Below are 56,107 nucleotides of genomic sequence, written 5' to 3' on the forward strand. Positions count from 1 at the left end.
ATGTCGAGGAACTCCTCGATGTAGTCCGCTGCGACGTCGCCCTCTTCTTCGAGCTGCGTGATGGTGGGTGCTTCGTCCTGGGCCGGGGCCAGTTCCTGGTCAGTCACCGATACTCCTACTTGTCTCGTCCGTCGGTCTGCTGCTTCTTCGCGCGCGCCTTGCCCATGGGCTGCTGGCGCTGCGTCGGGGTCTTCTTCTCGGGTACCGGCGCCTCGGAGATCGAGATGACGTCGCCGTTCGGCGTCATGAGCTTGCCCTTCCGCGCGAGACGCTCTTCACGAGCCTTCGCTGCGTCGGAACCGGGCGTCGGCATGTTCCGGATGACGAGGAACTGCTGCACCATCGTCCACGCGTTGGACGTCAGCCAGTAGAACATGACGCCGAGCGGGAAGGCGAAGCCGGAGAAGAGGAACACGAACGGCAGGATGTAGAGGAGGATCCGCTGCTGCTTGAACTGCGGGCTGGCCTTCGTCTCGGCCGACATGTTCTTCGACACGATCTGCAGCTGCGTGATGAACTGCGACGCGCACATGAGGATGACCATGACGGCGGCGATGATGACGACCGCCCAATTCACCGGGTTGCCGGCGAGTGCCGCCTGCATGCTCGTGTGCAACGGTGCGATCCCGAACAGGTTCGCGTCGCCGAACTGCACCGCGAGGGTCTCGTTCAGGGGGCCGACGCCGGCCTTGCTCTTCTGGGCGTCGTTGAGCACGGAGAACAGGGCGAAGAAGATCGGCATCTGGACGAGCAGCGGCAGACATCCGCTGACGGGGGAGGTGCCGTGCTTCTTGTACAGCTCCATCGTCTCGCGGGACATCGCCTCGCGACTGGCCTGGTCGCGCTTGCCCTTGTACTTCTCCTGCACCTTCTTCATCTGCGGCGCGATCTCGAGCATCTTGCGCTGGCTCTTGATCTGCTTGATGAACAGGGGGATGAGCGCCGCACGGACGACGAGGACGAGCCCGACGATCGAGAGGACCCAGGTGAGACCGGCCGCAGGGTCGAGTCCGATGGCCGTCCACAGCAGGTGCCAGCCCACGAGGAGCAGCTCGACCGCCCACTTGAGCGGCCAGAGAATTGTGCCGATGATGTCCATAGGTGCGGGTCAGCCCTTTCCGTGGCTCGGTTGCACGACAAATCCGTGAGAAGTGACGCTGTACCGGAAGTTCTTCTTGGGTGGTACCTCGTCGAAACGAGGTGCTGCCCAGGGGTGGCATCTCGCGATGCGGGCCGCTGCCATCGCCGAACCGACAACGACACCGTGTTGCTGCACCGCTCCCAGAGCGTACGCGGAACAGCTGGGGTAATACCGGCAGACGTCCCCGTAGAGCGGCGAGATCGCGGCGCGGTACCCGCGAAGCGCCAACACCGCAGCATTGCGGGGCGCGAGGCAGGTGGCAGCGAGGACGCCGTTCATCGGTGCGCGTCCGAAGCCGGGGCGATGACGCCGCGTTTGGCGAAGGCGCGATCGACCTCGGCATGGAGCGAGGCGAACGGAGCCGTCGCTGCAGACGGCATCGCACGGATGACCACGTCAGCCCCGCGGGCAGCGTGAACGACGCTGTCGTGGCAGATGGCCTTCAGGCGGCGTCTGACGAGATTGCGGGTCACTGCGTTTCCGACCGTTTTCGCAACGATGAACCCGAAGCGCGGCTGTCCGCCCTTCGGGTTCATGCGTACGTACGTGACCGTGTGCTCGCCGACGAACCGGGACCCGCGACGAACCACCCCTCGGTAGTCGTCGCCGGACGTGATCCGGCTCGCACGCTCGAGCACGACGGCTCTACGCGGAGAGTTCGGTGCGGCCCTTGGCGCGACGAGCCGACAGGATGCCGCGGCCGGCACGCGTGCGCATGCGCAGACGGAAGCCGTGCTTCTTGGCGCGACGACGGTTGTTCGGCTGGAAGGTTCTCTTGCTCATAATTACGATCTCCGGATCATGACCCACCACTGCACAGGTGGCAGCAGGGTACGGAAGGGTGCCCGTGGGCAGAAGTCAACTGATTAAACCTACGGTCTACTCGCGCGAAGGTCAAACCAGCGGCGCCCAAACGAATGATTATCCACAGGATTCTCAGAAATTGTAGCAGTGACACGCAGGGCGGCCGTACAGTGATTTGGGACTGGGGCGACGTGTTGTTAGCGTAAGCCCTCGGGTTATGCACAGCGTGTGGATAGCACCGCGCTCAGCCCCGAATACTCAGGGGAGAGCCTGTGGATGAACCTGTGAGTATGTGTGGGGAGAACTATGTCGGACGCCGACGATGCGATCGCTGAGACCTGGCAATCGGTGCTCGAGATCCTCTCCGTCGACGACCGCATCACCCCGCCACTCCGCGGGTTCCTCAACCTCATCGTCCCCAAGGGCATCATGGGCGGCACCTTCTACCTGGAGGTGCCCAACGAGTTCACGATGGGCATGCTCAACCAGCGCATGCGGGCACCGATCCTCGCCGCACTCGCGTCCATCGTCGATGGTGGTCCCGTCGGCAACTACGCGATCGTCGTCAACCCCGACATCGTCGAGGAACGATACGAGCAGACCGGCTTCCAGCACATCGACCCGGCACCGCTCGAGTCGCCGCAGCCGCAGCTGACCCCGACGCCCACGCTGCCGGCTCGCGAGAACGACACCCGACTCAACCCGAAGTACAGCTTCGACAACTTCGTCATCGGCCAGTCCAACCGGTTCGCGCACGCGGCCGCGGTGGCCGTGGCTGAAGCGCCGGCCAAGGCCTACAACCCGTTGTTCGTGTACGGCGACTCCGGGCTCGGCAAGACCCACCTCCTCCACGCCATCGGCCACTACGCGATGAACCTCTACGCGGGGATCCGCGTCCGGTACGTGTCCAGCGAGGAGTTCACGAACGACTTCATCAACTCGATCGCCAACAACCGTGGATCGTTCTTCCAGTCGCGGTACCGCGACATCGACATCCTGCTGATCGACGACATCCAGTTCCTCCAGGGCAAGGCGGAGACGCAGGAGGCGTTCTTCCACACCTTCAACACCCTGCACGATCACAACAAGCAGGTGGTCATCACCAGCGACCTGCCGCCGAAAGCACTCACCGGCTTCGAGGAGCGGATGCGTTCACGCTTCGAGTGGGGGCTCATCACCGACGTCCAGGCCCCCGACCTCGAGACGCGCATCGCGATCCTGCGCAAGAAGGCGCAGAACGAGAAGCTGCACATCCCGGACGAGGTCCTCGAGTTCATCGCCACCAAGGTGTCGAGCAACATCCGTGAGCTGGAGGGCACGCTCATCCGGGTCGTCGCGTTCGCGAGCCTGAACCGGACGGCCGTCGACATGACGCTGGCCCAGACGGTGCTGAAGGACGTCATCAGCCTCGACGACGACAACGTCATCTCGCCGATCGACATCATCAACACGACAGCCGACTACTTCAAGCTCTCGGTCGACGACCTGTACGGCTCGAGTCGGTCGCAGGCGGTGGCGACGGCGCGTCAGATCGCGATGTACCTCTGTCGCGAGCTCACGAACCTCTCGCTCCCGAAGATCGGTCAGCTGTTCGGCAACCGGGACCACACGACGGTCATGTACGCCAACCGGAAGATCACCGACCTCATGCAGGAGAAGCGTTCGATCTACAACCAGGTGACCGAGCTCACGAGCCGCATCAAGCAGAACCTGCGCTACGGCGCCTGACCCCTGTCCGGTCACTGAGCCTGTCGAAGTGCCGCCCCTCGACAGGCTCGGGGACCGGGGAACCGCTACGGCGCCTGAGGCGTCCTGGTGAACGTTTCCGGCCCCTCGACGCACTCGGTGCGCTCGAGGGGCCGATTTCGTTCATCAGGCGACGACGAGCGCACATTCCACGACATGATCCGCGACCGATCTCTCCACATTCCGACCTCGCAGCCCTGTGGATAACCTGTGGAGGGATGTGGAAGCTCCGGGCAGGCTTGTGAGTGAACATCGTTCACCGGCCTCCGCGTCCCACACCCTCGTGTCGTTCTCTCCACAGGCCACCACCAAGTTACACACATGTAGTTCCCTGTGTTCGAGCGGGTTCGGCGGACTTATCCACAGTTTCCACACCGGTTAAGACTGTTAACCGTTAATTCAATGATCTCTCCGCCAAACAACCTTTCCCCAGGCTCGCTTCTCCACAGCACCCCGTCCCACTCGACCCCGGAAGCGGACCCACTAGCATTGGTGACGTCATCGAGAGCCAGAGACAGGGGACTTGTCGTGCGATTCAGCGTCAACCGGGATGTATTCAGCGAAGCCGTCTCGTTCGCAGTGAAGCTGCTCCCGCAGCGCCCGACGCTGCCGATCCTGAACGGCATCCTCATCGAAGCCGGTGACGACGGTCTCATCCTGTCCTCCTTCGACTACGAGGTCTCCAGCCAGACCGGCATCGCGGCCGAGGTCGAGGAGGCCGGTACGGCACTCGTCAACGGTCGGCTCCTCTCGGAGATCGCCAGCCGACTCCCGAACGCGCCCGTCCGGTTCAGCAAGGTCGAGAACCGCATCGAGGTCACCTGTGGTTCGGCCCGCTTCACCCTCGGATCGATGCCCGTCGAGGAGTACCCGACGATCCCGCAGGTCGACGCCGACTTCGGCCTCGTCCCCGCCGACGAGTTCGCCACCGCAGTGAGCCAGGTCGCCGTCGCCGCCAGCCGCGACGACGTGACCCCGGTCATCACCGGCGTGCAGCTCGAGGTCTCCAAGACGAGCCTCAGCCTCGTCGCGACCGACCGCTACCGGGTCGCGGTCCGCGAGATCGACTGGGATTCGGGCCAGGGCGACGGTTCCAGCGAGACGATCACGGCTCTCGTGCCGGCTCGCACCCTGCAGGAGGTCGGCAAGACCTTCGGCCACAGCGGCAACATCAACGTCGCGATCACGAATCGCGACGATCGCGAGCTCATCGCGTTCCGGGCTGACCGCAAGACGGTCACCTCGTTGCTGATCAAGGGCAACTTCCCGCCGGTCAAGCGGCTCTTCCCCGAGACGACCGACAACTACGCGATCATCAACACCGCGGAACTCATCGAGGCGACCAGGCGTATGTCGCTCGTCCTCGAGCGCGAAGCGGCCCTCCGCTTCACCTTCACCATCGACGGCCTCACGCTCGAGGCCGTCGGATCCGAGCAGGCGCAGGCATCCGAGGGCATCGACGCCCTCCTCACCGGCGACGACATCGTGCTCTCCCTCAAGCCGCAGTTCCTGATCGACGGTCTGACCGCGGTCCGGAGCGAGTACGTGCGGTTCTCGTTCACGAAGACGGAGAACACGAACAAGCCGGGACCCATGCTCATCACGAGCCAATCCTCCAAGGATCAGCCGGGTGCCGACAGCTACAAGTACCTGCTGCAGCCGAACCTGCTGCTGCGCTGACACGCAAAGGATCCACCATGCACATCGGTCTCGTCGGTCTCGGCAAGATGGGCAACAACATGCGCACGCGTCTGCGTGCGAACGGCATCGAGGTCACCGGTTTCGACCGGAACCCCGATGTCACCGACGTCGCGACGATCAGCGACCTCGTCGCTGCGCTCCCGGCACCTCGCACGGTCTGGGTCATGGTCCCCGCCGGGGCCATCACCGACTCCGTCGTCGAGGAGCTGAACGGCCTGCTCGAGGCCGGCGACCTGATCATCGACGGCGGCAACAGCCGCTTCACGGACGACTTCAAACACGCTGAACTGCTGTCGGCGAAGGGCATCGACTACATCGATGCCGGCGTCTCCGGCGGTGTCTGGGGTGTCGACAACGGCTACGGCCTCATGGTCGGCGGTTCCAAGGAGCAGGTGGAGCGGGTCATGCCCGTCTTCGACGCCCTGCGCCCGGAAGGCCCGCGCGATGAGGGCTTCGTCCACGTCGGAGAGGTCGGCGCCGGCCACTACGCGAAGATGGTGCACAACGGCATCGAGTACGCGCTCATGCAGGCGTACGCCGAGGGCTTCGAGCTCCTCGACAAGCGCGAGGACATCATCAAGGACGTGCCCGGCACCTTCAAGGCCTGGCAGCGCGGCACCGTCGTGCGGTCCTGGCTGCTCGAGCTCCTCGTCCGCGCCCTCGAGGAGGACCCGGACTTCGAGCAGATCGAGGGCTACGTCGAGGACTCGGGTGAGGGCCGCTGGACGATCGAGGAGGCCATCGCGAACGCGGTGCCCGTCCCGACCATCTCGGCATCGATCTTCGCCCGCTTCGTGTCGCGCCAGGAGGACTCACCGGCCATGAAGGCGGTCGCCGCACTCCGCAACCAGTTCGGCGGTCACGCGGTCAAGAAGGCCGACGACTGACGACACGACGTCTTCTGACGAACGAAATCGACCCTCCCGGAGCCTTCCGCTCCGCTGGAGGGTCGATTTCGTTCACCCTGCGTCGGCGTGACGGGCACGCTCGGACGTCCGACGGCGCCCAGACCCGTTCGGCGTCAGGGCGAGGCGGTAGGGTGACGTGGTGATCGTGCGGCACTTGAATCTCACCGACTACCGCAACTACGCGGTGGTCGACGTGGCGCTCGAACCTGGACCCAATCTGTTCGTAGGTCGCAATGGCCAAGGCAAGACCAACCTCGTCGAGGCGATCGGATACCTCAGCAGCCTCGGGTCCCATCGGGTCTCCTCCGAACAGGCGCTCATCCGACACGGTGCCGACGCGGCGATCATCAGGGCGCGCATCGTGCACGACGGTCGTGAGCTGCTCGCCGAAGTGCAGCTCAACCGGGGTTCGGCCAACCGCGCGCAGGTGAACCGGTCCCAGATCAAGCCGCGCGAACTACCGCGGTACGTGTCCACCGTGCTGTTCGCCCCGGAAGACCTCTTGATCGTGCGCGGCGACCCGTCGGCGCGCCGGCGGTTCATCGACCAGCTCCTCGTGCAGCGGATCCCCCGGCTGGCCGGCGTGATGGCCGACTACGACCGCTCCCTGAAGCAGCGCAACTCGCTCCTCAAGTCGGCGAGGGCCCGAGGGCTGAAGTCCGGTCCGCTGGCGACGCTCGACCTCTGGGACGACCGACTCGTGCAGTACGGGACGGAGATCATCGCCGAACGTCTGCAGCTCCTGGCCATGCTCGGTGGGCCAATGCGTGCCGCGTACGAAGCCGTGGCCGGAGACGATCACCGACCGGTCCTCCTGCCCGTGCTCAGCATCGCCGGCACCGATGCCGAGGACGAGTCGGCAGCCGCCGATCCGACGGAGGGCGTCGAGCCGGGTGCGCCCGTCGATCTGGCGCGCATCGCGGACCGGTTCCGTGCGGCGCTCGCGCAGCGCCGGTCGGCCGAGCTCGAGCGGGGCCTGACGCTCGTCGGACCGCACCGCGACGACGTGTTCTTCGGTCTCAACGGGCTCCCGGTCAAGGGGTACGCGAGCCACGGCGAATCGTGGTCGTTCGCGCTGGCCGCCAAACTCGCGTCAGCCGAGCTCCTCCGCGCCGACTCGTCCCTCGGCGATCCGGTGCTCATCCTCGACGACGTCTTCGCCGAGCTGGATTCGCGTCGCCGGGAACGACTCGCGGCCGCGGTCGCGGAGTACGACCAGGTGATCATCACCGCAGCGGTGTTCGACGACGTCCCCGAACGCTTCACCGCGCACGTCGTGCGCATCGAGGCCGGTCGGATCGTGGACGGTCCGGACGAGGTGGCCGCCGCCGTGGGCGAGCCGCTCCCCGCGGAGTCGACGCATGACTGAGCCGCGTCGACTCGGACGGGATGCCGACCCCGCGGGGGAACTCTCCGCCACGGTGTACCTCCGGTTCAAGGAGATCTTCGGTGGCGAACGGGTCTCGCGTGATCGCAAACGCCGCGAGCGTTCGGCCGAGGGGCCACAGGATTCGGTGCCGTACGGTGTCGGTCGCGACCCCAAGGGCCTCGGGACGGTCATCGATTCACTGACCGCCGGCCTCGGTTGGAACTCGCCACTCGCCCAGCACGAGGTCCTCGGGAACTGGGCGGAGTTGTGCGGCGAGGACACCGCCAGATACTCCGAACCGGTGTCGATCGCGGACGGTGTGCTGCTCGTCCAATGCCAGTCGACGGCCTGGGCGACACAGCTGCGACACATGCGCCACGAGATCCTCGTCCGGATCGCCGAACGCTATCCCGACGCCGGTGTCGACACGATCCGTTTCCAGGGCCCCGGAGCACCCTCCTGGAAAAGAGGCCCCAGGTCGATCCCAGGGCGTGGTCCACGCGATACTTACGGCTAGGGAGGCAAATACGGCCTCCAGGCGTGAAAAAGTGCCTCAAACGGGCGTTTTCTCGCGGCTTCACGGGGTCTGTTTGGTAGGATGGAACGGTCGAATCTCGACGGTTTGGAGCCCTCTTTTCCTATGACATCAGAACCCAACACGCACGCCCAAGACTCTGATTACGGCGCAAGTGCCATCCAGGTTCTCGAAGGTCTCGAAGCCGTCCGGAAGCGGCCCGGTATGTACATCGGGTCCACCGGTCCGCGTGGTCTGCACCACCTGGTCTACGAGATCGTCGACAACTCCGTGGACGAGGCCCTCGCCGGCTACTGCGACACGATCCTCGTGACCATCCTGGAGGACGGCGGCGTCCGCGTCATCGACAACGGTCGAGGCATCCCGGTCGACATCCACCCGGTGGAGAAGAAGTCGACCGTCGAGGTCGTCCTCACCATCCTGCACGCCGGCGGCAAGTTCGGTGGCGGCGGGTACGCGGTCTCCGGTGGTCTGCACGGCGTCGGTTCGTCCGTCGTCAACGCACTGTCGACGCGCCTCTCCGTCGAGGTCCGTCGTCAGGGTTCGGTCTGGCGCCAGAGCTTCCAGCACGGTGTCCCCGACGCCCCCCTCCACGAGGACGAGCCGTCCTCCGAGACGGGCACCACGATCACCTTCTGGCCGAGCGCCGAGACGTTCGAGACGACGGAGTTCGACTACGAGACGCTGCGGACCCGCTTCCAGCAGATGGCGTTCCTCAACAAGGGCCTCCGCATCGAGCTCGCCGACGAGCGTCCGTTGCGCGACGCCATCGAGGCCGACGACGTCGACGACAACTCGGCGGCCCACTCGCAGCGCAAGGACGTCTTCTTCTACGAGCGCGGTCTCGAGGACTACGTCGAGTACCTGAACAAGGCCAAGCGTGCCGAGCTCGTCCACGACGAGATCATCTCCTTCGAGTCGGAGAACTCCGAGCGCAAGATCGCGCTCGAGGTCGCGATGCAGTGGACGACGGCATACAACGAGAGCGTCCACACCTACGCGAACACGATCAACACGCACGAGGGCGGCACCCACGAAGAAGGGTTCCGTGCGGCGCTCACCACGCTCGTGAACCGCTACGCACGTGAGAAGGGCATCCTCAAGGAGAAGGACGACAACCTCTCCGGCGACGACGTCCGCGAGGGCCTCACCGCCGTCATCTCCGTCAAGCTCTCCGAGCCGCAGTTCGAGGGCCAGACGAAGACCAAGCTCGGCAACACCGAGGCGAAGGCGTTCGTGCAGAAGGTCGTCAGCGAGCAGCTCAACGACTGGTTCGACCGCAACCCCAACCAGGCCAAGGAGATCATCCGGAAGGCGCTGCAGGCCGCGACCGCTCGACTCGCCGCCCGCAAGGCCCGCGAGACGGCCCGCCGCAAGGGCCTCCTCGAGGGTGGCGGCATGCCCGGCAAGCTCAAGGACTGCCAGTCGAAAGACCCGTCGCTGTCCGAGATCTTCATCGTCGAGGGTGACTCCGCAGGCGGCTCCGCCGTGCAGGGTCGCAACCCGGAGACCCAGGCGATCCTCCCGCTCCGTGGCAAGATCCTCAACGTCGAGAAGGCACGCCTCGACCGCGCGCTCGCGAACAACGAGGTCCAGGCCATGATCACGGCCTTCGGCGCCGGCATCGGTGAGGACTTCAACCCCGACAAGGTGCGGTACCACAAGATCGTGCTCATGGCCGATGCCGACGTCGACGGTCAGCACATCACGACGCTGCTGCTGACCCTCCTGTTCCGGTACATGCGTCCGCTCGTCGACCTCGGCTACGTGTACCTCGCACAGCCGCCGCTCTACCGCCTGAAGTGGTCGAACGCCGACCACCAGTACGTGTACAGCGACCGCGAACGCGACGCCCTCCTCACCGACGGTGTCGCCTCGGGCAAGCGCATCCCGAAGGAGAACGGGATCCAGCGCTACAAGGGTCTCGGCGAGATGAACTACAAGGAGCTGTGGGAGACCACCATGGACCCGCAGACGCGGACGCTCCTCCAGGTCACCCTCGACGACGCCGCGGCTGCCGATGAGATCTTCTCCACGCTCATGGGTGAAGACGTGGAGTCCCGCCGGACCTTCATCCAGAAGAACGCGAAGGACGTCCGCTTCCTCGACATCTGAGTGGCACGAACCACCCTCATCCACCGGTCACCGAGCTTGTCGACGTGATCCACCTCGCACCAGACAGGCCCTTCGACAAGCTCAGGGACCAGGAGAAGTAAGAGAACATGGCAGACGAAACCAACGACGAGATCACGGTCCCGGACGAGGACCACGGCGTGCACGGACGGATCGACCAGGTCGACCTGCAGCTCGAGATGCAGCGCAGCTACCTCGACTACGCGATGAGTGTCATCGTCGGTCGTGCCCTGCCCGACGTCCGCGACGGCCTGAAGCCCGTCCACCGCCGCGTGATCTACGCGATGTACGACGGCGGCTACCGCCCCGACCGCTCGTTCTCCAAGTGCGCGCGCGTCGTCGGCGACGTCATGGGTCAGTTCCACCCGCACGGCGACTCGGCCATCTACGACGCGCTCGTGCGCCTCGTCCAGCCGTGGAGTCTGCGGTACCCGTTGGCGCTCGGCCAGGGCAACTTCGGCTCACCCGGCAACGACGGCGCGGCCGCCCCTCGATACACCGAGACCAAGATGGCCCCGCTCGCCATGGAGATGGTGCGCGACATCGACGAGGAGACCGTCGACTTCCAGCCCAACTACGACGGCGAGTCCCAGGAGCCGGTCGTCCTGCCGGCGCGCTTCCCGAACCTGCTCGTCAACGGGTCCGTCGGCATCGCGGTCGGCATGGCCACGAACATCCCGCCGCACAACCTCCGCGAGGTCGCCGACGGTGCCCTCTGGCACCTGGCGAACCCCGAGGCGAGCCGGGAAGAGCTCCTCGAGGCGCTCATGCAGCGCATCAAGGGGCCGGACTTCCCGACCGGTGCGCAGATCCTCGGTGTCAAGGGCATCCAGGACGCGTACCGCACGGGTCGCGGTTCCATCACGATGCGTGCCGTCGTGAACGTCGAGGAGATCCAGGGCCGGACCTGCCTCGTCGTCACCGAGCTCCCATACCAGGTGAACCCCGACAACCTCGCGCTGAAGATCGCCGACCTCGTCAAGGAGGGTCGCCTCGGCGGCGTCGCCGACATCCGCGACGAGACCTCCGGTCGCACCGGCCAGCGGCTCGTCATCGTGCTGAAGCGCGATGCGGTCGCGAAGGTCGTCCTCAACAACCTCTACAAGCACACGCAGCTGCAGGACAACTTCGGCGCGAACATGCTCGCGATCGTCGACGGCATCCCGCGCACGCTGCCGCTCGACGGCTTCATCACCAACTGGGTGACGCACCAGGTCGAGGTCATCGTCCGCCGCACCGTGTTCCGCCTCCGCAAGAAGGAGGAGCGTGCACACATCCTCCGCGGTTACCTGAAGGCGCTCGACGCCCTGGACGAGGTCATCGCGCTCATCCGTCGCTCCCCGTCCGCCGATGAGGCACGCTCGGGCCTCATGGACCTCCTCGAGATCGACGAACTCCAGGCCAGCGCGATCCTCGACATGCAGCTGCGTCGCCTCGCGGCCCTCGAGCGTCAGAAGATCATCGACGAGGCCGCCGAGATCGAAGCGCAGATCGCCGACCTCAAGGACATCCTCGCGAAGCCGGTCCGCCAGCGCGAGATCGTCAGCGAGGAACTGACCGCGATCGTCGACAAGTACGGCGACGACCGCCGCACCGAGATCATGTTCGGTTTCGACGGCGACATGAACATGGAAGACCTGATCCCCGAAGAGGAGATGGTCATCACCGTCACCCGCGGTGGGTACATCAAGCGCACGCGCAGCGACAACTACCGTCAGCAGCACCGCGGCGGCAAGGGCGTCAAGGGTGCCCAGCTGCGCGCGGACGACGTGGTCGACCACTTCTTCGTGACGACGACGCACCACTGGCTCCTCTTCTTCACGACGAAGGGCCGCGTGTACCGCGCGAAGGCCTATGAGCTGCAGGAGGCCGGCCGCGACGCCAAGGGCCAGCACGTCGCCAACCTGCTCGCCATGCAGCCCGACGAGGAGATCGCCGAGATCCTCGACATCCGCGACTACGAGGCCGCGACGTACCTGGTCCTCGCGACGCACGACGGCCTCGTCAAGAAGACGGCGCTCTCGGAGTACGACACGAACCGCTCGGGTGGCATCATCGCGATCAACCTGCGCGAGGGTGACGAGCTCACCTCCGCACTGCTGGTGGAGAACGACAGCGACGTCCTGCTCGTGTCCCGCAAGGGCATGTCGATCCGCTTCACGGCGAGCGACGAGACGCTGCGGCCGATGGGACGCGCGACGAGCGGCGTCATCGGCATGCACTTCCGCGACGACGACAAGCTGCTCTCGGCGTCGGTGCTGCCGTCCGTCGAGGGCGAGGAACGCGAGGCGTACGTCTTCGTCGTCACCGAGGGCGGCTACGCGAAGCGCACCAACATCGACCAGTACCGCGGCCAGAACCGCGGCGGCCTGGGCATCAAGGTGGCCAAGCTGAACGACGATCGAGGCACCCTCGCGGGCGCCCTGATCGTCGACGAGAGCGACGAGGTCCTTGTGGTTCTTGCCAGTGGCAAGGTGGTAAGGTCTGCCGTGGCCGAAGTTCCAGCGAAGGGGCGCGACACGATGGGCGTCGTCTTCGCACGTTTCGCGGAGAGCGACCGAATCATCGCGCTGGCCAAGAACAGTGACCGAAACCTTGAGACCCAGGATGTTCCGGAGACGGTTGCAGACGCAGCCGCCCCGGAGGGTGCAGCACCCGAGGCATCCGTGCCGGACGAGACTCCGGCGATGAAGGAAGAAGTAGATGAGCAGTAGCGTCGCAGAGAAGTTGGCCAAGAAGTCGACCAAACGCACCAGCACCAAGCAGGTGCGCCTGAAGCTGGTGTACATCGACTTCTGGTCGGCGGTGAAGCTGTCGTTCCTGGCGGCGATCGCGGTCGCCGTGGTCATCGTGGTGTTCTTCTTCCTCGTCTACACGGTGCTCAACACCACCGGTGTCTTCACGAAGGTCGGTGGCCTGTTCACCGACATCGCCGGCCCGGGGAACAACATCCTCCAGTACGTCAACCTGCCGCAGGTCATGGCCTTCGCCGGCATCGTGGCGCTGCTCAACCTCATCGTCATCACGCTGATGGGGGCCCTCCTCGCGGGGCTCTACAACCTGAGCGTGAAGATCACGGGTGGCCTCCTCGTCGGGTTCACCAACAACTGACGCTCCGTCGGGTCGGCGCCGCCCCGTGCGGCGCCGCTCGATTATGAGTTGCGGCGGGAATCGGGTAGTCTCAACAAGGTTCAAAACGGGGCTATAGCTCAGGCGGTTAGAGCGCTTCGCTGATAACGAAGAGGTCCCAGGTTCAAGTCCTGGTAGCCCCACCCTGCACGACCAGCAACACACCGATTGGATCGGATCTCCGGATCTGTTCCATCCGGGGCCTTAGCTCAGTTGGTAGAGCGCCTGCTTTGCAAGCAGGATGTCGGGAGTTCGATTCTCCCAGGCTCCACAGTCCAGAAACGCCCTCGGCAGATGCCGGGGGCGTTCTCCGTTGTCGCAGGGACCGGCGGTTAGGCTGGCGGCATGGATATCCGCGTCGCTGCATATGCCGTCATCGTCGACGAACGGGGCATGCTCCTCTCCCACTGGAACGAGAGCGGACACAGCGGATGGACTCTCCCCGGTGGCGGGATCGACCCCGGTGAGGACCCGGCCGACGCGGCCGTCCGCGAGGTGTTCGAGGAGACCGGCTATCACGCGGAGCTCGACGACCTGATCGGCGTCGACTCGCAGCTCGTACCGGCGGAGCGCCGCCTCAGCACGACCGCAACGGGGCCGCTGCACACGCTGCGCATCGTCTATCGGGCGCACCTCACCGGCGGCACGCTGACCTACGAGGCCGACGGCAGCACGGATTACGCCGCGTGGTACCCGCTCGAGGAGGTCGGCTCACTCGACCGCGTCAGCCTCGTCGACGTCGGACGACGGTTCGCCGGCCTCATCTGAGTACGGCCGCAACAACACGAAGCCCCTCCCCGGTCGGAACCGGCGAGGGGCTGCGTCGTGCGAAGCGAGATCAGGAAGCGGCGGGCTCCTCGTCGGAGACCCACAGCTCGTCGTCTGCGCGGAACGTCTGCCAGACGGCGTAGGCGACACCGGCAGCGGCGAGGACGCCGAGGCCGATCGCGATGACGGTACCGGCGCTCGCGCCCTTCTTGGCGGGCAGCACCTGCTCGGGGACGTGGAGGCGGCGGAGCGCCGCCTGCACGCGGGTGTCCTTGGCGATGTCGCCGATGCTCAGCACCGTACCGACGACGCCACCGACAGCGGGGACGACGCCATCCGAGATGCCCTTGCGCACGCCGTCGACGGCGTGGCGGGAAACCTTGATCCCCCGGTCGACCGTGGGGACGACGCGGTGTTCGTAGGTGTCGCGCACGACGGGGACCACCTGCTCCTTCGAGAAGTTCCCGAGCTGACGGCTCACCTCACGAGCGACTTCGTTGGCGTGGTTCAGGACATCCTGCTGGGAGTCCCAGAGGTCGGCAGCGGAACCCTTGAGCTTCTTGAGCTCTTTCCGGCGCTTGCGTGACAGGCTCATGTGGTCATCTCCAATGATCGCGGCAACAACGTAACCTCCATCTTGCCACTTAGACCCCTGGATACCATCCGAGAGTCCCGAACCCTTGTGCAAGAATTGGGAGTATGTCAAAGCACACCGCAGTCGCCACGTTGCACACCAACCACGGTGAGATCAAGGTCAACCTCTTCGGGGACCACGCTCCCAAGACGGTCAAGAACTTCACCGACCTGGCGACCGGCGGGCGCGAGTGGACGGACTCGAAGACGGGCCAGACCCGGAACGACGCGCTGTACAGCGACCTCATCTTCCACCGCATCATCCCCGCGTTCATGATCCAGGGCGGCGACCCGCTCGGAACCGGCACCGGTGGCCCCGGCTACAACTTCGACGACGAGATCCACCCCGAGCTCAACTTCGACGAGCCCTACATCCTCGCCATGGCGAACGCCGGCAAGCGCCGCAACGCCATCACGGGTGCCGTCGAGGGCACGAACGGTTCGCAGTTCTTCATCACCACCGTTCCCACGCAGTGGCTCCAGGGCAAGCACACCATCTTCGGTGAGGTCGCCGACGCCGAGTCCCGCGCGGTCGTCGACGCCATCCAGGCCGTCCCGACCGGTGCCGGCGACAAGCCGATCGAGCCCGTCGTCCTCGAGAGCGTCACCATCTCCGAGGCCTAGACCCCGCTCGGAGGACAGACCGTGACCCTGCCCCGGGATCCGTCGGCCAACTTCTGCTATCGCCACCCCGACCGACAGAGCTTCGTGCTCTGCCAGCGTTGCGGTCGGACGATCTGCGGAGAGTGCCAGACGCCCGGGGCAGTCGGTTTCATCTGTCCGGAGGACATGAAGGCGCAACGACAGAGCGCCCCTCGCAACCGTCTGGGCGCGAGGATCAGCAACTCCTCCCCCATCGTCACGTACGCGATCATCGCCGTGACGGCGTTCGTGTTCCTGCTGCAGTGGATCCCAGGTCTCGGTGTGACGAACGCGCTCCTCTACGCCGGCGTGTACTCCGATCCGTCGTACGGTGCCTTCCAACCCTGGCGGATGCTGACCGCCGTGTTCGTGCACTCGCAGGGGTTCATCTTCCACATCCTGCTGAACATGTACACACTCTGGATCTTCGGCCGGATCCTCGAGACGATGCTCGGGCACTGGCGGTTCCTCGCGCTGTACCTGGTCGCCGGGTTCGCCGGCTCGGTCGGCGTCCTCTTCCTCGCCGACCCGCGGACGGCCGTCGTCGGCGCCTCGGGCGCGATCTTCGGTCTGCTCGGCGCGTTCCTGGTCATCCAGCGACGCATGGGTGCTGACACCCGCGGGCTGCTGGTGCTCCTGGGGATCAACCTCGTCATCGGCTTCATCCCCGGCGTGAACATCGCCTGGCAGGCCCACCTGGGCGGGCTCGTCGGCGGTGCGCTCATCGGCCTCATCCTCGTCAACACCCGCAAGCGCACCCAGCAGCCACTCCAAGCGGTGCTGATCGGCGCCTTGAGCGTCGTCCTCGTCGGCGCCAGCCTGTTGCCCGCCCTGCTCTGAGCGGGACCGCACTTCGACAGGCTCAGTGACCGGGTTCGGCTCAGTGACCGGGTGTGGCTCGGTGTGCCGGCTCGGATCCGTGACCGGGTGCTGCCCGGTGACCTGCGTCGACCAGTGGTGCGCCCGGCCAAGAGGCGCAACCATGCAGCAGACGTTGAAGGTTGCCGGAGTTATCCACAGAGTTATGAACACTGGGGATAATTACACCGGTGTGGTTCCCCGTGTTTCCGGGGCTCCCCGCGGTTGTCCACACCAGCATGTGGATAACTGGGAAGTTCTCCACATTCCTGTGGAGAACTCGATGCGACCGATGTCCGGTACAACGAAACAGCGGGCCGTCCGAGAGGACGACCCGCTGTGCACGACGTGAAGTGGGGGCGGCTAGCGCCACCTGGTGGTCATGAGGAAGCCGATGAAGGCGATACCGAAGCCGACGAGGATGTTCCACGGGCCGAGTGACTGGATCGGGAGCAGCGTGCCGCTCAGGTAGTAGACGACGATCCAGGCGAGGCCGAGCAGCATGAAGCCGAACATGACCGGCTTGAACCAGACCGCGTTCGGTGCGGGTTCGCCGCTCGTCTGCTCGGGTTCGCGGGACGGTTTGCTTCGTGACTTCGTGCGTGCCATGCCGACATTCTACCTGTTCACCCCAATCGGTGCCTTGGGGATCAGCCGATCCCCGGTTCTTCTCGGTAGAATCCATGCGTGACCGACGACCTACCTTCGCGAGCGAGCGCACGCGCCGCGGAGCGCAGAGCGCCGTCGAAGCACCGCATCAGCGTCTTCGGGGTCGCCGGCGAGCTCCTCATCACCGCTGGCATGGTGGTCCTGCTGTTCCTCGCCTGGCAGCTCTGGTGGAACGACATGATCATGGCCGGCAGCCAGGCGAACGCCGCGTCGAGCCAGTCGCAGGAGTGGATCAAGAACGCCGAGACCGCTCCCGCTCCCGAACCGACCGTCGACGCGAGTGGGGCGCCGAACTACGGCGAGCCGCCCGTGACCGCCCGGCCCGCGCCCGGCGACCCGTTCGCGGTGCTCTATGTGCCGCGGTACGGCGCCGACTACCGTCGCGTGGTCGCCGAGGGCGTCGACACCGCTACCGTCCTCAACAGCTTCGACCTCGGCGTCGGCCACTACCCGAGCACCCAGATGCCCGGAGAGGTCGGCAACTTCGTCGTCGCCGGTCACCGCAAGGCCTACGGCGGCGCGATGACCTTGATCAGCGACCTGCAGATCGGCGACAAGGTCTACGTCCAGACGGCCGACGGCTACTACACCTACGTGTTCCGGAACATCACCTACGTGCTGCCCACCCAGGTGGACGTCCTCAACCCCGTCCCCCAGGTCAACGGCGTCGCACCGACGCAGCGCATCCTCACCCTGACCACCTGCAACCCGCTCTACTCGACGGCGGAACGCAGTATCGCTTACGCGGTGTACGAGTCCTGGCAGCCGCTGTCCGCCGGGCCACCCGCCGAGATCGCCGCGTCCGTCGCGGCCGCTGGAGGCTGACGATGTACGGCGCACTCTGGAGGGTCCTGCCCGGACCCGTCTGGCTGAGGATCATCATCCTCGTCGTCCTGTTCGTGGCAGTCGTGGCCGCACTCTTCACCTGGGTGTTCCCCTACGTGGACTCGTTCATCGTCGACCAGAATGTGACCGTCGGCGACGAATGACCCGCATCCTGGTCATCGACAACTACGACAGCTTCGTCTACACGCTGAACGGGTACGTCGAGCAGCTGGGTGCCGAGACCGTCGTGGTCCGGAACGACGACATCGTCCTCGACGATCTCGAGCAGTGGATCCGCGGGTTCGACGGCGTGCTCGTCTCGCCCGGACCTGGACGGCCCTCGGACGCCGGGATCTCACTGGCCAGCGTGCACGCGGCGTACCGCAGCGGAACACCGCTGCTCGGGGTGTGCCTCGGACATCAGGCGATCGCGGAGGCGTTCGGCGCGACCGTGCACACCGCTGGCGAGCTCATGCACGGGCAGAGCTCGCTCGTGGAACACGACGGCAGTGTCCTCTACCGTGGCATCCCGCAGCGGTTCAACGCCACGAGATACCACTCGCTCGCCGTCGTTGACCGCACCGTACCCGACGAACTCGTCGTGACGAGCCGGACCCCCGGTGGCGTGATCATGGGGCTCCGCCACCGTGACGCCTCGATCCACGGCGTCCAGTTCCATCCGGAGTCGGTGCTTTCCGAGGGCGGCTACCAGCTCCTGGCGAACTGGCTCGAGATGGCCGGGCTCACCGAAGCACATCAGCGGGCTCGAGGGCTCAGTCCGCTCATGACGCGGTAGCCCTTCGACAGGCTCAGGGACCGGAGAGACTGCTCAGGGACCGGTGAGACTGCTCAGGGACCGGAGAGCGTGCGCAGAAACCAGCGCAGCCTATGGTCCGGTGCAGTAGGTGAGCGTGATGACGGACTTCTGCGGGATGTCGCCTGGTGCGGGTGACATGGCCGTGACCGGGTCGCCGGCGACGGCCTTGCACGTCGCGTCTGCCTGCGGCTGCACGGTGAACTGCCTCGTCGCGTCCTGGAGGTAGTTCGTCGCGTCGAGGAGCGGCTGCCCGACGACGTCCGTCAGTGTGACGTTCCCGCTGGAGACGACGAGGTTCACGGTGGAGCCTTGGTCGACGGAGGTGCCGGCTCCTGGATCCATGCGCAGCACTACGCCTGCCGGGACCGTCGGTGAGTTCTCGCGCGTCACCGAGCCCTGCGTCAGCCCCGCAGCGGTGACTGCGGCCCACGCTGCCTCGGATGACTGGTTGGTGACGTCGGGTACCTCGACCTGAGCACGTCCCGTCGACACGTACACCTTGATCTGCGTGTTCTTGGTGACCGTGGTGCCGCCGGGCGGGTCGGTACGGATGACATGACCAGCCTTGTAGTCGCTGCTCGCTTCATCGAACTTGGTGGGGACGAGTTCGAGCTGTTCGATCGTGCTGTTCGCACTCTCCCACGTGGCGTCGACGAGGTCCGGGACCTCTCTGGAGTCCGTGGAGATGCTCGTCGCAGGCGGAAGCTGCACCACCCAGAACACGAGCGAGAAGAGGATGACGGCGATTCCGGCGATGGCGGCCCAGATCCACACGACCGGTGGTCGGCGCTGGGTACGCGTCACGGTGTCGTCCGAGGTGAGCTGACGGATCGCCTGCTCGGTGCTGGACGCCGCCGTCGGCGATGGGCCGAACAGCGAGTCGTGGTCGTCGCGTCGGACCGGCACATGGCCGGCTCCGGCCTCGTCGAGATCCTCGCGGAACTCGACGGCACTCTGGTACCGCTCGAAGCGATCCTTCGCGAGGGCTCGGAGGACGACCTGGTCGAGCGCCGGCGACACCTTCGGGTTGATCGAGCTCGGTTTCACCGGGCGCTCGCTCACGTGCTGGTAGGCGACGGCGACGGCGGTGTCGCCGCGGAACGGCGCCTTGCCAGTCAGCATCTCGAAGAGGACGACGCCGGTGGAGTAGAGGTCGGTCCGCGCGTCGACCGTCTCGCCCTTGGCCTGTTCGGGAGAGAAGTACGCGGCCGTGCCGAGGATGGCGGTCGTCTGGGCGACGGTCGTGGATGAATCGGATACGGCGCGTGCGATGCCGAAGTCGGTGACCTTGACGTCGCCGGCCGTGGTGATCATGACGTTGCCCGGCTTGATGTCGCGGTGGACGACGCCGGCTCGGTGGGAGTACTCCAGCGCGGTGAGGATGCTGTGCGCGATGCGCACCGCCTCCGCGGACTCGACGGGACCCTCGGCGATGAGGTCTTTGAGCATGCGTCCTTCGACGTACTCCATGACGATGAACGGCTCGATGAGGTCGTGCCCCGAGCCGTCCTTCACCCGCTCTTCGCCGGCGTCATAGACGCGGACGATCGTGGGGTGCGCCATCCGCGAGGCGGCCTGTGCCTCCTGGCGGAAGCGGGACCGGAATGCGGGGTCGGTGGCGAGCGTGGACTTCAGGACCTTGATGGCGACGGTGCGACCGAGCTTGGTGTCCACGCCGCGGAAGACGTTGGACATGCCCCCGCGACCGATGAGGTCGCCGACGACGTATCGGCCTGCGAGCAGGCGTTGATCGTCAGCCACGTACCACCCCTGAATTCGCTTGGAGGACAAACACTAACAGCTTACCCGGGCACCCTTCGAGTGCTCTCAGGGATGGCCCTGAGAGCACTCCTCGAAGCGGTATTAGGAAGTCGCCTTGACGACGGTGATGGGCGACGGTGCAGGGGAACCCGAGGAGGTGCCGGTGCTGCACCGCACCGCGTACGTCGCCGACAGGGATCCGGGGGTGTCCACGGTGACCGTACCGAACGTGGTGTTGGCGTCGAACTCACCCGAGGTGTTGTTCTGGAACGTTCCTCCGGTGACCGTCACGGTGTAGCCCAGGAAGTCGGTTCCGGTCGGGCAGGCGTTCTGCACGGCGAGCCAGTCGACCCGGATCGTCGTCGATGTCGCGTCCTTCGGGATCTCGAGCTGGCCGCCGTCGTTGAGCACGGACTGGTCGAACTTCGGTGCTTCGGAGGGAGGGTCGATGACCGCGATCTCGCCGTACACGGTGAGGGTGATCGCCGACCCCGTCTTCACGTTACCCGTCGGGTTGACGTCGTACACCGTGTTGACCTGCTCCGGTGAGGTCGCGGCGTTGCCGACGTTCTTCGAGACGCTGAAGTTGTACGGCGGTGCGCTGAAGATCGTGTTCAGTTCGTCGAAGGATCGGCCCTGGAGGTCGCTCAGGTTGATCGGGAAGACCGTCGGTGTCGGTGTCGGCGTCGGAGACGGAGACTTCGTCGGCTTCGGCGCCGCGGACGTCGTCGGCGGCGGCGTGGTGCCCCCGGCGTCGCTGCCCTGGTTGGCGAAGACGGCGATCAGCGAGCCGACCAGCACGATGACGAGCAGGGCGACGAGACCGATGAGCGGCCAGGTCCACTTGCTGCGTTTCTTCTTCTCGCCATCGCCCTCGACGTCGTCCTCGAGCTGGTCCGCTTCGGCGGCGGACAGCAACTGCGTGGTCGCGTCGTCGGCTGCGGGCATCCGGCGGGTCTGGTCCATGACGGTGGTCGCGGCGTCGCCGGCCCCACCGAGGATCATCGGCACGGCTGCGGCCGCGGCGTTGAGGTCGCCTCGACGGAGCGCCTGGGCGGCACGCGCGACGTGGGCGGAGGATGCCGGGCGGTCGACGGGGTTCTTCGCGATCATCGACATGACGAACCGGCGGACCGGCTCGGCGATCGTGACGGGGAGTTCCGGCGGCTGCTCGTTGATCTGGGCCATCGCGATGGCGACCTGCGACTCGCCCGTGAACGGACGGCGTCCCGCGAGACACTCGTACGCGACGATGCCGAGCGAGTAGATGTCCGTCGACGGTGAGGCGGGGTGCCCGCTCGCCTGCTCGGGCGAGAGGTACTGCACGGTGCCCATGACCTGACCGGTGGCCGTGAGCGGCACCTGGTCGGCGATGCGGGCGATGCCGAAGTCGGTGATCTTGACGCGGCCGTCCGGCGTGATGAGCAGGTTGCCCGGCTTGATGTCACGGTGGACGAGGCCTGCGGCGTGCGCGGCCTGGAGAGCCGACGAGGTCTGCGCGACGATGTCGAGCACCTTGTCGGTGGGCAGGACGCGCTCGCGTTCGAGCACGGTGGACAGCGCCTCACCGGGCACGAGTTCCATGACGAGGAACGCGCTGCCGTCCTCCTCGCCGTAGTCGAAGACGTTGGCGATGCCCTCGTGGTTCACGAGTGCGGCGTGTCGTGCCTCAGCACGGAACCGCTCGAGGAACCCGGGGTCCCCCATGTACTCGTCCTTGAGGATCTTGATGGCGATGGTCCGGCCGATGACCAGGTCAGTGGCCTGCCACACCTCGCCCATGCCACCGATCGCAATGCGAGATTGCAGTTCGTAGCGACCCCCGAAGGTCAGCCCGGCTGTCGGTCTCATTTGTTCAGCACCGCCTCTAGTACTTTCTTCGCGATCGGAGCGGCCACGAGGTTGCCGTAACCGTCCTGTCCGAGTCCACCGCCATCTTCAACAACGACCGCCACGGCGACCTTGGGGTCGTCCGCAGGCGCGAAACCGGTGAACCACAGCGTGTACGGATCGTCGGATCCGTTCTGTGCCGTGCCTGTCTTTCCAGCCACATCGACCCCATCTATTCTTGCATTAGTCGCAGCACCGCTCTGGACGCCCTGGACCATGATGTCCGTGATCTCCTTGGCCACCGAACTCGAGATCGGCTGCGACAGCTGCGCCGGTTCGAACTCCTTGAGGACGCTCAGATCGGGGTTCACGACGCGGTTCACCAGCTGCGGGTTGCAGACGATGCCACCGTTCGCGATGCCGGCCGAGACCATGGCCATCTGGAGTGCCGAGGCGCGCACGGTGTACTGCCCGAAGGCGGCCATGGCGGTCTGGTCGTCGCTCAGCGCGTTGGGGAACGTGCTCGGCTGCATCGGCATCGGGTTGAGTCCCGTTCCGGTGATGTTGACGTCCATGTTGAAGCCGAAGCTCTGCGCCATGTCCCGGATCTTCTCGTACCCGAGCTCGACACCGAGTTCCGCCAGCGGGATGTTGCAGCTGAGTTCGACGGCTGTCGCGATGGACACCGTCGCGCCGCCGCCGCAGCTTCCGCCCTCGGAGTTGCGGATGACGGTGCTCGTGCCGGGGAGCGTGTAGGTGGACGGGTTCGGGAACTCCGACTCCGGTGTGTAGTCGCCCGATGCGAACGCTGCGGCCGCGGTGACGAGCTTGAACGTGGAACCGGGCGGATCGAGGTCGCCGTCGACGCCCTTGTTGAGGAGCGGCTGGCGGTCGTCGTCGTCGAGGAGGCGGTAGGCATCGAGCACGGCCGCGTTGTCGTGGCTGGCGAGGACGTTCGGATCGTAGCCGGGGCTCGACACCGAGGCAAGGATCTTGCCCGTCTTCGGCTCGATCGCGACGATCGCGCCCTCCTGATCGCCGAGCGCGTCGAAGGCAGCCTGCTGGACGACAGGGTCGATCGTGACCTCCACCGCCGCGCCCTTGGGCGCCTGTCCGGAGATGAGGCGGTTGATGGAGTCGAGGAACTGCGAGTTCGAGGTGCCGCTCAAAAGGTCGTTCGTCGCGAGTTCGAGCCCGGATGACCCCTGGGTGGGCGAGAAGTACCCGGTGACCGGCGCGTACAGGGGGCCGTTGGCGTAGACGCGCTGGTACTTGTACTCGTCGTCGCTCGCGACGGAGGAGGCGATGGCGGTGCCGTCCGCGAGGAGGATGGGACCACGCTCGGTGCGGTAGCTGTCGTAGAGGGTCCGCGTGTTGCGGCCGTCGGCGTTCAGGGTGTCGGCCTGGAACATCTGGATGATGGTGGTCGACCCGAAGAGCGCCAGGAACATCGCCAGGACGACGATGCTCACCCGCTTGAGTTCGCGATTCACGAGACCACCGCCTTGGGTTGGGTTCGGACCGTGTCGGAGATGCGGAGCAGGACGGCGATGATGATCCAGTTCGCGACGAGCGACGACCCGCCGGCCGCCAGGAAGGGTGTGGTGAGCCCGGTGAGCGGGATGATGCGGGTCACGCCGCCGACGACGACGAAGACCTGCAGTGCGACGGTGAACGCGAGGCCGATCGAGAGGAGCTTGCCGAAGTCGTCGGTTCCGGCGTAGCCGACCCGGAAGCCCCGCGAGACGAGCAGCAGGTAGAGCGCGAAGATCGCGAAGAGGCCCGCGAGACCGAGCTCTTCACCGAGGCTCGCGATGATGTAGTCGCTCTGCGGGACGGGGGTGATCTCGGGCATGCCCTGGCCGAGACCGGTGCCGAGCAGCCCGCCGTGGGCGAGGCCGAAGATGCCCTGTACCAGCTGGTAGCTGCCGCCGTCGCGGTCGAAGACCTCCGGGTTGAAGGCGTCCCACCAGTTGTGGAATCGACCGGCCACGTAGGACAGCGTCTGGCCGGCGATGAAGGCACCGGCGAAGAACATCGTCAGGCCGATGATGATCCAGCTCGCGCGGCTCGTCGCGACGTACAGCATCACGAGGAACATGCCGAAGTAGAGCAGACCGGTTCCGAGGTCGCGCTGGAAGACGATCACGCCCATCGCCATCGCCCAGACCACGAGGATCGGGCCGAGGTCGCGCAGCCGGGGGAACTGGATCCCGAGGAACTTCTTGCCGACCATCGAGAGGCTGTCGCGCGTGCGCACGAGGTAACCGGCGAAGAACACCGCGAGAGCGATCTTCGCGATCTCGCCGGGCTGGAAGGTGACCGCGTCGCCGATGCCGATCCAGACGCGGGCGCCGTTGACCTCGCGACCGATGCCCGGCAACAGGGGCAGCAGGAGGAGGACGAAGGCGAAGAGTCCGGCGATGTACGTGTATTTGAAGAGGACGCGGTGGTTGCGGATGATCAGGACCACGGCGATGGCCCCGGCGATCGCGATCGCACTCCACACCATCTGTCGGACCGCGGCGCTCGCCCAACCGGAGTCGCCGAGGGCGATGTCGATCCGGTAGATCTCGGCGATGCCGACGCCGCCGAGCACGGTGGCGATCGGCAGCAGGAAGGGGTCGGCCTCCGCCGCGGTGTAGCGCAGCACGATGTGGAAGGCGAGGACCAGCAGTGACAGGCCCGAGCCGAAGGTGATCAGGGCGAAGTCGAGGTGTCCGAGGGCCCCGAGCTGCACGAGCATGACCGCGACCGCGTTGATGGCGAACGCGAAGATGAGCAGGGCGAGCTCGAGGTTGCGGAGCTTCTTCGGCAGCCGGAGTCGGCGCATCGTCTTGATGACGCCGGTGTCGGCTTGGATGGGGGCTGCGACGTCACTGGTCATCGGTCACCCGCAGACGTTTCACGATGTCGAGGGCCTCGGTGAAGGAGGAGGCGCTGATGGTCTGGTCGACGGCCTGGCGATCGAAGTCGGAGAGCGAGCCGAGCGGGATGCCGGTGTCCTCCTTGACGCTCGACAGCTGGATGGGGCCGACGTCCTGCTGGATGCCCTGGTAGATGACGACGGTGTCGTCGTCGCCGCCGACGAAGTAGCGGGTCTGGGTCCAGGCGTACCCGAGCACGACACCGCCGACGATCGCGATGATGACCACGATGAGCCCGACGAGCCAGGTGATGCGCCGACGTCTCGCGCGGCGCTCGTCCTCCTCGATGAGCTCGTCGAGATAGTCCTCGGAGGCCGGCTCGAAGTGGGAGTTGCCGAGCGAGGTGACGCGGCCGGGGTGCAGCCAGCTGTTGGGGATGAGCGATGGCTTCTTCACCGACGGGGTGAGCGCGAAGGCCACGGGCTTCGAGGCCGAACCGACGACGACGGGCTCACCGTCACCCACCGGCTCGTCGACGATGTCAACGACCACGACGGTGACGTTGTCCGGTGCGCCGCGGTCGAGGCTCTGCCGGACGAGCTTCTCGGCGGTGCGCTGCGCTGACAGCTTCTCGGTGAGGGTCGCGGTGATGTGCGTCTCGTCGACCACGCCCGAGAGACCGTCCGAGCAGAGGATCCAGCGGTCACCCGGCTGCGTCCCGAGTGTCATCGTGTCGATCTCGGGAGAGGCGTCGACGTCGCCGAGGACGCGCATCAGCACCGATCGGCGGGGATGGACCATCGCCTCCTCGGCCGTGATTCGGCCTGAGTCCACGAGGCGCTGGACGAAGGTGTGGTCGACCGTGATCTGGCTGAGCTCGCCCTCACGGAAGAGGTAGATCCGGGAGTCGCCGATGTGGGCGATGGCGACCTCGTTGCCGATGACCGCGAGCGCGGAGACCGTGGTTCCCATGCCCGTCAGCTCGCGGTGCTTCGAGACCGTATCGCCCAGGATCGAGTTCGCCGCGAGGATCGCCGACTGGAGCGTCGCCTCAGCGGCCTCGGAGGACGGGTACGGCTCGTCCGCCTCGATGATGCGGTTGAGGGCCATCGCCGAGGCGACGTCACCACCGGCGTGGCCACCCATGCCGTCGGCGACGACGAACAGGTGGTGCCCGGAGTAGCCGGAATCCTGGTTGTTTGAGCGCACTTTACCCACGTGGGAGAGCGCTGCGCCGGCGCCGCTGGTCGTCACCGGGTTACCGCCGCAACTCGAAACTGGTCTGGCCGACCTTGACGGGGGTGTCGAGTGGGATCTGCGTCGGGACGCTCACGCGCTTGCCGGCGAGGAAGGTGCCGTTGGTGGAATCGAGGTCCTGGACCATCCACTCGTCGTTCCAGAGCATGAGGCGCGCGTGATGCGTGGACGTGTAGTCGTCGCGGATGATGAGGCCGGAGTCCGCGGAGCGGCCGATGGTGATCGGCTCGCGGCCGAGGGGGAGCTCGGTGCCCTGCTTCGGGCCGGACACGATCACGAGGCGCGAGGTGTTGTCGACCGTGGCGCGCGGAGGCGTTCCGCTCGATCCAGCGGCGGCGGGCCGGCTGGGGGCAGGGGCGGTCGCGGCGCGCATCGGTTGCGGAGGGGTGGCAGGAGCACCGTTCGACGACTGCTGCTGCGGCTTCCGGACGCGCGGTCCGAAGAGGTCGGTGCGGAGGGCGTAGACGATGCCGAAGACGAACGTCCAGAGCAGGAGCAGGAAGCCGATGCGGAGGACCAGCAGGGTCAGTTCGCTCACGCGCCGTCCCCCCACGAGTCGCCGAAGGACGACACATCGTGACGTCGGGTCGCATCGCTCATCTGGCGATCGGAGCCGCCGGCCTTGGCGACCACCCGGAACACGATCCTGGTGCGGCCGATCTCGATGACGGAGTCGGGGGAGAGGGCCGCCTGGCGGAAGGGCTGGCCGTTGAGCTTCGAGCCGTTCGTCGAGCCGAGGTCGCGCGCCTGACCGGCGTTGCCGTCCCAGAGGATCTCGACGTGCTTCCGCGAGGTGCCGGTGTCGGGGATCGTGATGTCGGCTTCGGTACCGCGGCCGATGACCGTGCGGGCCTGCGTGATCGGGTAGCGCTTGCCGCCGATGTCGAGCACGGGCGCCCAGGTGACGGAGCCCTTGAGGTTGACGCTGTCGATCTGGACGAGGCCGTCGGGGAGGGAGCGGTCGCTGGAGAGCTTGATGGTCACGGCACCGGGGAAGGAGTAGCCCTGACTCTTGGCGTGCTTCTGGACGAGCGAACCGAGCTCGTCGATCAGGGAGGGACCGATGGCGTCCATGCGCTCGAAGTCGGTGGGCGACATGCGGACGGTGAACTTGTTCGGCACGAGGATGCGGTCGCGGGACACGACGGCGGCCTTGGTGTCGAGCTCGCGTCGGAGCGCGCTCGTGATCTCGACCGGCTGGAGTCCGGACTTGAAGGTCTTCGCGAAGGCGCCGTTGACGGCGCGCTCGAGTCCCTTCTCGAAGTTGTCCAGAATGCCCACGGTCTCTCGATTCGTGTCGGTGTCCAGGCAATGTTAGACGGTTTGCCTGCACACGAGGCCAATCGACGCGGGCGCCGACGCCAGGTGTTCACCCGCTCGGCGGCAGGAGATCAGCATCGGCACCGGACCGTCGGGGTCGTTTCCTCCTGCCCTGGCGCGGATCTCCGGTGTTCTGCCACCCGGGCTCCGCGTGCTATCCTCGATAAGTTGCCGCGAGAGCGGTGACGTCTGGTGTCTCGCGCGAGTGGCGGAATTGGCAGACGCGCTGGCTTCAGGTGCCAGTGCTCGAAAGGGCGTGCGGGTTCAAGTCCCGCCTCGCGCACCAGTGGATGTGACACGAAGGCCCCCGAGGAATCGGGGGCCTTCGTCGTTGTCGGCGTCGATCGACGAGTCGGCTCCCGGCGCTCGTGGCGCCGAGGGGGTGCCCGCCGAACGCTGACAAGGGCACTTGACACGTGGCTTGATGACAAGCATGCTTGACGTATGTCAGGTTTCCTTGTCATTTTCGGTCCCGCGAACGAGTCGGGTCGATGACACCCGTCGACGGGCGGCGTGCGGGTCGGCGGAGCGCAGCGTTCCGGCGGCTGGCGTCGATGAGCGCTCGCGACGTGCTCAGGAACCCGCTCACCGGGATCTCGATGTGGTTCATGACCGGCATCATCCTCGTGATCTACGTCTCCATGTGGCTCGCCTTCGTCGTCCTGGGCCCTGCTCCGGTCGTCGCGCTGGACACGGACGACCCGGGAGTCTCATCGGCTCTGGAGCGGGCCGGTGTGCGGATGGTCGCCGACGGCGCTCCCGATCGGAACGCGCGGGTGACCGTGCGCGAGGGGCGCGCCCTGGTCGTGCTCGACGCTGGGGACCAGGCTGCGTGGGACCCGATCTGGCGAGGGCTGCGCGACGCAGGTATCCCTGCGCACGGGGTGACGGTGACGGACGACGAGGGCGACGTGAAGATCGACCCGCTTCAGGAGAACCTCGGAATCGTGGCCCTGGTCGGGGTCGCGAGCCTGGCGTTCATCGGGACGACCGTCCCGCTCGTGGCGATGCGGGAGCGCGGGTTGCTCCGGCTGCTCGGTGTGACGCCGCTCCGACGGTCGACCTTCCTCTTCGCCCAGCTGCCCTTGCGTGCGCTGGTGGCGGTGGGGATCCTGGTGCTGACGACCGGGATCGCGGTCTGGCGCAGGTACGTCGACGGTGTGGACCTCCTGGCCCTCGGAGCCTCGTTCCTCCTCGGTGCAGCGATGCTGTTCGCTGTCGCTCTCCTGTTCGCCGCCCGATCGCGGAACGCCGAGGCCACGCAACAGACGATGGTGATGGTGACGATCGGGCTCGTGTTCGCGTCGGGTGGGCTCCTGCCGCAGTCCATCCTCCCCGTCGCCGTGCAGGTCGCCATGAACTGCCTGCCGACCACCTGGTTCGCCGTGGCCGCGAGTGCCTCGCTGACCGGGGCCGAACCGTTCCTCCCCGTTCCCGCGCTCTGGGGGCTCATGTCGCTCGTCACCGTCGCAGCAGGCGCGCTCGCCGTGCGGCGGTTCGAGTGGGATCAGTCCGAGCCCGCGGGACGGGCGATCACCAAGACCAGCACGCAACGAGAGGTGGCTGTATGAACGAGCACACGACACGGGGATCGACGCCGCAGGAGCGTCGTGCGTCTCGCAGATACCTGTGGGAGATCGCGGCAGGTGCCGTCGGGTTCCTCGTGACGTTCCTCTTCCTGCCGGAGCTGTTCCCCACGGAGCCGGGATCGCCCGCAGCCGTCGCGGTCGCACTCGTCCCGCTCGTGCCGGTGGTGTGGATCGTGATCGCACTCGTCCGGCACGTGCGCCGGGTCGACGAACTGCAGCGCGGTGTGATCGTGCTGAGTCTCGCCATCGGGTTCGGTGCGGCGATGCTGATCAGCCTCGCGGTCGTGTTCCTGTCGACCGCCGGTGTCGTCGTGCCGCAACCGGAGTGGTGGGTGTTCATCGGCGGGATGGCGGTCTGGGGCGTCAGTGTCGCCATCGTCTTCGCTCGGGCCACCCGGTGAAGAACGACGTCCGCGCCCTGCGCACCGAACGCGGGTGGACGCAGGTCCAGTTCGCTGAAGCACTCGGCGTCTCCAGGCAGACGGTGAACGCCCTCGAGACCGGGCGCTACGACCCGTCCCTGCCGTTGGCGTTCCGGGTCTCCGCCCTGCTCTCCCGCCCGATCGAGGAGATCTTCTTCCCGGGTGAACACGATGCCCCGCCGTCTGGAGGACGACGATGAACGAATCGGCCCGGGCGGTCGTCACCGTCGACCGGCTCAGCAAGCGCTACGGCGACCGGAGCGTCCTGCGCGACGTCTCCCTCCGGGTCCACACGGGCGAGGTGTTCGGACTGCTGGGACCGAACGGCGCCGGGAAGACCACCACGCTCGAGACCATCGTCGGACTCCGACGGCCCACAGCCGGAACCGTCCGCGTGCTCGGGCGAGACCCGTCGGTCGACCGCCGATACGTGACCGAGCGGATGGCGGTGCAGCCGCAGGCCGCCACCCTGTTCCCGACGCTGACGGTCGCGGAGACCCTCGACCTCTTCGCGTCGTTCTACCGCGACGCGCGACGTCCCGAGGAGGTCTTGGACGAGCTCGATCTGGGGGAGGCACGGCGCGTGCGCGTCAAGCACCTCTCGGGAGGACAGGAGCGTCGCCTGCTGATCGCCATCGCGTTGATCGGCAATCCCGAGATCGTCGTCCTCGACGAACCATCCGCCGGTCTCGACCCGCAGGCCCGGCGGAACCTCTGGGACATCATCCGGCGCCAGCAGGAACGCGGGACGACGATCCTGCTCTCGACGCACCACATGGACGAGGCCACCCAGGTCTGCGACCGGATCGCCGTCCTCGTGGACGGTTCGATCGCCGCCACGGGAGAACCGGAGACCCTCGTCAGGGAACACGCCGTCACGGCCACGGTGACCTTCGAGGTCCCCGGCCGGACCACCGCGGACGAGTTGCGTTCGCACGACATCCCCGGCGAGATCACCGTGACGGCGAAGGGTGCCGTCAGCCTGGTCGGGATCGTGACCGACGACCCCGACGCCGTGCTGCGCCGACTCACCTTCTCCACCGGTCTCAGACCGCGCGGGTTCCGAGTGGCGCACGGGTCACTCGAGGATCTGTTCATCGATCTCGCGAGTCGGCCGACGTCCGCAGCCGAGGGCGACCGCGCCCACAGCCCATGAGCACGACGCATGCGTTCCCAGCGCAGGTCCGGAGCTTCGCCGCGGCCCACGCGCACGACCTCGTGCGGGACCCGCGCTCGATCATCGCGCTCGCGGCGAGTTTCCTGGCCTTGATCGGACTGCTCTGGGGTGTGGACGTCCTCGTGGCGTCAGCGTCCGGCAGCCCTGCCGGCGTACTGGAGCGCGGCCTCCCGCTCGTTTCGAGCACGGGATCGATGGCGATCGCGTTCATGCTCACCACGGTGCCGCTGGTCCGGCATCGCAGCACCGGCCTGCTGCGGGCGCTGTCGACCTCGCCGGCCCGTCGCGACGCGTACCTGCTCGGACATCTGCCGATCCGCGTGGGGTTGGTCGTCGTCGAGGCCGCGGTGATCATCGCCCTGGCCGCCTGGACGGTGCCCACCCGCCCGTTCGCCGACCTCGTCGCGATCGCCGGCACGATCCTGCTCGGTGGCGCGATGCTGCTCGGCTTCGGCTACCTCCTCGCGGCGCGGTTGACGAACCCGGACATCGCCATGCAACTCGCGTATCTGCTGCCGATGCTCGCTCTCACCACGTCCGGGGCCCTCTTTCCGCTCGCGGTCCTTCCGGAGTGGGTCGCCGGTCTCTTCGGGCTCCTGCCCACGACCTGGATCGTCGGCGCACTCGAGGCGACCATCTCCCAAGGCCCTCAGCCCGTGCCACTCGCGGTGGTCTGGAGTCTGATGGCGGCGTTCGCGCTCGTGTCGGGTCTCGCGGCCGCCCGACTCCACCGATGGGACGCCGGCTGACCGGGGGAGCTGCCGTCCGCCGCGTCAGTCCCGGTGCGGGGGTGCCGTCGAATCGCGCACGATGAGCTGCGAGTCGAGACTGGCGACCGAACGGGGCGACGCTCCTGCCATGGCCTGGAGGAGCACCTCGACCGCCAACGACCCGCACCGGTTGATCGCGAGCCGCACGGTGGTGAGACCGGGCTGGCGGATGGACGCCATCTCGATGTCGTCGGTGCCGATGATGCTGATGTCCTCGGGGCAGCGCTTGCCCATCGACGTGACGCCGGCGTCGATGCCGAGGGCGACCAGGTCGTTGTAGGCGATGACCGCCGTCGCGCCGCTCGCCACGATCGTGGCCGCTGCGGCGAGTCCGCCCTGGATCGAGGCCGCCTGGTGGCCCAGGCGGGTGAACTCGATGTCGAGCTGCGCGCATGCCGCCGCGACCGCGTCGCCGCGGCGGAGGTCCGCCCAGGAGTGCCTTGGACCGGCCGCGTAGGCGATGTGTCGGTGACCCAGGGCGGCGAGGTGCTCGACCGCCTGCCGTGGCCCGCTCTCGGTGTCCATCACGACGTAGGGCAGTCCGTCGATGATGCGGTTGACCACCACGACGGGGGTGTCGCCCACGAGCGCGCGGATCTCGTCGTCGGGGAGGCGTGGCGAGCAGAGGAGCATCCCGTTGAGCTTCCGCGCCAGTTCGAGCTGCTCGTGCTCCCGGTGCAGGTCTTCATCGGTGTCGAACAACACCGGGCGGTGGCGTCCCTGCCAGGCCTGGGCGTGGACGCCCTTCAGGAGCGTCGCGTAGACCGGGCTGGCGATGTCGGGGACGATGACGCCGAAGGTCTTCTCGGCCGTCGATCCGTTCGGGTTCGAGTACCCGAGGTCGGCCGCCGCCGTGAGGACCCGTTCGAGCGTCGCGTTCGCAAGGCGATCCGGCTCGCCGAACGCCCGGGACGCGGTCGCGATGGAGACGCCCGCGTGACGGGCGACATCGGTGAGGGTGGCGGTCACGGTTGATCCTTCGCGGGGTCGGGTGTACTCATGATGCGGCATCGTGCTGCCATGAAACTACTTGACAAACTTTGTACAAACCATTCAGAATCGCTTTCATGATGATCGACGCGGATCTCCTCCAGCCGACGACGCAGTGCCTCGAGGCTCGGCGATGACGGCCCTGCCGCCGCGACTGGGCGCTGGTTCCGGCCCACGTCCGAAGCACTCGACACCGTCGGCCGCCGGTGTCCTGCACCTCGGCCTCGGTAACTTCCACCGAGCGCACCAGGCCGTCTACACGGCGGCTGCGCTCAGCGCGGGAAGCGATGAATGGGGCATCGTCGGTGTCGCATCCCGGTCCCGGGCGGTCGTCGACGCCATGCAGGCGCAGGATCTCCGCTACACGGTCGCCGAGATCTCACCCACCGGGGCCACGTTCTCCGTGCCCGCCGTGCACACCGACGCGTTCGTCGCGGCGGAGGAACCGGAGCGCGTGGTCGGCACCCTCGCGGACGACCGCATCCAGGTCGTCACGCTGACTGTGACGGAGCACGGCTACAGCGCCTCGCCGTCGACCGGCCTCCTCGACCTGAACGACGCGCTGATCGCAGCCGATCTCCGCGGCGGCGCGCCGCAGACGACCATCGGCCAACTCGCTCGCGGTCTGCAGCGGCGGGCTTCGGGTGGTGGAGCGCCGATCACGATCCTGAGCTGCGACAACCTGAGCGAGAACGGCGCTCGCACGGAGGCGCTCGTCCGGGCGTTCCTCTCCGAACTGCGCGGCACCGAGGGGGCGGAAGCGCTCGCCTACCTCGACAGCGCGGTCGCCTTCCCGTCCAGCATGGTCGACCGCATCGTCCCGGCGACGACCCCGCAGCTGCGCGAGCTCGTGACCGCCCGCCTCGGCGTCCGGGACGACGCACCCGTCTCCGCCGAGCCGTTCACGATGTGGGCGATCGAGGACCGCTTCGCGGCCGCCCGCCCAGCGTGGGAGGCCGGAGGCGCCGTGTTCACCGACGAGGTGGGGGCGTACGAGCAGATGAAGGTGCGGCTCCTCAACGGGACGCACTCGCTCATCGCCTACCTCGGCGCGCTTCGCGGGGTGGCCACGATCTCGGCGTCGATCGCCGACACCGTCGTCGAATCCGCCGCGCTGGCGATCCTCCGCGATGAGTACGAACCGTCGGTGCGGTTCCCGTCCGGCGTCGACGTCCGCACGTATGAGGGGCAGCTCTTCGAACGCTGGGCGAACCACTCGCTCGGGCACCGCACGGCGCAGGTGGGCACCGACGGGTCGGTGAAGCTCCGCCAGCGCATCCCGGAACCCGCCCTCCGCCTGCTCGAGGCCGGATCCGTCCCGCACCTCATCGCCCTCACGGTCGCGGCCTACCTGTCCTGCATCGCTCCGATGCCCGGGTTCGATCCCGGTCCGCACGCGCGTGCCATGGTCGATCCGGCCCGCGAGGAGCTCGCCCGGCTGGCGGACACGTCGACGGACGGCCGGCACCTCGCGCATCGGGTGATCGCGGAGCTGCACCTCTTCGGGCAGGACCTCGCCGGGCAGCCGACCTTCATCTCGAGGGTCGGCGAACTGATCGACACCATCCACCGACACGGCGTCGACGCGGCCATCCGCGACAGCCTCGCCGCGACACAGGCGACCGCGACCACGACAGGAGCCCACCGATGAAGACGCTCGCGATCCACGGCGCGGAGGACATCCGCTGGGAGGACGCCGTCACCCCGGAACCGCGCGACGGCGAGGTCCGCCTGCGGGTGCGGTACGTGGGCATCTGCGGCTCCGACCTGCACTACTACTTCAACGGAGCGAACGGCGAGTACGTCATCCGTGAACCGCTCACCCCCGGCCACGAGCTCTCGGCCGTCGTCGACGTGGACCCCTCCGGGCGGCTCGCCCCCGGCACCCGGGTCACCGTGCACCCGGCGCGCTACGGCCCGAGCCTGCCGGGCCTCGAGGACCGCCCACACCTGCGACCCGGGGGCGACTACCTCGGGAGCGCCGCAGCGGACCCGCACCGGCAGGGCGGTGCCTCGGAGTACCTGATCGTCGAGCACTCGATGGTGCGCGTCCTGCCCGACGGACTCCCGCTCGAGCGGGCGGCGCTCGCCGAACCCCTCGCGGTCGCCATGCACGCGGTCGGACTGGCCGGCGACGTGCGTGGCGCGCGGGTCCTCGTCATCGGAGCAGGCCCCATCGGTCTGCTCGTGATCGCCGCCGCCGGACGGGCCGGCGCCGCGACCATCGCGGCGAGCGACATGCGCGAACAGGCCCTCGAACGTGCCGCGACCGTCGGAGCCGGCGAGCTCCTGCTCGTGGGACGTGACGCCGTCGCCGACGAGGCCTACGACGTCGTCTTCGAGTGCTCCGGTGCTCCGGTCGCGCTGACCCAGGCGGTCCGGGCCGCCAGACGAGGCGGGTCGATCGTCCAGGTCGGCATGCTCCCCGACGCCGCGAGCCCGATCAACCTCGCCCCCATGCTCGCCAAGGAGCTCACCATCCGCGGGGCGTTCCGCTTCTCCACCGAGATCGACGACGCCATCGCGTTCCTCGCCGAGGGCGATCTCCTCGACGCCGTCGTGACCCAAGTCATCCCAGCCGAGGAAGCGGTCGACGCCTTCGCCGTCGCTCGGGACTCGTCCCGCTCGGCCAAGGTGCTCCTCGCCTTCTGAGCCGTCCACCGAACACCGCTCCACTCTGCTCCACCCCACCCCCACTCCCGCTTCATCCCGCAGGTCCGAAGGAGTACCTCATGTCTGAACCCAAGTCGTCCGTCGCCACCGGCGACCCGACCGCGAACCGATCCGTCCGCGACCTCGTCAGAGCCGCCATCTCCGGTTGGCTCGGCACCGCGCTCGAGTTCATGGACTACCAGCTCTACTCGCTGGCAGCTGCGCTCGTGTTCGCCGACCTCTTCTTCTCCAACGAGGACCCGGCCATGGCCGTCGTCGCCGCGATGGCGACCTACGGCGTCGGGTACGTCGCCCGTCCGGTCGGTGCGTTCTTCTTCGCCCGGCTCGGCGACAAGACCGGTCGGACCAAAGTCCTCTTCTACACGATCCTGCTCATGGGTCTGTCGACGACGCTCATCGGCTTCCTGCCGACCTACTCGCAGGTCGGCCTCCTCGCGCCGATCCTGCTGGTCCTCCTGAGGATCGCGCAGGGCTTCGGAGCCGGTGCCGAGATCTCGGGTGCCGGCGTCATGCTCGCCGAGTACGCTCCGGCCAAGCGGCGCGGCATCATCGCGTCGCTCGTCGCGCTCGGGACCAACTGCGGAACCCTGCTCGCCTCCGCGCTGTGGGCCGGTCTGCTCCTGGCGTTCAGCGAGGACGAGGTCATCGCCTGGGCCTGGCGCATCCCCTTCATCGGCAGCGTCGTGATCATGCTCTTCGCCGTGTGGGTCCGCTTCAACCTCAAGGAGAGCCCGGTCTTCGAGGAGCGCGACGACGTCGTCGACGGCAAGGCGCTCACCAAGCAGGAGACCATCGCCCTCGCGACCGAGACCGGCAACCTCCGCACGCTCGAGGCCATGAACCGCAAGCCGATCAAGGCGTTCAGCATCGCGCTCCTGCTGCGGTTCGGCCAGGCCGGCAACTCGGGACTCGTCCAGACGTACCTCATCAGCTACATCACCGTCGTCCTCCTGCTGGACCGCTCGATCGGGGTGAACGCCGTCATCGTCTCCTCGCTCGTCGCCTTCATCACGGTGCCGCTCTCCGGCTGGCTCGGCGACCGGTACGGGCGGAAGCGCATGTACGTGGTGTGGGCGATCATCGCGCTCATCGTCATCGTCCCGACCATGCTCATGATCCATAGCAAGGAGACCGTCCTGGTGTTCGTCGGCTACGTCGTCCTGCACAACCTGGCCGTGATGAGCTTCGCGTCGCTCGAGAACCTGACCCTGCCGGAACTCTTCGGCGCGCGGAACCGCTACACCTACACGGCGATGGCCCGGGAGATCGCCGCGATCGTCGCGACCGGTGCGGGCCCCGTCATCGCCGCCGCCTGGGTGTCCGCCGCCACCGGTTCGTTCATCCCGATCATCATCATGCTCGGCGTCTTCACCCTCTGCGCCCTGGTCGCGTCCATCTGGATGCCCGAGGTCGCCGGTCGGGACCTCACGGACCCGCGCGACGCCATCTGACCGGCACCCGACCTCTCGAAAGGAACCCCCATGAGCATCGAACGCGCGGACGTCATCGTCACGAGCCCCGGCCGGAACTTCGTCACCCTGAAGATCACCACCAGCGACGGTGTCGTGGGCTGGGGCGACGCGACCCTCAACGGGCGCGAGCTCGCCGTCGCGTCGTACCTCGGCGACCACGTCGCGTCGATGCTGATCGGCCGCGACGAGGACCGCATCGAGGACACCTGGCAGTGCCTGTACCGCGGACCGTACTGGCGGCGCGGCCCGGTCACGATGGCGGCCATCGCCGCGGTGGACATGGCGCTCTGGGACATCAAGGCGAAGAAGGCCGGGGTGCCGCTGTATCAGCTGCTCGGCGGGGCGAGCCGGTCGGGGATCCGGGCGTACGCCCACGCCTCGGGGACGGACTACCAGGCGCTCGCCAACGCGATCACCGGGTACCAGGAGCTCGGGTTCACCGCGGTCCGCGTCCAGACCGGTGTGCCGGGCCTCGGGCAGGTCTACGGGGTGTCCGCCTCAGGGCCCGGTGTCCGCTACGACTACGAGCCGGCCAAGCGAGCGTCCGACGGCTCGGCCGCCACGGCACCGACCGAGGAGTCCTGGGACACCGCGGGCTACCTCGCGCACATGCCGGGCGTCTTCGAGCAGATCCGCCAGGACTTCGGGACGGGTCTCCGGATCCTGCACGACGGACACCACCGCATGTCGCCGATCGAGGCCGCGCGGTTCGCGAAGGACATCGAGCCGTACAAGCTCTTCTGGCTGGAGGACTGCACACCGGGGGAGGACCAGACCGCCCTGCGACTCGTCCGCCAGCACTCGACCACGCCGTTGGCGATCGGCGAGGTCTTCAACTCGGTGTACGACTACCAGACCCTCATCACCGAGCGCCTCATCGACTACGTCCGCTCGGCGGTGACGCATACCGGTGGCATCACGGCGATGAAGAAACTGCTCGACTTCGCGGCGATCTACGGCATCCGTTCCGGCATCCACGGCCCCACCGACATCTCGCCCATCGGGATGGCCGCAGCGCTGCACCTCGACCTCGCGATCCACAACTTCGGGATCCAGGAGTACATGCCGCACAACGAGCAGACCCTCGAGGTGTTCCAGACCTCCTTCACCTTCGACGACGGCTTCCTGCACCCCGGCGAGCAGCCCGGCCTCGGCGTCGAACTCGATGAGGACGCGGCAGCGGCGTTCGAGTACACGAAGGCGTACCTGCCGGTGAACCGGCTGACGGACGGCACCGTCCACGACTGGTGAGCGGCGGCGCCATACGCCGGCGGCAGCCCTCGGTGCCGCCGACGATAGGGTGAGGACCCGTGACGACCGCCCTTCCCCCTGAGCATCGCGAGACGACGCCCCGCGGGGTCCTCGTCTCCGTCGTCGCCTCGTTCCTGTTCGCGGCGCTGTTCTTCCTGCCACCGCTGCTGGAGCCGTTCGGGGCGAACGAGATCTTCGCCTGGCGCGTCATCGCGACGGTGCCGGTGCTGGCGACGCTCATCGCGGTGTTCGGGTGGTGGCGAGACGTCCGCGACATCGCGGTCCGTCTCGCACGTCGTCCGCTCCTCGTCCTCGTGGTCGTCGCCGACGGGCTCCTGCTGTCCCTCCAGCTGTGGCTCTTCGGTTGGGCACCGCAGACGGGGCACGGGCTCGAACTCGCGCTCGGCTACCTCCTGATGCCGCTGGCGATGGTCGTGGTCGGCGTCGTCCTGCATCGGGAGCGACTCGCACCGCTCCGGATCGCCGCGGTCGCCGCAGCCGCCGTCGGTGTCACCGCCGCGATCGTCGTGGCCGGTGGGCTGTCCTGGGCGACCATCGCGGTCGCGGTCGGATACCCGGTCTACTTCGCGATCCGGCGCCGGGCCGAGCTCGACTCCATCGGTGCGTTCTGCTTCGAGTTGGCGGTCCTCGTCCCCGTCGCGATCGTGCTGGCGCTGCAACCGTCCTCACTCGCCGTCCTGGGCGCGCACCCGCAGCTGGGCTGGGGGATCGTGCTCCTCGGGGTGATCGGCGGCGTCGCCCTCGTGCTGTACCTCGTCGCGAGTCGTCTGCTGTCGTTCGGCGTCTTCGGGCTGCTCAGCTACCTGGAACCGGTGCTGCTGGTCCTCGTTGCGGTCCTCCTCCTCGGCGAATCGCTGACGCTCGCCGACGGGTTCGTCTACGGCCCGATCGTGGTCGCCCTCGTGCTGCTGGGGCTCGAGACGGTGCGTCGCCCGTCGCGCTGATCGTTCGCCTGCAGCCCGGCGCGTCGCCGCGAACCTGTGAAGTCAAGCCTCGGGACGTGTTCCGCGAGCGCGCCTAGCCTGATGGCATGGTTACGAAGCATGCTCCTGCACTGTCGCTCGAGTCGCCGTTTCCTCCAGCGCGAGACTCGTCCGAACGGCACCACGTCGTCCCGATCGGTGCCCGGCAATGGCGGATCTCGAACGACGCCGATCCCTCCTCACCCGAATGCTGTCTCGCGTACGTCGAGGCGCAGGGAACCGGCTACGACGTCCTCATCGTCGCGCCCAGTCCGCCCGAATGGCTGCACGTGGACACCTTCGACGAGGCCAAGCGCGCCGCGATCCGACGGCCCTCGCCGCAGCTCTGAGTCGCTCCACCGGCATTCGTTCGCCCATGTTTGGGCGACGGAGTGCTGGTTCGCCCAAGGATGGGCGAATGAATGGGATCAGAGTGGAACCTCAACGAGGCGAGCGAGTCGGAGCTCGAGTTGATCGCCGCATGGACAGCGCCGATCCGGCACTGCACGCGCACGGGGTGATCGCCCAGGACTGCTCGTCCGATCGTCGCGCAGGTGGCGCTCACCGCACCGCTGATGGCGATCCCCGCACCGCTGCGCGTGCCCGGCCTCGATCCCGAACCCTGAATGGGGAGTGGTGCCCATGCCCGGGTTCAGTCCGCGAGGAGATCGGGCGGAGTGACGACCAAGCAGAGGACGCCCCAGAACATCGCGCCGAACACCGAGAGGACGACCGGCAGCGCGACCAGGTCGGCTCCCGTGCCGGCCAACCGGGTGAACTCCACCGACCACAGCAAGACGACGAGACCCAGCACGGCTGCTCCTCCAGCGAGTGCTCGCTGCACCCGACGGTTCGCCTGCCACGACTCGCGGAGCCCGGCGAGGCCGAGGATCGCGGCGACCACGGACAGCGCGAGCGGGACTGCGACCATGAGCCAGGTCGGCGCGGTGCCGTCGACCACTCCGTTCCGGTCGACGTGGACGTCGAGCGTCGGGGGTGCGGTCGGGAGAACGGTCCAAGCAGTGACGACCCCAGCTGCCAGCGGGAGGCACATCAGCCCGGCCGAGACGACCTCGCGGACGGTCCTGCTCATCGGTTCGCCCCCCAGCGCCTCCGGCGTGTGTTCATTCGCCCATATTTGGGCGAAGGTGTGCTCGTTCGCCCATATTTGGGCGAACGAAGCGCGGCTGCGCGATCAGTCGATGCCGATGTCCTCGCCGACGACGGTGATCTGGGCCGGGACGGGCCACGGGTGGTCGCCGACGGGGGCGAGACGGACGAGCTCGGTGACCCGGGGCGCCGGCGCACCCGCGGAACCGATGAGCCAACCGCCCACGAGGAAGGTGGTGCCGGGGACCGACCAGACGGCGATACTGGTCACGCCGAAGTCGCCGTACGCGCTGTCGGAGAACCGCACCGTGACGAGGTCGCCGTGCGAGAGGTCGGCGAGCTGAGCGGCGACGGCACGCGGGTCGGGGTCGACGGGGTCGAGCTCGGGGATCGACTCGAGCACCTGCAAGGGCTTGGTCGGCTTGCCGTTCTGATCGAGTGCCGTGCCGGCCAGGAGGAGGCCGCCGATGATCGGCGAGCGGCGGGCCCGGCCGACGAGGTCGAACACGCCGTAGCGGGGCACGCTCAGACGCGCTTGCAGTGAAGCAGCGTCCTCGGCCGACTCGATGGCGGCCGTGAGGCCTTTGATGTCGCGGCGAGCAGGAGCGCTGAGGTCGTAGTTCACGGTTCCACTCTCCCATGCGAGGTCGGGAGACGAGCAACCTGCCCATCCCGATCACCGGGCGCCGTCGTATCGTCCGATCGCTGGACCGAGTGAGAGGGTGGAGGGATGATCGCCGCGCTCGCCCTCCCCGTCACGCTCACCACGCCCCGACAGGAGCTGGTGCTGCGTCGCGCGCGTCCCGAGGACCTCGACGCGCTCATGGCGCTGTTGTCCGACGATCCGATCAGCGCCGCACGCGGAGACCGCGCCGAACAGGACGACCTGCCGGCGTACGGGCAAGCGCTGGTGGAGGTGACGGAGGACCCGTCGAACGACCTCCTGCTCGTCGAGGACGCCGCCGGAGCCGTGATCGCGACGATGCAGCTGACCCGCATCCCCGGCATGGCCCGTCGCGGCTCGACGCGCCTGCTCGTCGAAGCGGTGCGTGTGTCCTCGAGCCTGCGCTCCGGTGGTGTCGGATCGGCCATGATGCGCTGGGTGACGGACGTCGCCGCCCCGGCGACCGGTTCGTCGATCGTGCAGTTGACCTCCGACGAGGCCCGGGTCGACGCCCACCGCTTCTACGAGCGACTCGGCTTCGTCGGCTCGCACCGCGGCTTCAAGTACGCCGTCGACGCCGCACCTCGGCGGGCTCGGTGACCGGTAGCGGTGAGCAAAGTCCGCTCCATGGATGATGAGCGCTCGGAGAGTGGTCGACGCCACGACGTGGTCTGCGCGGTCCTGATCCGGCATCGACAGGTCCTCCTCGCGCATCGAGCCGCGACGAACGACTGGTACCCGGACGTCTGGGACCTCCCGGGTGGTCATGTGGAGTCGGGCGAGACCGGTACGCAAGCGCTGATTCGCGAGCTGCGCGAAGAACTCGGGGTGTCGATCAGCGAACTCGGCGACCCGCCGGTCGCGGAACTCCGACTCGAGGACATGACCCTGCGGATCTGGCGCGTCGACACTTGGCTCGGTGAGCCGCAGAACCAAGCTCCCGAGGAGCACGACACCGTGGGATGGTTCGACCTCGCGGAGGTTTCAGTGCTGGAGCTGGCGTCTGCCGAATACCGTCCGCTCCTGCATCGCCTGCTCGAATGATGCCGTTCCGCGAGCCGACGGTGCGCGGCGGCTGCTGATCGGCCGGTGGCGTCGATGCGCCGAATCCACCAGGCAGTCTGAGCACCACACCGGTGCGTCCGGTCGTCGGGTCGTCGGGTCGGCCAGCAGGGCGCTTCGCTTACGCTCTGAGGATGGGTATCGTCCGTACACTCGCCCGCTGGCTCCTCGGAGCTGCCCTCGTCTTCGCCGGCGTCGGCCACCTCACGTTCGCCCGGCAGTCGTTCGTCGCCCAGGTGCCGCAGTGGCTGCCGCTCCCGGTCGACCTGGTCGTCGTCGCGTCCGGGGTGGTCGAGATCCTCCTCGGCCTCTCGCTGATCCTGCTCGCCCGGTACCGCGTCGCCGTCGGCTGGATCGTCGCCGCGTTCTTCGTCGCGGTGTTCCCTGGCAACATCGAGCAGTTCGTCCGAGGCACCGACGCCTTCGGGCTCGACAGCGACGTCGCACGCTGTGTCCGGCTGGCCTTCCAGCCCCTCCTCGTCGTCTGGGCGCTCTGGTCGACGGGTGCATGGCGAGCGTGGCGGACCAGCCGCCGTCGGACGTCCCCGGCCGAGCCTGGCCTCGAGCGGGCCTAGTCATCCGGCCCCACCGGGTGTCAAGGGGCCTGAATTTCGAGTCACCATCCGGCAGGGTTGATGCATGCGATGCATTACATACGCGGGTGAGAATGTTGTGACGACCGACGAGGTCGCGGCCCTCCTGGTGGAGCTGACGGCTGAGCTCGCCAAGCGCGGACGAGCCGAAGCAATCACGATTCCGATCGTCGTGGAAGACGACGTCGATGGCGACACCTCCGCCCAGCTCGTGATCGGGCTCGGCAACGACGTGCTGTCGGTCCCGCAGTCCTGGGACCAGGACGTGCCGGACTTCGCGGACGCCGAGACCCGCCTGCAGGGCTACCTCGACGACCTCCGCCCGTCCACAACGGCATACGAGCCGCGCGACTCCCTCGAGACCACGGACGTCCTCGAAGACCCGGACCTCGACCTGCGCGACTTCTCCCGCTGAGTCGGGCCCGTACGACAGCGCCGGCGTCGACCCCTCGGGTCGACGCCGGCGTCCGTTCGGATCGCTCAGCGCGGGAGCGGCAGCTTGGCCGTCTCGCGCGCCCGCAGCACGACGATCAAGGTGATGAGCGCGGCCGCCATCACGTAGAACGCAGGGGCGAACCGGTTGCCGGTCGAGGCGATGAGGAACGTCGCGAAGTAGGGCGTGATCCCGCCGAACACGGCGACCGACAGGTTGTACGCGATCGCCATGGAGCCGTATCGGATGTTCGTGGGGAACAGCTCCGCCATCGCGGCACTCGAGGCGCCGTCGTATGCGGCCATGAACACGCCGAGGATCACCATGGCGATGGCCGCGGCCGCGAAGTTGCCGGCGCTCATGAGCATCAGCGTCGGGTAGGTGAGGACCAGGAACCCGACGCAACCGGCGATCATCACCGGCTTCCGGCCGATGCGGTCGCTCAGCAGTCCCATGAACGGGACGAGGATCGCGATCGCGAGTAGCCCGAGCACCGTGACCCCGTAGCTGAGCGGCTGTGAGTAGCCGAGATCGGTCTGCAGGTACGACGGCATGAAGGTCTGCAGGATCCAGTGGCCGACGGCCTTGATGACGACGAAGCCGACGCAGAAGAGCAGTGCCTTCCAGGACGTGCGCAACGAGGTCCGCAACGGTGACTTCGAGACGGCCCCCTTGGCCTGGATCGCCTGGAACTCCGGGGTGTCCTCGAGTTTGTTCCGCAGGTAGAGGCCGGCGAGACCGAGCGGCAGGGCGAGGAAGAACAGGACACGCCAGCCCCACTCGTTGAGCGCGTCAGCGCCGAGTGTCGATGTGAACAGCAGGACGAGGCCGGCACCGACCACGAAGGCGGCGAACCCGAACACGTCGATGAAGCTCGTCACGAAGCCGCATCGGTTGGACGGGGCGTACTCGGCGAGCAGCGTCGTGGCACCCGAGCTCTCGCCCCCGGCGGCGAAGCCCTGCACGAGCCGCACGATCACGAGCAGGATCGGCGCCCAGAGGCCGATGAGGTCGAAGGTCGGCAGGAGCCCCATGACCACGGTCGCTCCGGAGGTGACCAGGATGACCGTCGCGAGAATCGTCTTCCGACCGATGCGATCGCCGAGCGAACCCCAGAAGAGGCCACCGAGTGGCCGCATGACGAACCCGGCGCCGAAGACGGCGAACGCCGAGAGGAGTGCCGCCTGCGGGTTGCCCTGCTGGAAGAAGTTGAGACTGATGACGGTCGCGAGCGTGCCGTAGAGGCCGAAGTCGAACCACTCGACGAAGTGGCCGGCGCCGGCCGCCCAGATCACTTTGCGCATCCGGCGCGAGCGTTCCGCGTCGTCGTAGGGGGTCTCGGCGCTACGCGCCTCAGCCTCGGCGGTAATCGCTCCAGGCTGCGTTCTGCTGTCGCTCATCGGTCCTCACATCATTGTCGGGCGGCGCGTCGATTATCGCCTACCGGAGATTATGACCCACTGAATGGGAAAGTGCTACCACTGAGTGATAACTTGGTGTCACCGGTGCTCGTCAGGCCGAACAGTCTCCAGAATTCCGCATCACGAAGGAGTGTCATGCAGCACCGCACCCAGACCACAGACGTCGTCGTCATCGGCGGTGGCCTCGCAGGAGTGTCAGCAGCCGTCGCCGCTGCCCGGCTCGGATCCCGGGTCTCGCTCGTCACCAATCGTCCGGTGCTCGGTGGCAACTCGTCGAGCGAGGTGCGGGTGTGGGTGGTCGGAGCGACCGCGCACGGCCACCAGCGGTTCGCGCGGGAGACCGGGATCATGGGCGAGCTCTTCCTCGAGAACCAGTACCGCAACCCGGAAGGCAACCCGTTCTACTGGGACCAGACCGTCCTCGACCTCGTGCGCGCCGAGCCGAACCTGCAGCTGCACCTCAACACCGACGTCCGCATCGTCACGATGGAGGAGCCGGCGGTCGGTGAGGAGTCGCCGTCGCCACGGATCACGTCCGTCACCGGATGGACGATGGGCAGCGAGATCGAGACCGAGTTCATCGCCCCCGTCTTCATCGACTGCACGGGAGACGGGCTGGTGGGACATCTCGCGGGTGCGACCTCCCGCATCGGGCGCGAGGGCCGCGCCGAGCTCGGTGAGCCGTGGGCGCCCGAGGTGGCGGACGACGAACTCCTCGGCAGCTCGATCTTCTTCTACACGAAGGATGCGGGTCGCCCGGAGCGGTTCGTCGCCCCCGACATCGCGCGCGACATCCGTGACACCCCGATCCTCACCAACCGGATCATCCGGACCGGCGACAACGGCTGCAACTACTGGTGGATCGAGTGGGGCGGCGAGCTCGACACCGTGGCCGAGAACGAGCAGATCCGCGACGAGCTGTGGAGCGTCGTCTTCGGGATCTGGGACTACATCAAGAACTCCGGCGAGTTCGACGCCGACACCCTGACGCTCGAGTGGGTCGGGTCGATCCCGGGCAAGCGCGAGTACCGGCGGCTGCTCGGCGACCACACCCTCACGCAGAACGACCTGCTCGACCAGGTCGACTTCGAGGACACCGTGGCCTTCGGAGGGTGGTCCATCGACCTGCACCCCGTCGAGGGCGTCTATGCCGAGACCGCCGGTGCGCAGCAGCGCTTCAGCAACGGCACCTACGGGATACCCTTCCGCAGCCTGTACTCGCGAGACGTCGGCAACCTGCTGTTCGCCGGACGCAACATCTCCGCCTCACACGTCGCGTTCGGGTCCACCCGCGTCATGGCGACCTGCGCCACGCAGGGCCAGGCGGTGGGGACGGCTGCGGCACTCATCGCCCGCGACGGACTGACGCCCCGGGAGCTCGCCGGGCACGCACTCCCGCTCCTGCAGCGCACCCTGCTCCGCGAGGACGCCCCGGTCATCGGCATCACCACGGACGACCCCGACGACCTGGCCGGACGGGCGACGGTCTCCGCCTCGAGCGCGCTCGACACGATCTCCACCCTGGAGCACCTCGGCTCCGGCGAGCGGTTCACGCTCGACCGCGACGTCGCGATCCTCGTGCCCGTCGCTCCGTCACTCGACCAGATCACCCTGCTCGTCGACGCCGCACGCGAGACCACCCTCCGCGTCGAACTGTGGAGCACGGGCAAGCGTCAGAACGCCGTCCCGGTCGAGCACCTCCTCGACGGGGCTGCGGACATCGCCGCCGGGGTGGGCGTGTCGGCCACCGTCCGCTTCGGATGGACGCCGGATGTCGAGCAGAACGCGGTGCTCGTCGTCCGTGCCAACCCGGACGTCAGCCTGCTCCTCACGGAGGGCCACCCCTACGGGCTCCTCGTCCTGACCGCGAAGCACGCGTCCGACGAGGTGTTCGACGACCACATCCCCGAGGAGCAGGACCAGGCGATCCTCGACTGGAACGCCCGGAAGCTCCGCGGCCGGAGCGTCGCGCTGACCGTCGGTGGGGACACCACGGCGTACCGCCCGGAGCGGATCGTCGACGGCTACCAGCGACCCTACGGCGGACCGCACCTGTGGTCCTCGGAGCGGCTCGCGGAGGGCCGCGACCTGGTCGCCGAGCCCGAGGTCCTCGCCCTGCACTGGGACGAGCCGGTCGATGTCGCGTCCGTCCGGATCGTGTTCAACGACGACGTCGACGTGGACCTCATCAATCTGCACCACCATCGCACGGACTTCGAGGCGGTGCCCGAGCTCGTCGCCTCCTACCGGCTCGAAGCGCGACCGGCGGGTGCAGCCGAGGGGACGTGGACGGTGTTGGCCGAGGTCGAGGGGAACCGGCACCGCCACCGGATCCACGACGTCGAACCCGTGCGGGTCGACGCCCTCCGTGTCGTCGTCACGGCCACGAACGGGTCGCCCTACGTGAGTGTCGCGAGTGTGAAGGTCTTCGACCAGCCGAGCGGGCGCACCACCCGGCCGCGCCGAGCCCGAGCGCTACGCTGAACACGGCCTCCGAGGCCGGACATCCGAATCGACACCGACACCGTGGAGGACCCGTGGCAGGCGAGATCCAGCAGGGCATCGGCCGTGCGGCATCCGTGCTCGCCGTTCTCGGCGCATCGACCACCGGGCCGTTGAGAGCTTCAGACATCGCCCGGGCGACCGGTCTCGGCACCTCGACGACGGCTCGCCTGCTCGGCACGCTCGAAGAGCTGGGGTATGTGACGAAGGCGGCCGACAGCCCGTCCTACGCGATCGGCGCGACCATCCTGGCGCTCGCGAGCGAGGGGCTCAATCAGAACCCGGTGCACCGGGAGTCGCGTGCTCCTGCCCAGGAGCTCGCGCAACGGATCGGACTCAGCGTCAACGTCGGCGTGCTCGACGGCTCGAGCCTCATCTACCTGTGCCACTTCGAGGGCGCCCTCGCACCGAAGTCGCACTCCATGATCGGGCTGCGCCAGCCGCTCCACGCGTCCGCGCTCGGGAAGTGCCTGCTCCTCGACCTCGACACCGACGGTCTCCGCTCACTGCTCGGCGAGGAACCGCTCCCGCGGTACACCGCGAACACCATCACCGAGCACGCGGCCCTCGCCGCCGAGCTCGCCACGGCGCGGGAACGCGGCGTCTGCATGGAGGACCAGGAGCTCGCGCTGGGTCGTCTCGGGATCGCGGCGCCGATCCGCGACGCGAACGCCAGAGTCGTGGCGGCGATCTCCATCTCGGGTCGGCTGAGCCTGATGCGTGAGCGCGACCTCGACGTCCTCACCGAGGACCTCATCGAAGTGGCGGACCGGATCAGCGTCGGTCTCGGCCTCATCTCCGCGATTCCCTCCTCCTGACCAGTACCCGGCAAACCGACCTCACGAACCGAAGGTGACCAGTGGCGCAATTCGACCTCCCCCTCGCCCAGCTCCAGCAGTACCTGCCCGACCGCGAAGAGGCGTCGGACTTCGACACCTTCTGGGCGGACACGCTCGCCGAGGCCCACGCCCTCGCACAGCCGACGGTGCGTGAACGGTCCAACCCGGAGCTGACGGGTCTCGTCGTCGAGGATGTCACGTTCTCCGGATTCGGGGGCGACCCGATCAAGGGCTGGTTCATCCGTCCTGCCGGCGCGACCGAGCCACTCCCGTGCATCGTGCACTACATCGGGTACAGCGGCGGTCGCGGTTTCGCCCACCAGTGGACGACGCTGCCGTCGGCCGGGTACGCGATGTTCGTCATGGACACCCGCGGTCAGGGGAGTGCGAACCTGCCGGGCGCGACGGCCGACCCGTTCGGAAGCGGTCCGCAGGTCGCCGGCAAGATGAGCGCCGGGCTCGACAGCCCCGAGACCTACTACTACCGCCGGGTCTTCACCGACGCCGCGCTGGCGGTCGACGTGGTGCGCAGCTTCCCCGAGGTCGATCCCGCTCGCGTGGTCGTCTCGGGCGTCAGCCAGGGTGGAGGCATCGCGCTCGCCGCGGCCGGGCTCTGCGAGGGGCTGGCGGCGGCGCTCGTCGACGTCCCGTTCCTGTCGCACTTCCGTCGTGCCCTGCAGATCACGGACGCGAGCCCCTTCGCCGAGCTGAAGACGTACCTCATCAGCCGACGCGGCCACGAGGAGGAGGTCTTCCGGACGCTCTCCTACTTCGACGCGACGAACTTCGCCGCGCGCGCGACGGTCCCGGCGCTGTTCTCCGTGGCGCTGTGCGACGCCGTGTGCCCGCCCTCGACGGTGTACGCGGCGTTCAACCACTACGCGGGCACGCAGAAGGACATCGCCGTCTACCCGTACAACGGGCATGAGGGTGGCGGGCCGGTGCAGCAGCAGGCGCAGCTGACCTTCCTCACGGAACTCCTCGCCTGAGCCCTCGTTCGCCCGACGATGGGCGAACGGGCGTGGGACGATGTGCACGTGACTGAGACCGGCGGCACGGACCCGACCCTGACGACCACCCGGCGTCGGACGCGGGCCGGCATGATCGCGGCGATGGCGCTCGTGCTCTCCTTCGCGGCCGGAGCGACCGACGCGTTCGCGTTCCTCCAGCTCGGCGGCGTCTTCACCGCGAACATGACCGGCAACTTCGTGCTGGCCGGACTCACGAGCCGGCCAGACTTCGCGGAGGTCCTGCTCGGGGCGACGGTCGCCGTGTTGCTGTTCTCCGTCGGGACGTTCCTTGCCTTCCGGTTCACGAGGCTCGTCGCCACCGCCGACCGACCGACCCCGGAGGCACCGCAGCACCGGCTCGTCCTCGTGCTCGCCGGTGCGGTGGTCGCGCAGGCGTGCGTCCTCATCGGATGGATCGTGTCCTCCGACCTGCGCACGACGCCGGTGATCTGCGTCCTCATCGCGCTCTCCACGCTCGCGATGGCGGGGCAGACAGCTGTCGCTCGTCGCATCGAGCGTTCGGGCGTGACCACCACCTTCGTCACCGGCACGCTCACGAGTCTCATGCAGAGCCTCGCCGACGGTGTCCACGACCACCACCTCATCCGCATCGGCGCGATCGTGCTGCTCGTGACGGGCGCCCTCTGCGGCTCGCTCCTCACCGGCGTGGACCCGGTGTTCGGTGCCGCGCTGCCCCTCCTCCCGTCGATCGTCGGGCTGGTGCTCCTCCGGCTCGCGCCGACGGCCTCCAGAGACTGACGACGAGCGCCGGCACCGATCGGTGTCAGGCGACGGCGGCGGTCGCCTCGATCTCGACGAGCTGGTCGTCGTAGCCGAGCACGGTGACCCCGAGGAGCGTCGACGGCACGTCGTGATCGCCGAAGGCGGCGCGCACGACCTCCCACGCGGTGACGAGGTCGGACTGCTTCGTCGACGCGACGAGCACTCGGGTACTGGCCACGTCGCCGAGCCTCGCACCGGCGGCCTCGAGGGCGATGACGAGGTTCTCGACGCACTTCTCCGCCTGCCCGGCGACGTCACCGACGGCAGCGGTCGAGCCGTCGACGTTGAGCGGGCAGGATCCGGCCAGGAACAACAGCCGGGCGCTCGCCGGAACGGATGACGCGTAGGCGTACTCCGCGGCGTCGGAGAGCTCGTCGGATCGGATCAGCGTGACGACGGACATGGTTCCTCCTCGTGGTGCGCGCGCGATCGCACGACCGCTCTCGATCCATCGTGCCCGACATCGATGGACGGCGTCGGTGAGGACCCCGGCGTCGGATCGCCGTCAGTGGGTGAGCTGCGCCCGGATGAGGATGGGGAAGTGGTCGCTGGCCTCCGAGGTGGGGTCCTGCTCGTCGACGAGGGCTTCGATCGGTTCCAGTCGGGTGTGCGGAGCGACACTGCCTGAGCGACCCAGCACCCAGTCGATGCGTGCGTTCCCGGGACGCTGCGGACCGTAGCCCTGGAACGTGCCGATGCCGTCGCTCTCGACCGGTGAGAGGTCGACGAAGCCGGCGTCAGCCAAGGCGTCGTGCGCCGCCGATCCGCGTTCGGTGTTGAAGTCGCCGGTGAGGAGGACGGGGACGTCGACGCCGGAGAAGCGGTCGGCGATCAGCTTCGCGCTGCGCGTGCGGACGTCGTCGCCGTGCGGTGAGCTCTCATGGTCGAGGTGGGTGTTGGCGAAGACGAGCTCGTCGCCGGTGCGTCGCTCGCGGAGCCGGACCCAGGTGACGAACCGCGCGTGCAGCGACGGCCAGGTGTTCGAGCCCGGCTCATCGGGGGTGTCCGACAGCCAGAACTCGCCGGCGTCGAGCTGTTCGAACCGCGAGCGGCGGAAGCACACCGGGCCGTACTCGCCGGCCGAACCGCCGTCGCGACCCTGCCCGAACCAGTCGTACTCGGCGAGACCCGGGAGCAGGTCGTGCAGCTGGTGTTCGCGGACCTCCTGCAGCCCGAGGAGGTCGGGTGCGTTGCGGGCGATGACCTGTGAGACGAGCGGTGCACGATCCACCCACTCGTGACCGGGCTGGGCGACGGCGGTGCGGATGTTGTAGCTCATGACGGTCAGGACGTTCCGGGTCAGGATGGATTCGCTCACCCGGCCAGCGTAGGGGAGCCGGGTGACGGGGAGCTGTCCCCATGTCGCCGACCGGTCCGCCTGCCTAGACTCGCCCCATGACCTTCGACCTCCGCGACGCCCAGGCCCGGATCCTCGCGCTCAACAGCGAAGAACTCCCCTTCATCTACGACCCGACACCCGACGGCATCGTCGCGCACTGGCGGTACGCCGACCAGCGCTGGCTCGGCTTCATCGGTGCCGGCATGTTCAGTGCCGAGTACGAGCTGCGGGTCGAGCTGCACCCCGAGGACGGCGAGTGGGAGTTCCACGAGCAGTCGTCCTCCTCGAAGACGACGCTCGGCGTCGACGGACTCTCGACGAAGCGCACCTGGCAGTCCGGCCCGCAGAAGTCCTTCTCCTTCGGACGGAGCGTCGCGCCGATCTCGCAGTCCACCGACCGCGATGGCACGACGACCGGCCAGTTCATGGGCTACGACTTCACGACCGACGAGGTCAAGCAGCCCGTGATCGACGCCCTGACCGCCGCCGGCTGGAAGCCGCGCAAGGGGTTCTTCGGCAAGCTCTTCGGCGGCTGATCAGCCGGCCCTGAGTCGCCCAAAACTGCACGGAAGTCGCTGAATTCCGTGCAGATCCGGGCGACTCACGCACGCGCGACGACCGCGGCTAGGCTTTCAGGAACCTCGCCGCCGACCGGACGGATGGACCTGTGCTCGTCACCATCACCTCGACCGCGCCCTCGGCCGCCGACCTGGGGCACCTCGTCCGCAAACATCCCGCGCGGGCGCAGAGCTTCGACCTCAGCGTCGGGCGCGCCCACGTGTTCTACCCGGAGGCGACCGACGAGCGGTGCACCATCGCCCTGCTGCTCGAGGTCGACGCGATCGCGATCGTCCGTCAGAAGCGCTTCGGCGGCGGTGACAGCGCGTCGCTCTCGCAGTACGTGAACGACCGACCGTACGCGTCGTCGTCGATGGTCGCCGTCGCGATCGGGCAGGTGTTCCGCAGCGCCATGACCGGCCGCAGCGACTCCCACCCGGAGCTCGCCGCCGCAGCGCTCCCGCTGACGATCACGGTCGCGGCGGTGCCGTCGCGAGGTCTGGAGCAGCTGGCGACCCGACTCTTCAGCCCGCTCGGCTGGACCGTCGTCGAACGGGCGATCCCACTCGACCCGACGGTTCCCGCATGGGGTGACTCGCGATACGTCGACCTCGAGCTGACCGGTGATCTCCGTCTCGCAGACGCGCTCCGCCAGCTCTACGTGCTGCTGCCCGTGCTCGACGACGCCAAGCACTACTGGGTCTCCGACGACGAGGTCGGCAAGCTTCTCCGCGCCGGCGAGGGGTGGCTGGCCGATCACCCCGACCGGGACCTGATCACCAAGCGGTATCTCGCGCACCAGTCGCGGATGGTCACCGATGCGCAGTCGCAGCTCGACCCGGAGGCGCGGACCGACGGTGCCGACGGGGACGACGCTGCCACCGCGTCACGGACGAAGCGCGCCCCGGCACTCGCCGGCCTGCGTGCCGAGGCGGTCCTGCAGGCGCTCACCGACGTGCGAGCACGTTCGGTCGCCGACGTCGGCTGCGGCGAGGGTGCCCTCCTCACGCGATTGCTGGCGGATCCTCTGGTCACCACGGTGATCGGTACCGACGTCTCCGCACGCGCGCTCGCATCCGCGTCGCAGCGGCTCGGGCTCCGCGACGCGAGCGATCGCGTCCGTGAGCGGGTCCAGCTGCTGCAGTCCTCGGCGACCTATGCGGACACCCGGCTGGGCGGACTCGACGCGATCGTGCTCATGGAGGTCGTCGAGCACATCGACGCCGAGCGCCTCGATGCACTCGAGGCTTCGGTCTTCGGAGCTGCGGCCCCCGAAGCCGTGATCGTCACGACGCCGAACCGCGAGTACAACGCGTTGTATCCCTCGTTGCCGGCGGGTTCGTTCCGGCACCCCGACCACCGGTTCGAATGGGACCGCCAGGAGTTCGCGACCTGGTGCACCACTGCGGCCGAGCGGTACGGCTACGGCGTCGAGCACCGCACGGTCGGCGACGTCGACGCGCAGCTCGGCTCGCCGACGCAGCTCGCCATCTTCCGGAAGGCCATCTCATGAGCGACCTCGAGCAGACCCCCGCCGCGCTTCCGATCCCCGAACTGTCGCTCGTGGTCCTCATCGGCGTGAGCGGATCCGGCAAGTCGACCTTCGCCGCCACGCACTTCGGTCGGTTCGAGACCCTGTCGAGCGACTTCTTCCGTGGGCTCGTCTCCAACGACGAGAACAACCAGGCCGCCAGCGCCGACGCCTTCGCCGCGCTCCGCGACGTGGCCGCGCGCCGTCTCGACGCCGGGCTCCTCACGGTCATCGACGCGACCAACGTCCAGCCCGCCTCGCGGAAGTCGCTGATCGATCTGGCGCGCAACCACGACGTCCTCCCCGTCGCCGTGGTCCTCGACGTCCCGGAGCGCGTCTGCATCGAGCGCAACGAGGCTCGCGAGGACCGCTCCTTCGGCGCGGCCGTCATCACGCGGCAGCAGGACCAACTGCGCCGGTCGATGCGGCACCTCAGCAAGGAGGGCTTCCGGAAGGTCCACGTGCTGTCCGGGGTGGAGGCGATCGCGCAGGCGTCGTTCGTCCGTGAGCCGCTGCTCAACGACCGCCGTCAGGAGCGCGGTCCCTTCGACGCGATCGGCGACGTGCACGGGTGCCGGAGCGAGCTCGAGACGCTGCTCACGAAGCTCGGATACGTGATCGAGCGCGATGTCGAGGGTCGGCCGATCGACGCCGCGCACCCCGAGGGTCGCCGCGCGATCTTCCTCGGCGACCTCGTCGACCGCGGGCCCGACACGCCTGGCGTGCTGCGACTGGCGATGGGGATGGTCGGCGCGGGGCATGCCCTGGCGGTGCCCGGGAACCACGAATCGAAGCTCGTCCGCGCGTTGCAGGGCAAGCGAGTGCAGACCAGTCACGGGCTCGCCGAGTCGCTCGCGCAACTGGCCGAGGAGTCGGAGGAGTTCCGTGCCGAGGTCGAGCGGTTCTGTCGCGAGCTCGTCGCGCACCTCGTCCTCGACGACGGGAAGCTCGTCGTCGCACACGCCGGCCTGATCGAGCAGTATCACGGACGCGCCTCCGGGCGAGTGCGGTCGTTCGCGCTGTACGGCGACACCACGGGGGAGACCGACGAGTACGGCCTGCCCGTGCGGCTGCCGTGGGCGGAGGACTACCGCGGCAAGGCGACCGTCCTCTACGGCCACGTGCCGACCGTCGACGCCGAGTGGGTCAACAACACGATGTGCCTCGACACCGGCGTCGTCTTCGGCGGCAAGCTGAGTGCCCTGCGGTGGCCGGAGCGCGAGGTCGTCGACGTCCCGGCCGAGCAGGTCTGGTACGAACCCGTCGTGCCGCTCGGCCGCCCCACCGGTCCTGCCGGTGAGCAGCGGGATCCCGGGCTGCTGCGCATCGACGACGTCCTCGGCAAGCAGGTCGTCGAGACCCGCGTCTCGGGCCGGGTCGGCATCCGCGAGGACGCGGCTGCCGGCGCACTCGAGGTCATGAGCCGGTTCGCGATCGACCCGCGGCGCCTGGTCTATCTGCCACCGACGATGAGTCCGCCGAGCACCTCGCAGCGGAAGGACCTGCTGGAGCACCCGGCTGAGGCCTTCGAGGCGTATCGCCGGGATGGGCTCGACCGGGTGGTCTGCGAGGAGAAGCACATGGGCTCGCGAGCCGTCGTGCTGCTCACCCGTGATCCGGAACCCTTCGGTGCTCCCACGGGATGGCGTGGCACAGTTCACACCCGCACCGGTCGGCCGTTCTTCGACGAGGAGACGACGCAGACGCTCCTGACCCGGCTCGACGCCGCCGCGGAGCGAGCCGGTCTCTGGGAGGAGCTCGACACCTCCTGGCTGCTGTTCGACAGCGAGCTGCTGCCGTGGTCGGTGAAGGCGGAGAGCCTGATCCGCGACCACTACGCCTCGGTCGGAGCTGCCGCGACTGCTGCACTCCCGGCGGCCGTGCACGTGCTGGAGCAGGCGGCGACGACCGGTGTCGACGTCTCGGACCTGCTCGAGCGGACGCGACGACGGGCCGAGGCCGCCGACGCCTACGTCGCGGCCTACCGCCCGTACACCGCGCCCTCGAACGGCTTGGAGGGCGTGCAGCTCGCGCCGTTCCAGCTGCTCGCCTCGACCGGGACGAGTCATCTCGATCGTGACCACGCCTGGCACCTCTCGGTCGCCGACCGCCTCGCGGACGCCGACCCGGAACTCATCCGCCGGACCCGCTCGATCGAGGTCGACCTCACCTCGCCGGCCTCCGAGGACGCCGCGACCACGTGGTGGGAGGAGCTGACCGGCGCGGGTGGTGAGGGCATGGTGGTGAAGCCTGTGGCCGGTCTCGTCCGCGGTGCGAAGTCGCTCGTGCAGCCCGGCATCAAGGTGCGGGGCCGTGAGTACCTGCGCATCATCTACGGTCCCGACTACACGGAGCCGCACAACCTCGAGCGCCTGCGAGATCGGGACATCGGCCACAAGCGGTCGATGGCGCTGCGCGAGTACGCGCTCGGCGTGGAGGCGGTCGAACGGTTCGTCGCCGGTGAACCGACCTGGCGGGTGCACCAGGCCGTCTTCGGCGTCCTCGCCATGGAGTCCGAGCCGATCGACCCGCGCCTCTAGCGTCGGCCCTGGCGGGTCGTCAGCGGAGGACGGAACTCAGCAGGAGGCTCGTCTCGCTGTTGACGACGCCCTCGATGCGCCGGATCCCGCCGAGCACGCGGTCGAAGTCGGTCAGCGTCTCGGTGCGGAGTTCCGCGACGAGGTCCCACCCGCCGTTGGTGGTGTGGAGCGCGCTGATCTCCGGGAACCCGCGGAGCTGGCGGATGACGTGATCGGTGGTGCGACCCTCGACCTCGATGAACGCGATCGCGCGGATGGTGCCGGGGTCGAGTTCGTCGCGCACCCGGACGGAGAACCCGACGACCGTGCCGGAGGAGATGAGTCGCTCCAGGCGGCTGTTCACGGTCGCCCGCGCGACGTCGAGCGACCGGGCCAGGCTCGCGACCGACGCACGGCCGTCGGCTCGGAGGGCAGCCAACAGCCTCCGGTCCAGATCGTCCAGCGCAGCCATGAACACAATGTACAACCGAGTTACTCACATTGTGCATAAACTGTGCACAAATCGCGCAGCTCTGGAATAGAAAGTGCAGATCGTCGAAACCTAGGCTCGAAGCAACCGAGAGTGGTCCACTCCGGTCGGCTCCGAGCCCGAACTCGTCTGGAAGGGAACGTCATGACGCGTTTCGTCGATGTCCGCAACATGGTCCGCTGGACGGCCGACCGAGGCCCTGAGCGCATCATC

At 67.8% G+C, this 56,107-nt stretch carries 58 protein-coding genes and 3 tRNA genes (2 of these 61 only partly in view); 40 read left to right on the forward strand and 21 right to left on the reverse strand.

Translation table 11 applies throughout. The annotated features are described in order from the left end of the window. The 5 genes in view from QRN19_RS15735 to rpmH are tightly spaced (at most 9 nt apart) and all read right to left on the reverse strand, a layout consistent with a single transcriptional unit that may run on beyond the window. Positions 1 to 107, reverse strand: partial view of a Jag family protein gene (locus QRN19_RS15735; RefSeq protein WP_064294041.1) — the 5' end (the start) only. It extends 397 nt beyond the left edge of the window; only the first 107 of its 504 coding nucleotides appear in the window; the start codon lies at positions 105 to 107; its stop codon lies off the left edge, out of view. An 8-nt stretch (positions 108 to 115) separates the two neighbouring features. After that, positions 116 to 1,099 (reverse strand): membrane protein insertase YidC, encoded by a 984-nt coding sequence (gene yidC, locus QRN19_RS15740; RefSeq protein WP_064294040.1) that lies wholly within the window; start codon positions 1,097 to 1,099, stop codon positions 116 to 118. Positions 1,100 to 1,108: 9 nt separating this feature from the next. Next, positions 1,109 to 1,420, reverse strand: a complete 312-nt coding sequence (yidD, locus tag QRN19_RS15745) for a membrane protein insertion efficiency factor YidD (protein WP_079003764.1) — start codon at positions 1,418 to 1,420, stop codon at positions 1,109 to 1,111. Next, positions 1,417 to 1,848 (reverse strand): ribonuclease P protein component, encoded by a 432-nt coding sequence (gene rnpA, locus QRN19_RS15750; RefSeq protein WP_350224040.1) that lies wholly within the window; start codon positions 1,846 to 1,848, stop codon positions 1,417 to 1,419. The genes yidD and rnpA overlap by 4 nt, the downstream gene beginning before the upstream one ends. Beyond that, positions 1,787 to 1,924, reverse strand: a complete 138-nt coding sequence (rpmH, locus tag QRN19_RS15755) for a 50S ribosomal protein L34 (protein ID WP_056010217.1) — start codon at positions 1,922 to 1,924, stop codon at positions 1,787 to 1,789. The genes rnpA and rpmH overlap by 62 nt, the downstream gene beginning before the upstream one ends. 327 nt (positions 1,925 to 2,251) lie before the next feature. On the opposite strand from rpmH, the gene dnaA reads away from it, so the two are divergent. The 11 genes from dnaA (at position 2,252) to QRN19_RS15810 (ending at position 14,234) form a co-directional block, all read left to right on the forward strand. Beyond that, a complete protein-coding gene (dnaA, locus tag QRN19_RS15760) occupies positions 2,252 to 3,673 on the forward strand; it encodes a chromosomal replication initiator protein DnaA (RefSeq protein ID WP_064294038.1) in 1,422 nt (473 codons plus the stop codon). 546 nt (positions 3,674 to 4,219) lie between these two features. Continuing rightward, positions 4,220 to 5,371, forward strand: a complete 1,152-nt coding sequence (gene dnaN, locus QRN19_RS15765) for a DNA polymerase III subunit beta (RefSeq protein ID WP_064294037.1) — start codon at positions 4,220 to 4,222, stop codon at positions 5,369 to 5,371. A gap of 17 nt (positions 5,372 to 5,388) precedes the next feature. Next, entirely contained in the window at positions 5,389 to 6,279 is an 891-nt protein-coding gene (gnd, locus tag QRN19_RS15770) for a phosphogluconate dehydrogenase (NAD(+)-dependent, decarboxylating) (RefSeq protein WP_064294036.1), read from the forward strand. A gap of 160 nt (positions 6,280 to 6,439) precedes the next feature. Then, the gene (gene recF, locus QRN19_RS15775; RefSeq protein WP_285028141.1) at positions 6,440 to 7,669 is read left to right on the forward strand and encodes a DNA replication/repair protein RecF; all 1,230 of its coding nucleotides are present in this window, start codon (positions 6,440 to 6,442) and stop codon (positions 7,667 to 7,669) included. Continuing rightward, a complete protein-coding gene (locus QRN19_RS15780; protein ID WP_064294035.1) occupies positions 7,662 to 8,186 on the forward strand; it encodes a DciA family protein in 525 nt (174 codons plus the stop codon). The genes recF and QRN19_RS15780 overlap by 8 nt, the downstream gene beginning before the upstream one ends. A gap of 123 nt (positions 8,187 to 8,309) precedes the next feature. Further along, on the forward strand, positions 8,310 to 10,319 hold the full coding sequence (gene gyrB / locus QRN19_RS15785; RefSeq protein ID WP_285028143.1) for a DNA topoisomerase (ATP-hydrolyzing) subunit B: 2,010 nt from the start codon (positions 8,310 to 8,312) through the stop codon (positions 10,317 to 10,319). Between the two features lie 107 nt (positions 10,320 to 10,426). After that, positions 10,427 to 13,051 (forward strand): DNA gyrase subunit A, encoded by a 2,625-nt coding sequence (gene gyrA, locus QRN19_RS15790; RefSeq protein WP_285028144.1) that lies wholly within the window; start codon positions 10,427 to 10,429, stop codon positions 13,049 to 13,051. Next, complete coding sequence (locus QRN19_RS15795; RefSeq protein ID WP_056010202.1) at positions 13,041 to 13,448, forward strand: DUF3566 domain-containing protein; 408 nt, start codon at positions 13,041 to 13,043, stop codon at positions 13,446 to 13,448. The genes gyrA and QRN19_RS15795 overlap by 11 nt, the downstream gene beginning before the upstream one ends. Before the next feature lie 87 nt (positions 13,449 to 13,535). Then, a tRNA-Ile gene (locus QRN19_RS15800) sits at positions 13,536 to 13,609 on the forward strand. Between the two features lie 55 nt (positions 13,610 to 13,664). After that, positions 13,665 to 13,737 (forward strand) — tRNA-Ala (locus QRN19_RS15805). A 74-nt stretch (positions 13,738 to 13,811) separates the two neighbouring features. Continuing rightward, positions 13,812 to 14,234, forward strand: a complete 423-nt coding sequence (locus QRN19_RS15810; RefSeq protein WP_285028146.1) for an NUDIX hydrolase — start codon at positions 13,812 to 13,814, stop codon at positions 14,232 to 14,234. Positions 14,235 to 14,304: 70 nt separating this feature from the next. Here QRN19_RS15810 and QRN19_RS15815 read toward each other — a convergent pair whose 3' ends face one another. Then, positions 14,305 to 14,829, reverse strand: coding sequence for a DNA helicase (locus QRN19_RS15815; protein WP_285028148.1), 525 nt, complete (start codon positions 14,827 to 14,829; stop codon positions 14,305 to 14,307). 104 nt (positions 14,830 to 14,933) lie between these two features. Between QRN19_RS15815 and QRN19_RS15820 the strand changes: the two genes are divergently transcribed. Both QRN19_RS15820 and QRN19_RS15825 read left to right on the forward strand, forming a co-directional pair. Then, positions 14,934 to 15,491, forward strand: a complete 558-nt coding sequence (locus QRN19_RS15820) for a peptidylprolyl isomerase (RefSeq protein WP_064294028.1) — start codon at positions 14,934 to 14,936, stop codon at positions 15,489 to 15,491. Between the two features lie 165 nt (positions 15,492 to 15,656). Next, entirely contained in the window at positions 15,657 to 16,349 is a 693-nt protein-coding gene (locus QRN19_RS15825) for a rhomboid family intramembrane serine protease (protein WP_285028150.1), read from the forward strand. Between the two features lie 381 nt (positions 16,350 to 16,730). Here the strand turns inward: QRN19_RS15825 and QRN19_RS15830 are convergent, their stop codons facing one another. After that, entirely contained in the window at positions 16,731 to 16,976 is a 246-nt protein-coding gene (locus QRN19_RS15830) for a cell division protein CrgA (protein WP_064294026.1), read from the reverse strand. A 78-nt stretch (positions 16,977 to 17,054) separates the two neighbouring features. On the opposite strand from QRN19_RS15830, the gene QRN19_RS15835 reads away from it, so the two are divergent. From QRN19_RS15835 to QRN19_RS15845, 3 genes are read left to right on the forward strand one after another with little or no spacing between them, the layout of a single operon-like run. Beyond that, entirely contained in the window at positions 17,055 to 17,861 is an 807-nt protein-coding gene (locus QRN19_RS15835; RefSeq protein WP_285028153.1) for a class E sortase, read from the forward strand. 2 nt (positions 17,862 to 17,863) lie between these two features. Continuing rightward, entirely contained in the window at positions 17,864 to 18,025 is a 162-nt protein-coding gene (locus tag QRN19_RS15840) for a hypothetical protein (RefSeq protein WP_162852296.1), read from the forward strand. Then, a complete protein-coding gene (locus tag QRN19_RS15845; RefSeq protein ID WP_285028155.1) occupies positions 18,022 to 18,657 on the forward strand; it encodes an anthranilate synthase component II in 636 nt (211 codons plus the stop codon). Before QRN19_RS15840 ends, QRN19_RS15845 begins: the two co-directional genes overlap by 4 nt. A 90-nt stretch (positions 18,658 to 18,747) precedes the next feature. Here QRN19_RS15845 and pknB read toward each other — a convergent pair whose 3' ends face one another. The 7 genes from pknB to QRN19_RS15880 form a co-directional block, all read right to left on the reverse strand. Next, a complete protein-coding gene (gene pknB / locus QRN19_RS15850) occupies positions 18,748 to 20,439 on the reverse strand; it encodes a Stk1 family PASTA domain-containing Ser/Thr kinase (protein WP_285028156.1) in 1,692 nt (563 codons plus the stop codon). Between the two features lie 102 nt (positions 20,440 to 20,541). After that, positions 20,542 to 22,290, reverse strand: a complete 1,749-nt coding sequence (locus QRN19_RS15855) for a serine/threonine-protein kinase (protein WP_285028157.1) — start codon at positions 22,288 to 22,290, stop codon at positions 20,542 to 20,544. Then, on the reverse strand, positions 22,287 to 23,762 hold the full coding sequence (locus QRN19_RS15860; protein ID WP_285028159.1) for a peptidoglycan D,D-transpeptidase FtsI family protein: 1,476 nt from the start codon (positions 23,760 to 23,762) through the stop codon (positions 22,287 to 22,289). Before QRN19_RS15860 ends, QRN19_RS15855 begins: the two co-directional genes overlap by 4 nt. After that, positions 23,759 to 25,156 carry an FtsW/RodA/SpoVE family cell cycle protein gene (locus QRN19_RS15865; protein WP_079704333.1) on the reverse strand — a complete coding sequence of 466 codons (1,398 nt, stop codon included), beginning with the start codon at positions 25,154 to 25,156 and terminating at the stop codon, positions 23,759 to 23,761. Before QRN19_RS15865 ends, QRN19_RS15860 begins: the two co-directional genes overlap by 4 nt. Then, positions 25,146 to 26,390: a Stp1/IreP family PP2C-type Ser/Thr phosphatase gene (locus tag QRN19_RS15870; RefSeq protein WP_285028161.1), complete on the reverse strand. Its 1,245-nt coding sequence runs from the start codon at positions 26,388 to 26,390 to the stop codon at positions 25,146 to 25,148. Before QRN19_RS15870 ends, QRN19_RS15865 begins: the two co-directional genes overlap by 11 nt. A 4-nt stretch (positions 26,391 to 26,394) precedes the next feature. Beyond that, positions 26,395 to 26,931 carry an FHA domain-containing protein FhaB/FipA gene (locus tag QRN19_RS15875; protein WP_285028164.1) on the reverse strand — a complete coding sequence of 179 codons (537 nt, stop codon included), beginning with the start codon at positions 26,929 to 26,931 and terminating at the stop codon, positions 26,395 to 26,397. Then, complete coding sequence (locus tag QRN19_RS15880) at positions 26,928 to 27,674, reverse strand: FHA domain-containing protein (RefSeq protein WP_285028165.1); 747 nt, start codon at positions 27,672 to 27,674, stop codon at positions 26,928 to 26,930. Before QRN19_RS15880 ends, QRN19_RS15875 begins: the two co-directional genes overlap by 4 nt. Positions 27,675 to 27,912: 238 nt before the next feature. On the opposite strand from QRN19_RS15880, the gene QRN19_RS15885 reads away from it, so the two are divergent. The 6 genes from QRN19_RS15885 to QRN19_RS15910 all read left to right on the forward strand — a co-directional run bounded on the left by QRN19_RS15885 (position 27,913) and on the right by QRN19_RS15910 (position 31,650). Then, positions 27,913 to 27,999, forward strand: a tRNA-Leu gene (locus tag QRN19_RS15885). 268 nt (positions 28,000 to 28,267) lie between these two features. Beyond that, on the forward strand, positions 28,268 to 29,284 hold the full coding sequence (locus QRN19_RS15890; RefSeq protein ID WP_285028167.1) for an ABC transporter permease: 1,017 nt from the start codon (positions 28,268 to 28,270) through the stop codon (positions 29,282 to 29,284). Beyond that, positions 29,281 to 29,703 (forward strand): hypothetical protein, encoded by a 423-nt coding sequence (locus QRN19_RS15895; RefSeq protein ID WP_285028168.1) that lies wholly within the window; start codon positions 29,281 to 29,283, stop codon positions 29,701 to 29,703. The genes QRN19_RS15890 and QRN19_RS15895 overlap by 4 nt, the downstream gene beginning before the upstream one ends. After that, positions 29,700 to 29,924, forward strand: a complete 225-nt coding sequence (locus QRN19_RS15900; RefSeq protein WP_079704339.1) for a helix-turn-helix transcriptional regulator — start codon at positions 29,700 to 29,702, stop codon at positions 29,922 to 29,924. The genes QRN19_RS15895 and QRN19_RS15900 overlap by 4 nt, the downstream gene beginning before the upstream one ends. Next, complete coding sequence (locus QRN19_RS15905; protein ID WP_285028169.1) at positions 29,921 to 30,880, forward strand: ABC transporter ATP-binding protein; 960 nt, start codon at positions 29,921 to 29,923, stop codon at positions 30,878 to 30,880. Before QRN19_RS15900 ends, QRN19_RS15905 begins: the two co-directional genes overlap by 4 nt. Continuing rightward, on the forward strand, positions 30,877 to 31,650 hold the full coding sequence (locus QRN19_RS15910) for an ABC transporter permease (RefSeq protein ID WP_285028171.1): 774 nt from the start codon (positions 30,877 to 30,879) through the stop codon (positions 31,648 to 31,650). The genes QRN19_RS15905 and QRN19_RS15910 overlap by 4 nt, the downstream gene beginning before the upstream one ends. A 24-nt stretch (positions 31,651 to 31,674) precedes the next feature. Here the strand turns inward: QRN19_RS15910 and QRN19_RS15915 are convergent, their stop codons facing one another. Beyond that, a complete protein-coding gene (locus tag QRN19_RS15915; protein WP_285028173.1) occupies positions 31,675 to 32,640 on the reverse strand; it encodes a LacI family DNA-binding transcriptional regulator in 966 nt (321 codons plus the stop codon). 154 nt (positions 32,641 to 32,794) lie between these two features. On the opposite strand from QRN19_RS15915, the gene QRN19_RS15920 reads away from it, so the two are divergent. The 6 genes from QRN19_RS15920 (at position 32,795) to QRN19_RS15945 (ending at position 39,390) form a co-directional block, all read left to right on the forward strand. After that, the gene (locus QRN19_RS15920) at positions 32,795 to 34,312 is read left to right on the forward strand and encodes a mannitol dehydrogenase family protein (protein ID WP_285028174.1); all 1,518 of its coding nucleotides are present in this window, start codon (positions 32,795 to 32,797) and stop codon (positions 34,310 to 34,312) included. Continuing rightward, positions 34,309 to 35,313: an L-idonate 5-dehydrogenase gene (locus QRN19_RS15925; protein WP_285028175.1), complete on the forward strand. Its 1,005-nt coding sequence runs from the start codon at positions 34,309 to 34,311 to the stop codon at positions 35,311 to 35,313. The genes QRN19_RS15920 and QRN19_RS15925 overlap by 4 nt, the downstream gene beginning before the upstream one ends. An 80-nt stretch (positions 35,314 to 35,393) precedes the next feature. Next, complete coding sequence (locus tag QRN19_RS15930) at positions 35,394 to 36,785, forward strand: MFS transporter (RefSeq protein WP_285028176.1); 1,392 nt, start codon at positions 35,394 to 35,396, stop codon at positions 36,783 to 36,785. A 30-nt stretch (positions 36,786 to 36,815) separates the two neighbouring features. Continuing rightward, entirely contained in the window at positions 36,816 to 38,057 is a 1,242-nt protein-coding gene (gene manD / locus QRN19_RS15935) for a D-mannonate dehydratase ManD (protein ID WP_285028177.1), read from the forward strand. A gap of 59 nt (positions 38,058 to 38,116) precedes the next feature. Further along, entirely contained in the window at positions 38,117 to 39,022 is a 906-nt protein-coding gene (rarD, locus tag QRN19_RS15940) for an EamA family transporter RarD (protein WP_285028178.1), read from the forward strand. Positions 39,023 to 39,108: 86 nt separating this feature from the next. After that, positions 39,109 to 39,390 carry a hypothetical protein gene (locus QRN19_RS15945; RefSeq protein ID WP_285028179.1) on the forward strand — a complete coding sequence of 94 codons (282 nt, stop codon included), beginning with the start codon at positions 39,109 to 39,111 and terminating at the stop codon, positions 39,388 to 39,390. A gap of 302 nt (positions 39,391 to 39,692) precedes the next feature. On the opposite strand, the gene QRN19_RS15950 is transcribed toward QRN19_RS15945, so the two are convergent. Together QRN19_RS15950 and QRN19_RS15955 are read right to left on the reverse strand one after the other, a co-directional pair. Further along, positions 39,693 to 40,133, reverse strand: a complete 441-nt coding sequence (locus tag QRN19_RS15950) for a hypothetical protein (RefSeq protein ID WP_285028180.1) — start codon at positions 40,131 to 40,133, stop codon at positions 39,693 to 39,695. 102 nt (positions 40,134 to 40,235) lie between these two features. After that, positions 40,236 to 40,775 carry a hypothetical protein gene (locus tag QRN19_RS15955; protein WP_285028181.1) on the reverse strand — a complete coding sequence of 180 codons (540 nt, stop codon included), beginning with the start codon at positions 40,773 to 40,775 and terminating at the stop codon, positions 40,236 to 40,238. 105 nt (positions 40,776 to 40,880) lie between these two features. Here QRN19_RS15955 and QRN19_RS15960 point away from each other — a divergent pair, with 105 nt between their 5' ends. The 4 genes from QRN19_RS15960 (at position 40,881) to QRN19_RS15975 (ending at position 42,884) form a co-directional block, all read left to right on the forward strand. Then, positions 40,881 to 41,414 carry a GNAT family N-acetyltransferase gene (locus QRN19_RS15960; protein WP_285028182.1) on the forward strand — a complete coding sequence of 178 codons (534 nt, stop codon included), beginning with the start codon at positions 40,881 to 40,883 and terminating at the stop codon, positions 41,412 to 41,414. 27 nt (positions 41,415 to 41,441) lie between these two features. Beyond that, on the forward strand, positions 41,442 to 41,858 hold the full coding sequence (locus tag QRN19_RS15965; RefSeq protein ID WP_285028183.1) for an NUDIX domain-containing protein: 417 nt from the start codon (positions 41,442 to 41,444) through the stop codon (positions 41,856 to 41,858). A gap of 152 nt (positions 41,859 to 42,010) precedes the next feature. After that, positions 42,011 to 42,451: a DoxX family protein gene (locus QRN19_RS15970; RefSeq protein WP_285028184.1), complete on the forward strand. Its 441-nt coding sequence runs from the start codon at positions 42,011 to 42,013 to the stop codon at positions 42,449 to 42,451. 97 nt (positions 42,452 to 42,548) lie between these two features. Then, the gene (locus QRN19_RS15975; protein WP_285028185.1) at positions 42,549 to 42,884 is read left to right on the forward strand and encodes a hypothetical protein; all 336 of its coding nucleotides are present in this window, start codon (positions 42,549 to 42,551) and stop codon (positions 42,882 to 42,884) included. 65 nt (positions 42,885 to 42,949) lie between these two features. Here the strand turns inward: QRN19_RS15975 and QRN19_RS15980 are convergent, their stop codons facing one another. Further along, complete coding sequence (locus QRN19_RS15980; protein WP_285028186.1) at positions 42,950 to 44,302, reverse strand: MFS transporter; 1,353 nt, start codon at positions 44,300 to 44,302, stop codon at positions 42,950 to 42,952. A gap of 156 nt (positions 44,303 to 44,458) precedes the next feature. On the opposite strand from QRN19_RS15980, the gene QRN19_RS15985 reads away from it, so the two are divergent. From QRN19_RS15985 to QRN19_RS16000, 4 genes are read left to right on the forward strand one after another with little or no spacing between them, the layout of a single operon-like run. Then, entirely contained in the window at positions 44,459 to 46,807 is a 2,349-nt protein-coding gene (locus tag QRN19_RS15985) for an FAD-dependent oxidoreductase (protein ID WP_285028187.1), read from the forward strand. Positions 46,808 to 46,860: 53 nt separating this feature from the next. Continuing rightward, a complete protein-coding gene (locus QRN19_RS15990) occupies positions 46,861 to 47,643 on the forward strand; it encodes an IclR family transcriptional regulator (protein ID WP_285028188.1) in 783 nt (260 codons plus the stop codon). Positions 47,644 to 47,684: 41 nt separating this feature from the next. Next, positions 47,685 to 48,653: an acetylxylan esterase gene (locus QRN19_RS15995; protein WP_285028189.1), complete on the forward strand. Its 969-nt coding sequence runs from the start codon at positions 47,685 to 47,687 to the stop codon at positions 48,651 to 48,653. A gap of 48 nt (positions 48,654 to 48,701) precedes the next feature. Then, on the forward strand, positions 48,702 to 49,433 hold the full coding sequence (locus QRN19_RS16000) for a YoaK family protein (RefSeq protein WP_285028190.1): 732 nt from the start codon (positions 48,702 to 48,704) through the stop codon (positions 49,431 to 49,433). 25 nt (positions 49,434 to 49,458) lie between these two features. On the opposite strand, the gene QRN19_RS16005 is transcribed toward QRN19_RS16000, so the two are convergent. After that, positions 49,459 to 49,860, reverse strand: a complete 402-nt coding sequence (locus QRN19_RS16005; RefSeq protein ID WP_285028191.1) for a RidA family protein — start codon at positions 49,858 to 49,860, stop codon at positions 49,459 to 49,461. A 102-nt stretch (positions 49,861 to 49,962) separates the two neighbouring features. Then, a complete protein-coding gene (locus QRN19_RS16010) occupies positions 49,963 to 50,775 on the reverse strand; it encodes an endonuclease/exonuclease/phosphatase family protein (RefSeq protein ID WP_285028192.1) in 813 nt (270 codons plus the stop codon). A gap of 77 nt (positions 50,776 to 50,852) precedes the next feature. Here QRN19_RS16010 and QRN19_RS16015 point away from each other — a divergent pair, with 77 nt between their 5' ends. From QRN19_RS16015 to QRN19_RS16025, 3 genes are all read left to right on the forward strand, one after another. Next, positions 50,853 to 51,332: a hypothetical protein gene (locus tag QRN19_RS16015; RefSeq protein WP_285028193.1), complete on the forward strand. Its 480-nt coding sequence runs from the start codon at positions 50,853 to 50,855 to the stop codon at positions 51,330 to 51,332. A gap of 131 nt (positions 51,333 to 51,463) precedes the next feature. Continuing rightward, entirely contained in the window at positions 51,464 to 52,867 is a 1,404-nt protein-coding gene (locus tag QRN19_RS16020; RefSeq protein ID WP_285028194.1) for a 3' terminal RNA ribose 2'-O-methyltransferase Hen1, read from the forward strand. Beyond that, positions 52,864 to 55,425 (forward strand): polynucleotide kinase-phosphatase, encoded by a 2,562-nt coding sequence (locus QRN19_RS16025; RefSeq protein WP_285028195.1) that lies wholly within the window; start codon positions 52,864 to 52,866, stop codon positions 55,423 to 55,425. Before QRN19_RS16020 ends, QRN19_RS16025 begins: the two co-directional genes overlap by 4 nt. 19 nt (positions 55,426 to 55,444) lie before the next feature. Here the strand turns inward: QRN19_RS16025 and QRN19_RS16030 are convergent, their stop codons facing one another. Further along, positions 55,445 to 55,876, reverse strand: a complete 432-nt coding sequence (locus QRN19_RS16030) for an Lrp/AsnC family transcriptional regulator (RefSeq protein WP_064293981.1) — start codon at positions 55,874 to 55,876, stop codon at positions 55,445 to 55,447. A gap of 162 nt (positions 55,877 to 56,038) precedes the next feature. On the opposite strand from QRN19_RS16030, the gene ocd reads away from it, so the two are divergent. Next, positions 56,039 to 56,107, forward strand: partial view of an ornithine cyclodeaminase gene (gene ocd, locus QRN19_RS16035; RefSeq protein ID WP_285028196.1) — the 5' portion only. 960 nt of this gene lie beyond the right edge of the window; 69 of the gene's 1,029 nt are visible here — the first part of the coding sequence; the start codon lies at positions 56,039 to 56,041; the stop codon falls past the right edge of the window.

This window comes from Plantibacter sp. ME-Dv--P-122b, assembly GCF_030209375.1.
Lineage (GTDB): Bacteria > Actinomycetota > Actinomycetes > Actinomycetales > Microbacteriaceae > Plantibacter.

Coding starts and splice junctions, on each gene's coding strand:
- yidC (WP_064294040.1), bottom strand. CDS start 1,099: ATGGACATCATCGGCACAATTCTCTGGCCGCTCAAGTGGGCGGTCGAG.
- yidD (WP_079003764.1), bottom strand. CDS start 1,420: ATGAACGGCGTCCTCGCTGCCACCTGCCTCGCGCCCCGCAATGCTGCG.
- rpmH (WP_056010217.1), bottom strand. CDS start 1,924: ATGAGCAAGAGAACCTTCCAGCCGAACAACCGTCGTCGCGCCAAGAAG.
- dnaA (WP_064294038.1), top strand. CDS start 2,252: ATGTCGGACGCCGACGATGCGATCGCTGAGACCTGGCAATCGGTGCTC.
- gnd (WP_064294036.1), top strand. CDS start 5,389: ATGCACATCGGTCTCGTCGGTCTCGGCAAGATGGGCAACAACATGCGC.
- QRN19_RS15780 (WP_064294035.1), top strand. CDS start 7,662: ATGACTGAGCCGCGTCGACTCGGACGGGATGCCGACCCCGCGGGGGAA.
- gyrB (WP_285028143.1), top strand. CDS start 8,310: ATGACATCAGAACCCAACACGCACGCCCAAGACTCTGATTACGGCGCA.
- gyrA (WP_285028144.1), top strand. CDS start 10,427: ATGGCAGACGAAACCAACGACGAGATCACGGTCCCGGACGAGGACCAC.
- QRN19_RS15795 (WP_056010202.1), top strand. CDS start 13,041: ATGAGCAGTAGCGTCGCAGAGAAGTTGGCCAAGAAGTCGACCAAACGC.
- QRN19_RS15810 (WP_285028146.1), top strand. CDS start 13,812: ATGGATATCCGCGTCGCTGCATATGCCGTCATCGTCGACGAACGGGGC.
- QRN19_RS15815 (WP_285028148.1), bottom strand. CDS start 14,829: ATGAGCCTGTCACGCAAGCGCCGGAAAGAGCTCAAGAAGCTCAAGGGT.
- QRN19_RS15820 (WP_064294028.1), top strand. CDS start 14,934: ATGTCAAAGCACACCGCAGTCGCCACGTTGCACACCAACCACGGTGAG.
- QRN19_RS15825 (WP_285028150.1), top strand. CDS start 15,657: ATGAAGGCGCAACGACAGAGCGCCCCTCGCAACCGTCTGGGCGCGAGG.
- QRN19_RS15830 (WP_064294026.1), bottom strand. CDS start 16,976: ATGGCACGCACGAAGTCACGAAGCAAACCGTCCCGCGAACCCGAGCAG.
- QRN19_RS15840 (WP_162852296.1), top strand. CDS start 17,864: ATGTACGGCGCACTCTGGAGGGTCCTGCCCGGACCCGTCTGGCTGAGG.
- QRN19_RS15845 (WP_285028155.1), top strand. CDS start 18,022: ATGACCCGCATCCTGGTCATCGACAACTACGACAGCTTCGTCTACACG.
- QRN19_RS15855 (WP_285028157.1), bottom strand. CDS start 22,290: ATGAGACCGACAGCCGGGCTGACCTTCGGGGGTCGCTACGAACTGCAA.
- QRN19_RS15865 (WP_079704333.1), bottom strand. CDS start 25,156: ATGACCAGTGACGTCGCAGCCCCCATCCAAGCCGACACCGGCGTCATC.
- QRN19_RS15890 (WP_285028167.1), top strand. CDS start 28,268: ATGAGCGCTCGCGACGTGCTCAGGAACCCGCTCACCGGGATCTCGATG.
- QRN19_RS15895 (WP_285028168.1), top strand. CDS start 29,281: ATGAACGAGCACACGACACGGGGATCGACGCCGCAGGAGCGTCGTGCG.
- QRN19_RS15905 (WP_285028169.1), top strand. CDS start 29,921: ATGAACGAATCGGCCCGGGCGGTCGTCACCGTCGACCGGCTCAGCAAG.
- QRN19_RS15910 (WP_285028171.1), top strand. CDS start 30,877: ATGAGCACGACGCATGCGTTCCCAGCGCAGGTCCGGAGCTTCGCCGCG.
- QRN19_RS15920 (WP_285028174.1), top strand. CDS start 32,795: ATGACGGCCCTGCCGCCGCGACTGGGCGCTGGTTCCGGCCCACGTCCG.
- QRN19_RS15925 (WP_285028175.1), top strand. CDS start 34,309: ATGAAGACGCTCGCGATCCACGGCGCGGAGGACATCCGCTGGGAGGAC.
- QRN19_RS15930 (WP_285028176.1), top strand. CDS start 35,394: ATGTCTGAACCCAAGTCGTCCGTCGCCACCGGCGACCCGACCGCGAAC.
- manD (WP_285028177.1), top strand. CDS start 36,816: ATGAGCATCGAACGCGCGGACGTCATCGTCACGAGCCCCGGCCGGAAC.
- QRN19_RS15945 (WP_285028179.1), top strand. CDS start 39,109: ATGGTTACGAAGCATGCTCCTGCACTGTCGCTCGAGTCGCCGTTTCCT.
- QRN19_RS15950 (WP_285028180.1), bottom strand. CDS start 40,133: ATGAGCAGGACCGTCCGCGAGGTCGTCTCGGCCGGGCTGATGTGCCTC.
- QRN19_RS15960 (WP_285028182.1), top strand. CDS start 40,881: ATGATCGCCGCGCTCGCCCTCCCCGTCACGCTCACCACGCCCCGACAG.
- QRN19_RS15965 (WP_285028183.1), top strand. CDS start 41,442: ATGGATGATGAGCGCTCGGAGAGTGGTCGACGCCACGACGTGGTCTGC.
- QRN19_RS15970 (WP_285028184.1), top strand. CDS start 42,011: ATGGGTATCGTCCGTACACTCGCCCGCTGGCTCCTCGGAGCTGCCCTC.
- QRN19_RS15980 (WP_285028186.1), bottom strand. CDS start 44,302: ATGAGCGACAGCAGAACGCAGCCTGGAGCGATTACCGCCGAGGCTGAG.
- QRN19_RS15985 (WP_285028187.1), top strand. CDS start 44,459: ATGCAGCACCGCACCCAGACCACAGACGTCGTCGTCATCGGCGGTGGC.
- QRN19_RS16005 (WP_285028191.1), bottom strand. CDS start 49,860: ATGTCCGTCGTCACGCTGATCCGATCCGACGAGCTCTCCGACGCCGCG.
- QRN19_RS16015 (WP_285028193.1), top strand. CDS start 50,853: ATGACCTTCGACCTCCGCGACGCCCAGGCCCGGATCCTCGCGCTCAAC.
- QRN19_RS16025 (WP_285028195.1), top strand. CDS start 52,864: ATGAGCGACCTCGAGCAGACCCCCGCCGCGCTTCCGATCCCCGAACTG.
- QRN19_RS16030 (WP_064293981.1), bottom strand. CDS start 55,876: ATGGCTGCGCTGGACGATCTGGACCGGAGGCTGTTGGCTGCCCTCCGA.